57 protein-coding genes and 2 pseudogenes (1 of these 59 cut by a window edge) are annotated in these 55,912 nt (G+C 65.9%); 26 read left to right on the plus strand and 33 right to left on the minus strand.

Annotated elements, in window-relative coordinates; translation table 11 throughout:
- The 3 genes from EET13_RS14520 to EET13_RS14530 form a co-directional block, all read left to right on the plus strand.
- Nucleotides 1-715 (plus strand): alanine and proline-rich secreted protein Apa (locus tag EET13_RS14520; protein ID WP_122442956.1); only part of this gene is annotated, 715 nt, incomplete at its 5' end.
- 132 nt (nt 716-847) lie between these two features.
- Nucleotides 848-1,147 (plus strand): GlsB/YeaQ/YmgE family stress response membrane protein, encoded by a 300-nt coding sequence (locus EET13_RS14525; protein WP_122442957.1) that lies wholly within the window; start codon nt 848-850, stop codon nt 1,145-1,147.
- Nucleotides 1,148-1,195: 48 nt separating this feature from the next.
- Entirely contained in the window at nt 1,196-2,224 is a 1,029-nt protein-coding gene (locus EET13_RS14530) for a zinc-binding alcohol dehydrogenase family protein (RefSeq protein ID WP_122442958.1), read from the plus strand.
- 15 nt (nt 2,225-2,239) lie between these two features.
- Here the strand turns inward: EET13_RS14530 and EET13_RS14535 are convergent, their stop codons facing one another.
- The 4 genes from EET13_RS14535 to EET13_RS14550 all read right to left on the minus strand — a co-directional run bounded on the left by EET13_RS14535 (nt 2,240) and on the right by EET13_RS14550 (nt 6,053).
- Entirely contained in the window at nt 2,240-3,016 is a 777-nt protein-coding gene (locus EET13_RS14535; RefSeq protein WP_122442959.1) for a CPBP family intramembrane glutamic endopeptidase, read from the minus strand.
- Between the two features lie 123 nt (nt 3,017-3,139).
- Nucleotides 3,140-3,814 carry an MOSC domain-containing protein gene (locus EET13_RS14540; RefSeq protein ID WP_168990785.1) on the minus strand — a complete coding sequence of 225 codons (675 nt, stop codon included), beginning with the start codon at nt 3,812-3,814 and terminating at the stop codon, nt 3,140-3,142.
- Between the two features lie 34 nt (nt 3,815-3,848).
- Entirely contained in the window at nt 3,849-5,012 is a 1,164-nt protein-coding gene (locus EET13_RS14545; protein WP_122442961.1) for a hemerythrin domain-containing protein, read from the minus strand.
- A 15-nt stretch (nt 5,013-5,027) separates the two neighbouring features.
- Nucleotides 5,028-6,053, minus strand: coding sequence for a pyridoxamine 5'-phosphate oxidase family protein (locus EET13_RS14550; protein WP_122442962.1), 1,026 nt, complete (start codon nt 6,051-6,053; stop codon nt 5,028-5,030).
- A 72-nt stretch (nt 6,054-6,125) separates the two neighbouring features.
- Here EET13_RS14550 and EET13_RS14555 point away from each other — a divergent pair, with 72 nt between their 5' ends.
- Nucleotides 6,126-6,791 carry a TetR/AcrR family transcriptional regulator gene (locus EET13_RS14555; RefSeq protein ID WP_244603910.1) on the plus strand — a complete coding sequence of 222 codons (666 nt, stop codon included), beginning with the start codon at nt 6,126-6,128 and terminating at the stop codon, nt 6,789-6,791.
- Between the two features lie 14 nt (nt 6,792-6,805).
- On the opposite strand, the gene EET13_RS14560 is transcribed toward EET13_RS14555, so the two are convergent.
- The gene (locus tag EET13_RS14560; RefSeq protein ID WP_122442963.1) at nt 6,806-9,235 is read right to left on the minus strand and encodes a phosphoketolase family protein; all 2,430 of its coding nucleotides are present in this window, start codon (nt 9,233-9,235) and stop codon (nt 6,806-6,808) included.
- Nucleotides 9,236-9,280: 45 nt separating this feature from the next.
- The gene (locus tag EET13_RS14565; RefSeq protein ID WP_122442964.1) at nt 9,281-10,129 is read right to left on the minus strand and encodes an SDR family oxidoreductase; all 849 of its coding nucleotides are present in this window, start codon (nt 10,127-10,129) and stop codon (nt 9,281-9,283) included.
- A gap of 134 nt (nt 10,130-10,263) precedes the next feature.
- Between EET13_RS14565 and EET13_RS14570 the strand changes: the two genes are divergently transcribed.
- The 4 genes from EET13_RS14570 (at nt 10,264) to EET13_RS14585 (ending at nt 17,005) form a co-directional block, all read left to right on the plus strand.
- Nucleotides 10,264-10,773, plus strand: a complete 510-nt coding sequence (locus EET13_RS14570) for a GNAT family N-acetyltransferase (RefSeq protein WP_122443001.1) — start codon at nt 10,264-10,266, stop codon at nt 10,771-10,773.
- 72 nt (nt 10,774-10,845) lie between these two features.
- A complete protein-coding gene (locus EET13_RS14575; protein WP_122442965.1) occupies nt 10,846-13,239 on the plus strand; it encodes a CoA transferase in 2,394 nt (797 codons plus the stop codon).
- A gap of 58 nt (nt 13,240-13,297) precedes the next feature.
- Nucleotides 13,298-14,791: an acetyl-CoA acetyltransferase gene (locus tag EET13_RS14580; RefSeq protein ID WP_122442966.1), complete on the plus strand. Its 1,494-nt coding sequence runs from the start codon at nt 13,298-13,300 to the stop codon at nt 14,789-14,791.
- Between the two features lie 114 nt (nt 14,792-14,905).
- A complete protein-coding gene (locus EET13_RS14585) occupies nt 14,906-17,005 on the plus strand; it encodes an NAD-dependent epimerase/dehydratase family protein (RefSeq protein WP_122442967.1) in 2,100 nt (699 codons plus the stop codon).
- On the opposite strand, the gene EET13_RS14590 is transcribed toward EET13_RS14585, so the two are convergent.
- From EET13_RS14590 to EET13_RS14620, 7 genes and pseudogenes are all read right to left on the minus strand, one after another.
- On the minus strand, nt 17,002-18,237 hold the full coding sequence (locus EET13_RS14590) for an NAD(P)/FAD-dependent oxidoreductase (protein ID WP_122442968.1): 1,236 nt from the start codon (nt 18,235-18,237) through the stop codon (nt 17,002-17,004). The genes EET13_RS14585 and EET13_RS14590 overlap by 4 nt on opposite strands.
- Nucleotides 18,238-18,258: 21 nt before the next feature.
- Entirely contained in the window at nt 18,259-19,011 is a 753-nt protein-coding gene (locus tag EET13_RS14595) for a DUF72 domain-containing protein (protein WP_122442969.1), read from the minus strand.
- A 7-nt stretch (nt 19,012-19,018) separates the two neighbouring features.
- The gene (locus EET13_RS14600; protein ID WP_122443002.1) at nt 19,019-19,654 is read right to left on the minus strand and encodes an endonuclease; all 636 of its coding nucleotides are present in this window, start codon (nt 19,652-19,654) and stop codon (nt 19,019-19,021) included.
- A gap of 41 nt (nt 19,655-19,695) precedes the next feature.
- The gene (locus EET13_RS14605; protein WP_122442970.1) at nt 19,696-20,028 is read right to left on the minus strand and encodes a TfoX/Sxy family protein; all 333 of its coding nucleotides are present in this window, start codon (nt 20,026-20,028) and stop codon (nt 19,696-19,698) included.
- A gap of 6 nt (nt 20,029-20,034) precedes the next feature.
- Nucleotides 20,035-20,424, minus strand: coding sequence for a nitroreductase family deazaflavin-dependent oxidoreductase (locus EET13_RS14610; protein WP_122442971.1), 390 nt, complete (start codon nt 20,422-20,424; stop codon nt 20,035-20,037).
- Nucleotides 20,425-20,498: 74 nt separating this feature from the next.
- Nucleotides 20,499-21,313 (minus strand): annotated as a pseudogene (locus tag EET13_RS14615) (S16 family serine protease); the annotation flags it as partial.
- Nucleotides 21,314-21,336: 23 nt separating this feature from the next.
- Nucleotides 21,337-22,578, minus strand: coding sequence for an alpha-hydroxy acid oxidase (locus EET13_RS14620; RefSeq protein WP_122442972.1), 1,242 nt, complete (start codon nt 22,576-22,578; stop codon nt 21,337-21,339).
- Between the two features lie 57 nt (nt 22,579-22,635).
- Here EET13_RS14620 and EET13_RS14625 point away from each other — a divergent pair, with 57 nt between their 5' ends.
- Complete coding sequence (locus EET13_RS14625; RefSeq protein WP_122442973.1) at nt 22,636-23,070, plus strand: DUF1810 domain-containing protein; 435 nt, start codon at nt 22,636-22,638, stop codon at nt 23,068-23,070.
- Between the two features lie 37 nt (nt 23,071-23,107).
- Here the strand turns inward: EET13_RS14625 and EET13_RS14630 are convergent, their stop codons facing one another.
- Complete coding sequence (locus EET13_RS14630) at nt 23,108-23,644, minus strand: alkyl hydroperoxide reductase (RefSeq protein ID WP_122442974.1); 537 nt, start codon at nt 23,642-23,644, stop codon at nt 23,108-23,110.
- Between the two features lie 13 nt (nt 23,645-23,657).
- Nucleotides 23,658-24,245 (minus strand): peroxiredoxin, encoded by a 588-nt coding sequence (locus EET13_RS14635; RefSeq protein WP_122442975.1) that lies wholly within the window; start codon nt 24,243-24,245, stop codon nt 23,658-23,660.
- Between the two features lie 103 nt (nt 24,246-24,348).
- On the opposite strand from EET13_RS14635, the gene EET13_RS14640 reads away from it, so the two are divergent.
- Genes EET13_RS14640 through EET13_RS14655 form a run of 4 tightly spaced genes read left to right on the plus strand, consistent with a single transcriptional unit; the run spans nt 24,349 to nt 27,255 of the window.
- Nucleotides 24,349-25,305, plus strand: a complete 957-nt coding sequence (locus tag EET13_RS14640; RefSeq protein WP_122442976.1) for a hydrogen peroxide-inducible genes activator — start codon at nt 24,349-24,351, stop codon at nt 25,303-25,305.
- A gap of 29 nt (nt 25,306-25,334) precedes the next feature.
- A complete protein-coding gene (locus EET13_RS14645) occupies nt 25,335-26,036 on the plus strand; it encodes an EthD domain-containing protein (RefSeq protein ID WP_122442977.1) in 702 nt (233 codons plus the stop codon).
- A gap of 9 nt (nt 26,037-26,045) precedes the next feature.
- Nucleotides 26,046-26,489 carry a TIGR03618 family F420-dependent PPOX class oxidoreductase gene (locus tag EET13_RS14650; protein ID WP_083134831.1) on the plus strand — a complete coding sequence of 148 codons (444 nt, stop codon included), beginning with the start codon at nt 26,046-26,048 and terminating at the stop codon, nt 26,487-26,489.
- 10 nt (nt 26,490-26,499) lie between these two features.
- Nucleotides 26,500-27,255 carry an enoyl-CoA hydratase/isomerase family protein gene (locus EET13_RS14655; protein ID WP_083134832.1) on the plus strand — a complete coding sequence of 252 codons (756 nt, stop codon included), beginning with the start codon at nt 26,500-26,502 and terminating at the stop codon, nt 27,253-27,255.
- Nucleotides 27,256-27,280: 25 nt separating this feature from the next.
- Here EET13_RS14655 and EET13_RS14660 read toward each other — a convergent pair whose 3' ends face one another.
- Nucleotides 27,281-27,457, minus strand: coding sequence for a (2Fe-2S)-binding protein (locus EET13_RS14660; RefSeq protein WP_083134833.1), 177 nt, complete (start codon nt 27,455-27,457; stop codon nt 27,281-27,283).
- A gap of 320 nt (nt 27,458-27,777) precedes the next feature.
- Between EET13_RS14660 and bfr the strand changes: the two genes are divergently transcribed.
- From bfr to EET13_RS14680, 4 genes are all read left to right on the plus strand, one after another.
- Nucleotides 27,778-28,257 carry a bacterioferritin gene (bfr, locus tag EET13_RS14665; protein WP_036394198.1) on the plus strand — a complete coding sequence of 160 codons (480 nt, stop codon included), beginning with the start codon at nt 27,778-27,780 and terminating at the stop codon, nt 28,255-28,257.
- A gap of 72 nt (nt 28,258-28,329) precedes the next feature.
- On the plus strand, nt 28,330-30,408 hold the full coding sequence (locus EET13_RS14670) for an MDR family MFS transporter (RefSeq protein WP_122442978.1): 2,079 nt from the start codon (nt 28,330-28,332) through the stop codon (nt 30,406-30,408).
- A gap of 185 nt (nt 30,409-30,593) precedes the next feature.
- Nucleotides 30,594-32,729, plus strand: a complete 2,136-nt coding sequence (locus tag EET13_RS14675; RefSeq protein ID WP_122442979.1) for an MDR family MFS transporter — start codon at nt 30,594-30,596, stop codon at nt 32,727-32,729.
- Entirely contained in the window at nt 32,726-33,220 is a 495-nt protein-coding gene (locus tag EET13_RS14680; RefSeq protein WP_122442980.1) for a carboxymuconolactone decarboxylase family protein, read from the plus strand. The genes EET13_RS14675 and EET13_RS14680 overlap by 4 nt, the downstream gene beginning before the upstream one ends.
- A 60-nt stretch (nt 33,221-33,280) precedes the next feature.
- Here EET13_RS14680 and EET13_RS14685 read toward each other — a convergent pair whose 3' ends face one another.
- The 6 genes from EET13_RS14685 to EET13_RS14710 form a co-directional block, all read right to left on the minus strand.
- Complete coding sequence (locus EET13_RS14685) at nt 33,281-33,739, minus strand: nuclear transport factor 2 family protein (protein WP_122442981.1); 459 nt, start codon at nt 33,737-33,739, stop codon at nt 33,281-33,283.
- Between the two features lie 47 nt (nt 33,740-33,786).
- Nucleotides 33,787-35,103, minus strand: a complete 1,317-nt coding sequence (locus tag EET13_RS14690) for a cytochrome P450 (RefSeq protein WP_122442982.1) — start codon at nt 35,101-35,103, stop codon at nt 33,787-33,789.
- A gap of 80 nt (nt 35,104-35,183) precedes the next feature.
- The gene (locus tag EET13_RS14695; RefSeq protein WP_122442983.1) at nt 35,184-35,606 is read right to left on the minus strand and encodes a lipoprotein LpqH; all 423 of its coding nucleotides are present in this window, start codon (nt 35,604-35,606) and stop codon (nt 35,184-35,186) included.
- Nucleotides 35,607-35,650: 44 nt separating this feature from the next.
- Nucleotides 35,651-36,481: an SDR family oxidoreductase gene (locus EET13_RS14700; RefSeq protein WP_122442984.1), complete on the minus strand. Its 831-nt coding sequence runs from the start codon at nt 36,479-36,481 to the stop codon at nt 35,651-35,653.
- Between the two features lie 21 nt (nt 36,482-36,502).
- On the minus strand, nt 36,503-36,961 hold the full coding sequence (locus EET13_RS14705) for an SRPBCC family protein (protein ID WP_211186435.1): 459 nt from the start codon (nt 36,959-36,961) through the stop codon (nt 36,503-36,505).
- Nucleotides 36,962-37,012: 51 nt separating this feature from the next.
- Nucleotides 37,013-37,429 (minus strand): transglycosylase family protein, encoded by a 417-nt coding sequence (locus EET13_RS14710; RefSeq protein ID WP_122443003.1) that lies wholly within the window; start codon nt 37,427-37,429, stop codon nt 37,013-37,015.
- A gap of 626 nt (nt 37,430-38,055) precedes the next feature.
- Between EET13_RS14710 and EET13_RS14715 the strand changes: the two genes are divergently transcribed.
- Nucleotides 38,056-38,586 carry a hypothetical protein gene (locus tag EET13_RS14715; protein ID WP_244603911.1) on the plus strand — a complete coding sequence of 177 codons (531 nt, stop codon included), beginning with the start codon at nt 38,056-38,058 and terminating at the stop codon, nt 38,584-38,586.
- 100 nt (nt 38,587-38,686) lie between these two features.
- Here EET13_RS14715 and ag85B read toward each other — a convergent pair whose 3' ends face one another.
- Nucleotides 38,687-39,664, minus strand: coding sequence for a diacylglycerol acyltransferase/mycolyltransferase Ag85B (gene ag85B, locus EET13_RS14720; protein WP_122442986.1), 978 nt, complete (start codon nt 39,662-39,664; stop codon nt 38,687-38,689).
- Between the two features lie 685 nt (nt 39,665-40,349).
- Here ag85B and EET13_RS14725 point away from each other — a divergent pair.
- The gene (locus EET13_RS14725; RefSeq protein ID WP_122443005.1) at nt 40,350-41,477 is read left to right on the plus strand and encodes a DUF7159 family protein; all 1,128 of its coding nucleotides are present in this window, start codon (nt 40,350-40,352) and stop codon (nt 41,475-41,477) included.
- 168 nt (nt 41,478-41,645) lie between these two features.
- On the opposite strand, the gene EET13_RS14730 is transcribed toward EET13_RS14725, so the two are convergent.
- The 3 genes and pseudogenes from EET13_RS14730 to EET13_RS14740 all read right to left on the minus strand — a co-directional run bounded on the left by EET13_RS14730 (nt 41,646) and on the right by EET13_RS14740 (nt 44,593).
- On the minus strand, nt 41,646-42,197 hold the full coding sequence (locus EET13_RS14730) for a YceI family protein (protein ID WP_244603912.1): 552 nt from the start codon (nt 42,195-42,197) through the stop codon (nt 41,646-41,648).
- A 29-nt stretch (nt 42,198-42,226) separates the two neighbouring features.
- Nucleotides 42,227-43,191: pseudogene (locus tag EET13_RS14735) on the minus strand (alcohol dehydrogenase catalytic domain-containing protein).
- Between the two features lie 67 nt (nt 43,192-43,258).
- Nucleotides 43,259-44,593 carry a cytochrome P450 gene (locus EET13_RS14740; protein WP_425293682.1) on the minus strand — a complete coding sequence of 445 codons (1,335 nt, stop codon included), beginning with the start codon at nt 44,591-44,593 and terminating at the stop codon, nt 43,259-43,261.
- Nucleotides 44,594-44,982: 389 nt separating this feature from the next.
- Between EET13_RS14740 and EET13_RS14745 the strand changes: the two genes are divergently transcribed.
- The 3 genes from EET13_RS14745 (at nt 44,983) to EET13_RS14755 (ending at nt 45,983) form a co-directional block, all read left to right on the plus strand.
- Nucleotides 44,983-45,390, plus strand: a complete 408-nt coding sequence (locus EET13_RS14745; RefSeq protein ID WP_122442989.1) for a hypothetical protein — start codon at nt 44,983-44,985, stop codon at nt 45,388-45,390.
- A 17-nt stretch (nt 45,391-45,407) separates the two neighbouring features.
- On the plus strand, nt 45,408-45,701 hold the full coding sequence (locus EET13_RS14750) for a hypothetical protein (protein ID WP_122442990.1): 294 nt from the start codon (nt 45,408-45,410) through the stop codon (nt 45,699-45,701).
- Nucleotides 45,702-45,764: 63 nt separating this feature from the next.
- A complete protein-coding gene (locus EET13_RS14755; protein WP_122442991.1) occupies nt 45,765-45,983 on the plus strand; it encodes an Rv1893 family protein in 219 nt (72 codons plus the stop codon).
- A gap of 26 nt (nt 45,984-46,009) precedes the next feature.
- Here the strand turns inward: EET13_RS14755 and EET13_RS14760 are convergent, their stop codons facing one another.
- A complete protein-coding gene (locus EET13_RS14760; RefSeq protein WP_122442992.1) occupies nt 46,010-47,140 on the minus strand; it encodes a nitronate monooxygenase in 1,131 nt (376 codons plus the stop codon).
- 103 nt (nt 47,141-47,243) lie between these two features.
- Nucleotides 47,244-47,708, minus strand: a complete 465-nt coding sequence (locus EET13_RS14765; protein ID WP_122443006.1) for a hypothetical protein — start codon at nt 47,706-47,708, stop codon at nt 47,244-47,246.
- A 137-nt stretch (nt 47,709-47,845) separates the two neighbouring features.
- On the opposite strand from EET13_RS14765, the gene EET13_RS14770 reads away from it, so the two are divergent.
- A complete protein-coding gene (locus tag EET13_RS14770; protein ID WP_122442993.1) occupies nt 47,846-48,586 on the plus strand; it encodes a glucose 1-dehydrogenase in 741 nt (246 codons plus the stop codon).
- A 55-nt stretch (nt 48,587-48,641) separates the two neighbouring features.
- On the opposite strand, the gene EET13_RS14775 is transcribed toward EET13_RS14770, so the two are convergent.
- A complete protein-coding gene (locus EET13_RS14775) occupies nt 48,642-50,072 on the minus strand; it encodes a B12-binding domain-containing radical SAM protein (RefSeq protein WP_211186437.1) in 1,431 nt (476 codons plus the stop codon).
- Nucleotides 50,073-50,213: 141 nt separating this feature from the next.
- Nucleotides 50,214-50,954, minus strand: a complete 741-nt coding sequence (locus tag EET13_RS29880; protein WP_136623162.1) for a hypothetical protein — start codon at nt 50,952-50,954, stop codon at nt 50,214-50,216.
- Between the two features lie 209 nt (nt 50,955-51,163).
- Here EET13_RS29880 and EET13_RS14780 point away from each other — a divergent pair, with 209 nt between their 5' ends.
- Nucleotides 51,164-53,092 (plus strand): flavin-containing monooxygenase, encoded by a 1,929-nt coding sequence (locus tag EET13_RS14780; protein WP_122442995.1) that lies wholly within the window; start codon nt 51,164-51,166, stop codon nt 53,090-53,092.
- A gap of 10 nt (nt 53,093-53,102) precedes the next feature.
- Complete coding sequence (locus EET13_RS14785; protein WP_122442996.1) at nt 53,103-54,128, plus strand: alcohol dehydrogenase catalytic domain-containing protein; 1,026 nt, start codon at nt 53,103-53,105, stop codon at nt 54,126-54,128.
- On the opposite strand, the gene EET13_RS14790 is transcribed toward EET13_RS14785, so the two are convergent.
- The gene (locus EET13_RS14790; RefSeq protein WP_122442997.1) at nt 54,112-55,029 is read right to left on the minus strand and encodes a class I SAM-dependent methyltransferase; all 918 of its coding nucleotides are present in this window, start codon (nt 55,027-55,029) and stop codon (nt 54,112-54,114) included. The genes EET13_RS14785 and EET13_RS14790 overlap by 17 nt on opposite strands.
- 16 nt (nt 55,030-55,045) lie before the next feature.
- Nucleotides 55,046-55,477, minus strand: a complete 432-nt coding sequence (gene dtd, locus EET13_RS14795) for a D-aminoacyl-tRNA deacylase (protein WP_122442998.1) — start codon at nt 55,475-55,477, stop codon at nt 55,046-55,048.
- A gap of 56 nt (nt 55,478-55,533) precedes the next feature.
- Here dtd and EET13_RS14800 point away from each other — a divergent pair, with 56 nt between their 5' ends.
- Nucleotides 55,534-55,836 (plus strand): MTH1187 family thiamine-binding protein, encoded by a 303-nt coding sequence (locus tag EET13_RS14800; RefSeq protein WP_122442999.1) that lies wholly within the window; start codon nt 55,534-55,536, stop codon nt 55,834-55,836.
- Here EET13_RS14800 and EET13_RS14805 read toward each other — a convergent pair.
- Nucleotides 55,821-55,912 carry the 3' end of a macro domain-containing protein gene (locus EET13_RS14805; protein ID WP_211186438.1) on the minus strand. Its footprint extends 424 nt past the window's final position, so the window shows 92 of its 516 coding nt (coding positions 425-516); the start codon falls outside the window, past its right edge; the stop codon is at nt 55,821-55,823. The genes EET13_RS14800 and EET13_RS14805 overlap by 16 nt on opposite strands.

A 55,912-nucleotide genomic window follows, 5' to 3' on the forward strand; every position in this document is an offset into this window, starting at 1 on the left:
GCCCCCACCCGCTGCCGACCCGAACGCACCCGAACCCGCGCGGGTGACCAATGCGGTCGGCGGGTTCAGCTTCATCCTGCCGCCGGGCTGGGTCGAGTCCGACGCTTCTCACCTCGATTACGGGTCGGCGCTGCTCAGCAAGGCAACCGGGGAGCCACCCATGCCCGGGCAGGCGCCGCCGGTGGCCAACGACACGCGTATCGTGCTGGGCCGCCTCGACCAACGGCTCTACGCCAGTGCCGAAACCACCAATCCCAAGGCGGCAGTGCGGTTGGGTTCGGACATGGGTGAGTTCTTTATGCCGTACCCGGGCACCCGAATCAACCAGGAAACGGTTCCGCTCAACGCCAATGGGGTGTCGGGAAGCGCGTCCTACTACGAAGTCAAATTCAGCGATCCGTCCAAGCCGAACGGCCAGATCTGGACCGGCGTGATCGGTACACCTGCCGGCAGTACGCCCAATGCCGGACCTCCGCAGCGCTGGTTTGTGGTCTGGCTGGGTACCTCGAACAACCCGGTCGACAAGGGCGCGGCCAAAGCTCTTGCCGAGTCGATCCGTCCCTGGACATCACCGCCACCGGAGCCGGCACTGGCACCAGCTCCGGGCGAGCCGGCGACCCAACCGGGCGCGCCCGCCCCTGCTCCGGTCCAGGCTCCGGCCGCCGGAGTGACGCCCACCGTCTCGCCGACACCGCAGCGGACACAACCGGCGTAGCCGGCCGTCGCGAAACCAACAGCGCCGCGAACGCGACCATTCCCATCGGCGCACGAACCGGGTATACCGAGATCACGGTCCAGCATTCGAGTTGGGCCATTGGTGAGCCGGTGATGACAAGGAGAGAGCCCGATGGGTGTCATGGCAGCAACCGAGTTTCTGGCCCGTTCAACGACATTGACCAGCGTCGGCTGGATCGGCTACATCATCATCGGCGCAATTGCGGGCTGGATCGCCGGCAAGATCGTCAAAGGGTCGGGATCCGGCATCTTGATGAACGTCGTGATCGGCATCGTGGGAGCGCTGATCGGCGGCTTCTTGCTGAGCTTCTTCGTCAACACCGCAGCCGGCGGCTGGTGGTTCACCCTGTTCACCGCGATTCTCGGCTCGGTGATCCTGCTCTGGCTGGTTGGCATGGTGCAGAAGCGGTAACGACCGCTAACCCGTTGCTGCCGTAGCGGATTGCGACATGATGAGGTAATGACGGCACCGGCGATCACCCCGACGATGACGGCCTGGCAGGTGCGCCGGCCTGGTCCCATGGACAGCAGCCCGCTCGAGCGGGTCACCACCGAAGTGCCGCGACCGGGGCCGGGTGAGCTGCTGGTGGCGGTGCATGCGTGCGGCGTTTGCCGTACCGATCTGCACGTCGCCGAGGGCGACCTTCCGGTGCGCCGCGAACGGGTGACACCCGGTCACGAGGTGGTGGGAGAGGTCATCGACGTGGGCGCCGACGCCGGCGATGACTTCCTCGTCGGGGACCGCGTTGGTATCGCGTGGCTGCGCCAGACCTGCGGCGTGTGCACATACTGCCTTCGGGGCAACGAGAATCTGTGTCCGAAGTCGCGTTACACCGGTTGGGACGCCGACGGCGGCTATGCCGAATTCGCAACGGTGCCAGCGGCTTTCGCGCACCACCTGCCCGCTGGCTACAGCGACAGCGAACTGGCGCCGCTGTTGTGTGCCGGCATCATCGGATACCGCTCGCTGCTGCGCGCCGAGCTGCCGCCCGGTGGTCGGCTTGGTCTTTACGGCTTCGGCGGCAGCGCCCACATCACCGCTCAGGTCGCGCTGGCCCAGGGCGCCGAGGTCCACGTGATGACCCGCGGGGCAGAAGCGCGCCAGCTGGCGCTTGACCTGGGCGCTGCCTCGGTTCAAGGTGCCGCCGACCCGCCACCGGTGCCGCTCGACGCCGCGATCTTGTTCGCGCCGGTCGGTGACCTGGTGCTGCCCGCATGCGAGGCCCTGGGCCCCGGGGGCACCTTGGCCATCGCCGGCATTCACCTGAGCGATATCCCGTCCTTGAACTACCAGCGGCACCTATTCCAGGAGCGCCAGATCCGGTCGGTCACCTCCAATACCCGGGCTGATGCGCGCGAGTTCCTCGACTTCGCGGCACAGCATCACATCCGCGTCACCACTCCCGAATACCCGCTGGGGCAAGCCGACCGTGCGCTGAGCGACCTCAGCTCCGGCCGCATCGCGGGTGCCGCGGTGCTGCTGGTCTAGCCGGGTTTACCGGGGTTACGTCGTCAGGTGCCAAACCACGGCGGCGGCCAGTGCGCCCAGCCCGTTCAGCGACCAATGCAGTGCGATCGGCGCGATCAGGCTGCCGCTGCGCCGGCGTAACCAGCTGAACACGAAGCCGGCCGCGCCGGTGGCCAACACCGCCAACGTCACCCCGGCCAGCATCCCCACGATCCCGCCGCCGAACAGCCGAGTGAAGCCGACATTAGTGCTGGTCAGACCCAACGACGTGGCGACATGCCACAGACCGAACAGCAGCGATCCCACCATCGCGACGCCGCGAAATCCCCAGGCGCGATTGAGGGCGCCGTGCAGGACACCGCGAAACGCGAGTTCTTCTGGAATGACGGTTTGCAGCGGTATGACGATCATCGAGGCAATCAGCGCGCCCGAGACCGTCGCATAGCGGTTGTTCAGAAACATCGGCCGGGTCATCGGCAGCAGCACGCCGACCGCGATCACCGACACCACGACCGCCACGGCCACCAGCGCATATCCCATACCGGATCGCCAGTGTTGCCGGCCCAGGCCAAGTTCGGTCCAGCCCAGTCCTCGCCACCGCAGCAGGACCAGCAACCCGACGGCAGCAGCCGGAACGGTCGCGATGCTGGCCCACGGCGTGGTGAAGTGCGCGACCAAGTTGGTCAGCACCAGCACCAGCACCACGACGGCTATATCGACGTGGATCCGCAACCGTTCCAGTTTCGGCGTCGGCAAGGCCAGCGCGTCGCATGGAGCGCTGGCGGCGGCTTGGTCCGGAGCTGGGTCACGCATCGTGGCGAGTCTACCCGCGCGTGGGCCAACGCCCGTTTTCTTTGACGGCGCCGACCGGATCAAGCAGGGCAGCATCGTCGCAACAGCGCCGACGTGGTTATCGAGAGCTCTGAGCAGCGCGGTTCACCCTTGGTTTGATGCAAGCCGGCGGCGCGCGTAGGCCACGAGTTCGGCCGACAGCGCATCTGCCTCCAACAGCCGCGGCAGCAGCTCGGGTTCCGACATTCGGGCACGAAAGACGAGGCCGATGGTCACGTCATGGTCCGGGCGGTCCTCGATGGTGATTGCGTCACCGGCGCGGACCGTTCCGGGCGAGACGACCCGCAGGTACGCACCGGGTTGCGCGGCTTGGGTGAAGGTAGTGATCCAATGGCTCAGTTCGAGAAACGCCGAAAATGTCCGGCACGGCGTCCTGGGCGCGGACACTTCCAGCACCAAGCCGTCGGCACCGATGCGCCATCGTTCGCCGATCCGCGCTCCGGTGACGTCAACACCCACGGTGGTCAGATTTTCGCCGAACATTCCGCTGCGTAGGGTGCGCTGCAGTCGAGATGCCCACCCGTCCAGGTCTTCTCGTGCGTAGGCATAAACAGCCTGGTCGTCGCCGCCATGGAATTTCGGATTGCCGATGGCGTCGCCGGCAAGCCCGCTGCCGAGACCACCGTGCATCGGGCCGGGTGCTCTGACCAAGACCGGCTCGGTGACCGCCGCCTTGTCGATACCCGTCACCTTCGACAGTGCGCGGGGATCAGGGTTTGTCCGCCCACGAGCCACGTTGACCGACAAGACATGTGCCACCCGCACAGGCTACCCAAGCGGTGTGACCGGACGGTCAGTTCCGGGCGCCGGCCGGTCGCTTAGCGCGTAGCCGGTCGGCTTGGGCAAGCGCGGCCAGCCGCGCCAGATCGGCACGCAGCTCATCGGTGCGGTCGTCGTGTGCGGGTATGAGCACTGCGACCAATCGCGATAACCACAGCGGCATCGCGACGCCCTGGAAGGCCTGCGTGAGCCGGGTGCCGGCCGCGGTGGGCTCGAGCCGAAAGTGCCAGGCGGTTGCGTCCCCGTGACCGCCGGCGGTGATGTAGCCGAACTCGCGGGGCTCGTCGTAGCTGAAGATCGTGCAGTTGCGCGACCACCGATAGCGGCCGCTGCGATTGGTCCCGCGGAATCGCCGGTCGGGTCCCGCCGAGGTCGAACCGTCCAGAAATCGCACCCGCCGGCATTCGTGGCTCCACTCCGGAACCCGCAGCGGATCGGCGACCAGCTGCCACACCGCCTCGAGCGAGGCAGGGATCTCCACGCTGACTTGTCCGGTGAATTTCTGGCGCAGCCGCGTGTGCTGCGCCAGATACCAGCAGTGCCATGCGTGGCGCTCGTAGCGACGGGCGGTGAACCTGTCGATCGCCCACGCAACAGGTTTGGGGACCAGCGACCGGACCACCGCGCGGTCCTCAGCACCGGCTCCATCGCACAGCCATAACGCCGTTAAGGCCAACTCGGTTGGCTTGAGCGCCTTGACGGCATGGGCGTGTTCGATGGCGTCCCACTCTGCCTTTGTCACCGCCGCCGAGACGACCGGCATCATCTCGAGTTCCTCGCGCTGCAGGTGCGGCAGCAGCACCGCAGCCAGCTGCTCCAGCGTGATAACTAATTCTGTTCGGGCACAAGGGTCCTGGACGTAGCGCCGGGCGGTGTCGGTGAGCCGGTTGATCGCCGGCAGCAGCGTCTGGTGGTCGGCGTCCATCGCGTCGAGAATACCCGCTGCCTGCGGGACACGTTGGCGCACCAGGGGATAAAGGCCGTCATCCTCGATGCGATGGTGGCGGTGCAGGAACTGCGTCATCCATCCCAGGTGCTCGGCGATAGCCGTGCGCTGGCTGGGATCGGGATAGGGCCACCGAGTCAGCGCCAGCTGCGCCCGCGCGAGGTCGCGGCGCAACGCGTTGTGGACGATGCCCATCATGCGGGTGTCCGCGGGTGCAGCAACAGATCTCATCGGATTACCCGCTAGCTAGTGCTTGCTCTTATCGAAGCCGAGTTCGTCAAAGCGCGGAACACGTTGCCCGCGCCGGCGCGCCTCGGAGTCCAAACGGCGCTTCAACCGGCGGCCCGCCGATATCAGTTGCATGGCCCGCCGCAGCGGATTGGCCGGAATGACGAAATCGTTGAGTGCTCGCTCGGCCTCGAACTCGATGTGCTCACCGACCCTGCGGCAGCGCCCCGTCAAGCTCGCATTTTCTTGGCTTTCGAACGCGGGCCCGTGGGTGTGGAACGTCAGACAGGCCGGCCCGTCGACAACGTCGATGCCGGCGGGTGGACGCATCCGGAAGCCGCCGCGGGTCGGCACGGCGTTTCGCACCCGCACCGGCAGCGGCCAGCCGTCGGGTGTGACACTGGTCAATACCGGCATGCCGAGCCGGTCGAGCGCATCGCGTACCCGCAGCCGCCAATCCGTCGCTGCCCGGATGGTCCAGGATCCGGCGCCGCGTCCGATCGGCGCCGGATCCGACCGCGGCACGGCCGGCGGGTGCTGCGGCTTCCAAAGTTGCGGCGGCTGATCAAGATTCCCGCTGCGCCACCACAGCACCCGCACCGGGGTGACTTCGATCCAGATACGCGACCAATACCACGCCATTCGGCGCAGCATCAAGGTCGGGATGCTGTCGAAGGCCTCCGGCAGGTGCGCGGCGACTTCCTGCAGGTAGCGGGCCGAATTGGCCCGCAGGTCGGCATCACGGACAGTGGCAAGGCCCTGGATCACGAACGTTGCCGGGTCGACGAGCCCGGAGCCCAGCGGCTGCGAAAACGACAGCGACACTTTCGGATTGCGTCGTGCTCGCTCCGCCTTGAGCGGGTAGCTGAGACCCGTAGTCACATCGAGGCTGCGCCCGCCGCCGCCCGGGTAGGGCGTAACCGGCCAGGTGATCGGCGCGCCGTTGCGGTCCAGCGAAGCGTACTCCGTGGTGACGAATGCGGCCGCCTGGTCGCAGATGGTGGCCCAGTCCAGGGCGGTGCGCGTGTCAAGTTTGGTTGTCACCGCAACCTCCGGCCTATACTTAAAATATAGTTGGATTTATTGAATATAGTTAACTATAAGGACTTGGGTGTCATGATGTCAACGACTCCGCGGCTGCGGCGCAAGTACGACAGCAGTCGCCGCCGCGCCGACGCCGAGGCCCGGCAGCGCAGGGTGATCGAAGCGGCGACCGGCCTGTTCGTCGAGCAGGGGTTCGGCGCCACGTCCATCGACCAGATCGCCGCGGCGGCCGAGGTGTCAGCTCCCACCGTCTATGCGACGTTCGGCTCCAAGGCCGGGGTGCTGGCCCGTGCGATCGACGTCGCCGTCGTCGGCGACTACCAAGACGTCCCGGCGGTCGATCGGGTCCTGAGCCTTGTCGAGGAGGCTGGCCCCCAGCTAATCCGGCAATTTGCCGCCGTCGCCCAGTTCATCCACCACATCAATGAGCGGGTGGCGCCACTGATCCGGGTGATGGAGCAGGCGTCGTCAACCGACCCGGCCCTGCAGCAGCTGCGCACCGGCCTGATCGGCGCGCTCCGGTCCGATTGCGCCGTGACGATCGAGAAATTTTGGCGGCCCGCGCTGCGCCGGGGCCTGTCCAAGAAGGAAGCCGCCGACACGATGGCGACACTGATGTCGCCGCAAACTTATTCGATGCTCACCGTTGACATGGATTGGTCACCGGATCGCTACCGGAAGTGGCTCGCCCATGCATTGCCGCAGCTGCTGCTGCGGCCGGAGCTCTTCCACGAGTAGCCGGGGCTCGACTCTCAGGTCTGATTGGTTGTCTTGCTCCCGTCACTCACTACGTGTGATCGTTCGTTCCGCGCGCTCGACTCCCAGGCCCATCCGGCGATCCGGGGGTCGTCCGCGCCGTGCTCACGGGTGTACTGCCGAGCCGCGAGCCGGGCGTCGGCCATGCGCTGGCGCAGCACGGCGGCTCGGCTGGCCAACCCATCCACGCGGTCGATGACGTCCATGACCAGATGGAAGCGATCCAGGTCGTTGAGCATCACCATGTCGAACGGTGTCGTGGTGGTACCGCGCTCCTTGAACCCGCGCACATGAATGCGTGGGTGATTGGCGCGGCGATACGCGAGCCGGTGGATCAACCACGGATACCCGTGGTAGGCAAAGATGACCGGCTTGTCGCGCGTGAACAATGCATCAAAATCCTTGTCCGGCAAACCATGTGGATGCTCGGACTCCGGTTGCAGCCGCATGATGTCGACGACGTTGACCACCCGCACGCCCAACTTGGGCAATTCCCGGCGCAAAATGTCGGCGGCAGCCAGCGTCTCGAGCGTCGGGATGTCTCCGGCACAGGCCAGCACCACGTCAGGCTCACCGGTCGCCGTGCTCGCCCATTGCCAGATGCCGAGGCCGCGGGTGCAGTGCGCGACGGCCTCGTCCATGTCCAGGTAGGTCAGCGCGGGTTGCTTGCCGGCGACGATGACGTTGACGTAATTGCGGCTGCGCAGGCAGTGGTCGGCGACCGACAGCAAGGTGTTGGCGTCCGGTGGCAGATAGACCCGTACCACCTCGGGACGCTTGTTGGCCACCAGGTCGATGAAGCCGGGGTCCTGATGCGATGCGCCGTTATGGTCCTGGCGCCAAACATGGGAACTCAGCAGGTAATTCAGCGACGCGATCGGCCGCCGCCAGGGCAGCTCCCGGCTGGTCGACAGCCATTTCGTGTGCTGGTTGAACATCGAGTCGACGATGTGCACGAACGCCTCGTAGCAGTCGAACATGCCGTGGCGCCCGGTCAGCAGATAGCCCTCCAGCCAGCCCTGGCACAGATGCTCCGACAGCACCTCCATCACCCGGCCGTCCGCGGCCAGATGATCGTCGTCGGCGGTCGTCTCGGACAGCCACGCGCGGCCGGTGGCCTCGAACACGGCACCGAGCCGGTTCGACGCGGTTTCGTCGGGACCCATCAGCCGGAACCGATCCGGGTTGCGCCGGATCACATCGCGCAGATACCGGCCCAGTACGCGGGTGGCCTCCTCGGTTTCGATGGCGGGCTGCGTGACCGGCACTGCGTAGTAGCGGAAGTCGGGCAGATCCAGGTCGCGCAACAGCAACCCGCCGTTGGCGTGCGGGTTGGCGCTCATCCGCCGGTCCCCGGTGGGCGCCAGCGCCCGCAACTCCGCCCGCAGCCGGCCCTGGGTATCGAACAACTCCTCAGGCCGGTAGCTGCGCAGCCACTCGTCAAGCTGGCTGCGACGTTGCGCGCTGTCGTGGGTATCGGCGAGCGGAACCTGATGCGAGCGCCAGGTGCCCTCGACCTTCTTGCCGTCGACCACCTTCGGACCGGTCCAGCCCTTGGGGGTGCGCAGCACGATCATCGGCCACACCGGCCGGCCGGAAGTCGAGCCGGTGCGGGCGCCGTGCTGGATCGCCGCGATGTCGTCGAATGCCTCATCGAGAGCACCGGCCAGCTGCTGATGCACATCGGCCGGAACATCGCCGGTAACCGTGATCGGCCGGTAGCCGTAACCGCGCAGCAGCGATTCCAGTTCGTCATGCGGAATGCGCGCCAGCACAGTCGGATTGGCGATTTTGTATCCGTTGAGGTGCAAGATCGGCAACACCGCGCCGTCGATCGCGGGGTTGAGGAACTTGTTGGAATGCCAGCTGGCGGCCAATGGTCCGGTTTCGGCTTCGCCGTCGCCGATGACACAGGCGACCACCAAATCGGGGTTGTCGAACGCCGCGCCGAAGGCATGCACCAGCGCGTACCCGAGTTCGCCCCCCTCATGGATGGACCCGGGGGTCTGGGCCGCGACATGGCTGGGAATACCGCCTGGAAAGGAGAACTGCCGAAACAGCCGGCGCAATCCGTCGGTGTTTTCCTCGATGCCGGTGTAGACCTCGCTGTAGGTGCCTTCGAGGTAGGCGTTGGCGACCAGGCCTGGGCCGCCGTGCCCGGGGCCGGTGACGTAGATGACCTCGGCGTCGCGGGCACGGATGATCCGATTCAGATGGGCGTAGACGAGGTTGAGTCCCGGCGTGGTGCCCCAGTGTCCCAAGAGCCGGGGTTTGACGTGCTCGGGGCAGAGCGGTTCGGCCAGTAGCGGGTTGTCCAGCAGGTAGATCTGGCCGACCGACAGGTAATTGGCAGCGCGCCAGTACGCGTCGATGCGGACCAGTTCGTCGTCGGTAAGGGTCGCGGCTGTGCGGGTTTGAGCGCTCACCGGGCCGATTGTGCGCGGCCTCGGTGAACAACCAGCTAAAGCCGGTCAGTCCTGCCCGCGAGCACGGGCCTCGTAGGCGCTGCGCTCGGCGACGTCGACGTCGTCGGTGAAGACGTGTTCGCCGCCCAGCATGCGGTTCAGTCCCTCGGCCACGGACCGGGGCATGAACTTCTGCGCGGCGACCATAGCGCCGGCCGCCCTGGTGACCCGCACCCGCGGCCTGGGGCGGGCCACCAGCTGCACGATCGCGTCGGCGATGTCGGCCGCCTCAGCGTTCTTGAACCCCTTGACCCCGTGGGTGCCGGCGGTCAGTTCGGTGTTGACGAATGTGGGAGACACCATGGAGAACTTCACGCCGGACGAGCGGTATTCGAGTCTGGCCGAATCGGTGAACGCGACCACCGCGTGTTTACTAGCGCAGTAGGTGGCCAGCCCCGCCGCATAGAGCTCCCCGGCCAGCGAGGCGACGTTGATGACATGTCCGCGCCCGCGCGGAACCATCCGCTCAACCGCCAGCTTGCTGCCCAGAATGACCCCGTAGACGTTGATGTCCAGAATGCGCCGGGTCACCAGGTCCGGCTCGTCGATGATGCGGCCCACGGGCATGATGCCCGCGTTGTTGACCAGCACGTCGATCGGGCCGAGTTGGCGCTGCACCTGGTCGAGAAAGTCCGAAAAGGAATCCCGGTCGGCGACATCGAGTTTGCCGTAGACATCCAGGCCCAGGTCCGCCCCCGACTCCTTGACCTTGGCCTCGTCGATATCGCCGATGGCAACCTTGGCCCCCAGCTTGTGCAGTGCGGTTGCCGTCGCCAATCCGATGCCCCGCGCGCCGCCGGTGATGACGATGACCTTGCCTCGCACCTTGACACCGAGGGATGCCGTGTCTGCCATGTATCGTCCTCTCGCTGGGTTTGACGGGTGTCAAGTGGGCACTGGGTCAAGCACACCACCCGACCGCGGGCTGCGCAACCGCGACCTCGGGCACCGGGATGCCCGGGCCGACGGCGTGCGCCGATACTGCAACCATGACGCAGGTGCGCGCGGCGGTCCCGGGGGATGCCGAGGCGGTGGCCCGCGTGCACGTCCGGTCGTGGCAGCGGGCCTATCCCGGACTCATCGATCAGGACTATCTCGACGGTCTGCGGCCCGAGGTGTGGGCGGGCAGATACACGTTCGGCCGCATGGGCCTTCGGCTGCCGGCCACCGTGGTGGCCGTCGACGGCTCTGCCATCTGCGGTTTGGCTACCACCGGCCTGTGCTGGGACCGCGACATGCCCAATTGCGGTGAGCTGATGGCGATCTACGTCGATCCGGTGCGTATGGGCGGCGGAATCGGCCGTTTGCTGATGGCCGCCGCCCGGGATCGGCTGCGTCGAGTCGGACTCAGCCGCGCTTCGTTGTGGGTGCTCGACGGCAATGAGCGTGCCCGGCGGTTCTACGAACGCGACGGGTGGCGGTTCGACGGGACGCGGCGCACCGAGGTCTTCGGCGCCACGACCGTCGAACAGCTGCGTTACCAACGCTCGCCGGTCTGATCACGGCTGCGGGCTCGTACTCGGTGTCGCGCCGACTCCTCGAGGTGCGCATAGCGACGGTACGGTGTGCCAATGCCCGACGGGTTACTCGATGCGGTGCGTGTCCTGGACCTGTCCGGTGGTGGCGCCGACACCGTCAGTCGGTTGCTGGCCGACCTGGGTGCCGATGTCCTCAAGGTGGAGCCGCCCGGCGGCAGCCCAGGCCGCAGCATTCCACCGACGTTGGCCGGCACCGGCATCCCGTTCGCCGTGCACAACGCCAACAAGCGCAGCACGGTGCTGAACCCGCTCGACAAGCAGGACCGCCGACGTTTCGACGAGCTCACCGCCAGCGCCGACATCGTGGTCGACAGCGGTCTTCCCGGCGCGGCGGCCGCCTACGGGACAACGTGTGCCGAGCTGGCCGATCGCCATCCGCAGCTGGTTGCGCTGTCGTTCACCGACTTTGGCGCGACGGGGCCACGGTCGTCGTGGCGTGCCACCGACCCGGTGCTGTATGCGATGTCGGGCTCGCTGTCGCGGTCGGGCCCCACCACCGGCACTCCGGTGTTGCCGCCGGACGGCATCGCGTCGGCGACGGCCGCGGTCCAGGCCGCCTGGGCGCTGCTGGTTGCCTATTACAACCGGTTACGTTGCGGTGCAGGGGATTACATCGACTTCTCGCGGTTTGACGCGGTGGTCATGGCGCTGGACCCGGCGTTCGGGGCGCACGGGCAGGTCGCGGCCGGAATCCGCAGCAGCACCCGCTGGCGCGGACGCCCCAAGAACCAGGACGCCTACCCGATTTATCCGTGCCAGGACGGCTACGTGCGGTTGTGCGTGATGGCGCCGCGGCAGTGGCGTGGCCTGCGCCGCTGGCTGGGGGAGCCGCAAGAATTTCAGGATCCTCGGTACGACGTGATCGGCGCCCGCTTTGCCGCCTGGCCCCAAATAGGTGTGCTGGTGGCGGCGCTGTTCGCCGGCCAAACCATGAAAGAGCTGGTGGCCGCGGGACAGGCGCACGGGGTACCCATCGCGGCGGTCTTGACGCCGTCGCGGATCCTGGCGTCCGAGCACTTCCAGGCGGTGGGTGCAATCACCGACGCCGAGCTGGTTCCCGGTGTGCACGCCCAGGTGCCGACCGGATATTTCGCGGTCAACGAGCAGCGCGCCGGCTTTCGCGCTCCAGCCCCCACGGCCGGCCAGCACGAACCGGGCTGGCTGGCCGACCCGGTGCCGCCGCCTCCGCCTGCGGGCCGGGTGGGCGGCTATCCGTTCGCGGGACTGCGCATTCTCGATCTCGGCATCATCGTCGCCGGCGGCGAGTTGAGCCGCTTGTTCAGCGACCTGGGGGCCGAGGTCATCAAGGTCGAAAGTGCCGACTACCCCGACGGGCTGCGCCAGGCCCGCGCCGGCGATGCGATGAGCGAGTCCTTCGCCTGGACCCACCGCAATCACCGCGCATTCGGTGTGGACCTGCGCAGCAGCGAAGGTAAGCGCGTCTTCGGTCACCTGGTGGCCGAGGCCGACGCCGTCTTTGCCAACTTCAAGCCGGGAACGCTGACCTCACTGGGTTTCAACTACGACAAGCTGCGTGGCCTCAATCCCGGGATCGTGCTCGCCGGCAGCAGCGCGTTCGGCAACCGGGGCCCGTGGAGCCGCCGGCTGGGCTATGGCCCGTTGGTGCGCGCGACCACCGGCGTCACCAGCGTGTGGACGTCCGAGGAAGCCCCGAAGGACAGCGCCCGGCACCCCTTCTACGATGCGACGACCATCTTCCCCGATCACGTGGTCGGACGCGTCGTCGCGATCCTGGCCCTGGCGGCGCTGATCCACCGCGATCGAGCCGGAGCCGGTGCCCACGTCCACGTCTCTCAGGCCGAAGTCGTCGTCAATCAACTCGACACGCTGTTCGTAACGGAAGCCGCACGGGCCGCCGGCCTCGCCGAAATCGGCGACGACCTCAGCATGCACGCGGTCTGCCCGTGCGCCGGTGACGACGAATGGTGCGTCATCTCCATCTGCTCGGATGACGAATGGCGTTGTGCCGCACTAGTATTAGATACACCAGGATTGGCCGAGGATCCGCGCTTCGCGACGGCGGAGGCTCGCCGGGCCAACCGCGCGGCGTTGTCAGCGGTATTGACGGCCTGGACGAATACCCGCAGTCCCGAGCAGGCGGCCCAGCTACTGCAGTCGGCCGGAGTCGCGACGGGCCCGATGAATCGTCCGCCGGACCTGCTTGAGGATCCGCAGCTCGTCAAGCGAAAGCTGTTCAGCACCATGGTGCATCCGTTGATCGCACGCCCCATGCCGGCGGAAACTGGTCCGGCACCGTTTCGTCACATTCCGCATGCACCGCAACGACCGGCGCCGCAAGCGGGTCAGGACACTCGAGCGATCTGTCAACAGCTGCTCGGGATGAGCCCTGAGCACATCGAGCAGCTGATTGCTGAAGGCGTGCTGTTCGCGGCGGCCGGCACCTAAGGTCCGCCTACGCGACGCTGGTGTGCGGGGCAGCGAAGCCCGGCGCTAGGTTCGAGGCATGCCCGTAGATCCCAGGACACCGGTGCTGATCGGCTACGGTCAGGTCAACCATCGCGACGAGATCGACCCGGCCGGGCCGTCAATCGAACCGGTCGACCTGATGGTCGCGGCGGCCCGGCAAGCCGCTGACGCTCCGCTGCTGGCGGCCGTCGACTCGATCCGCGTGGTGCACATGCTGTCGGCGCACTACCGAAACCCCGGACAGTTGCTCGGGCAGCGCCTCGGCGCCGGCAGCTGCACCACCAGCTACGGCAGTGTCGGCGGCAACACGCCGCAGGCGCTGGTCAGCCAGGCATGCCTGGACATCCAGCGCGGGCGCGCCGGGGTGGTGCTGATTGCCGGCGCCGAGACCTGGCGTACCAGGACCGGGTTGAAGTCCAAGGGCGCGAGGTTGGTGTGGACCCGACAGGACGAATCCGTTCCGCTGCCCGAAATCTCCGGTGACGACGTTGCGATGGTGGGGGAGGCCGAGCTCAGGATCAAGCTGGACCGGCCCGCCTACGTCTATCCGCTGTTCGAGCAGGCACTGCGCATCGCCAGCGGCGAGTCGATGGCGGATCACCGGCGGCGGGTCGGTCAGCTGTGGGCGCGCTTCAACGCCGTCGCGGTGGACAATCCCAACGCCTGGATCCATACCCCGATGACCGCCGAGGAGATTTGGCGGCCCGGCCCGCAGAACCGCATGATCAGTTGGCCCTACACCAAGCTGATGAACTCCAACAACATGGTTGACCAGGGCGCGGCGCTGATCCTGACGTCGGTCGAGCAGGCCGCGCGGTTGCAGATCCCCGCCGAGCGCTGGGTTTACCCGCAGGCCGGTACCGATGCCCACGACACCTCCGCGATCGCCGAACGGGCCGAGCTGTACCGGTCTCCAGCCATTCGGATCGGGGGGACGCGGGTGCTCGAGCTTGCCGGCCTGGGCATCGACGACGTCGACTATGTCGACCTGTACTCGTGTTTTCCCTCCGCGGTTCAGGTTGCCGCGGCCGAACTCGGCCTGGCGACCGACGATCCCGCCCGCCCGCTGACGGTCACCGGCGGTCTGACCTTCGCCGGCGGCCCGTGGAGCAATTACGTCACCCATTCCATTGCCACCATGGCCGAACTGTTGGTGGCCAACCCGGGCCGACGCTGCCTGATCACCGCAAACGGCGGGTACCTGACCAAACACAGCTTCGGCGTCTACAGCACCGAACCGCCTGCGGAATTTCGTTGGGAAGATGTTCAGCCGGTAGTGGACCGCGAGCCCACGACCGTGGGTTTGGTCGAGTGGGAGGGAATCGGGACGGTCGAGGCGTGGACCACACCATTCACCCGCGACGGCCGGCCCGAGAAAACCTTTGTCGCCGTGCGCACGCCCGAGGGAGCACGAAGTTTGGGCGTGATCACCGATACCGATACGGCCGCGGCGACAGTGCACGACGACATCGCAGACATCGCCGGGGCCAAGGTTGCGATTGCCGCCGACGGCACCGCGACGTTGCGGTAACCGGCCGCGACGGATCCCGAGGCCCTTTTCCGGTCACGGTCCGGACTCAATTGGTCGCGAAAGTGGGGCCGGGGTGCTTATTGTCATGGGAAGACGTTGGGGAAGGTGGGCAGGGTGCACGTCCTGGTTACCGATGCTGCCGGCGCGATCGGTCGCCAGGTAGCACGCCAGCTGATCGCGGCCGGGCACACGGTCAGCGGCATAGCTCCATACCGCCACTCGGCCCTTGATGCCGGCGTCGACTTTGAGTGTGCGTCGTTGCGTGACCCGGTGTTGCTGGAGTTAACCGCCGAAGCGGACGCGGTGATTCATCTCGCCCCGGTGGATACCACCGCACCGGGGGCAGCCGGCCTCAACGGCCTAGCGCATGTGAGCAACGCGGCCGCCCGCGCGGGTGCCCGGCTGCTGTTCGTGTCGCAGGCTGCGGGGTCGCCCGAGCTCTACCAGCAGGCTGAGGCCCTGGTGACCGGTTGCTGGGCGCCGAGCCTGGTCATTCGCATCGCGCCGCCGGTCGGTCGGCACCTGGACTGGATGGTCTGCCGGACGGTAGCGACTTTGCTGCGCGGCAAGGTCTCGGCGCAGCCGATGCGGGTGCTGCACCTCGACGACCTGGTTCGCTTCCTAGTAATGGCGCTGAACACCGACCGCAACGGTGTCGTCGACCTGGCCACGCCGGACGCTGCGAACGTGGTCACCGCGTGGCGGCTGCTGCGATCGGCCGAGCCGCGCCTGCGAACGCACCGGATCGGCCGTTGGGATGATCTGCTTCCACAGATGGATACCGCTGCAGCGCAAGAGGATTGGAGCTTTCAGTACGGGTGGCAGGCGACGGAGGCGATCGTGGACACTGGTCGCGGGCTGGTTGGCCGCAGGCTGGACCGCGCGGGCGCGACTATCGGGTCGGGCCAGCTGCCGCTTCCGGTCGAGCCGGTCCCGCGATCACTACCCCGTTACGGCGCCGCCCTGAACTCTGTCGGACCCGAGGGGCTCGAGGGCGAGTTCGACGACCGGATCGATCCGCGGTTTCCGGTATTCAGCGCCACCGGTCTCGCCGAAGCACTGCCCGGACCGCTGACCCCGATGACGCTTGACGTCCAGTTGAGCGGACTGCGGGCCGCAGGCCGGGCCATGGGTCGAATCCTGGCTCTGGGTGACGTGGTGGCCCAGGAGTGGGAGAGCAGGGCCATCGCGGTATTCGGTCATCGGCCCTACGTCGGCGTATCAGCCAATTTTGTCGCTGCCAGCCAGCTACCGGGTTGGGACCAACAGGCCGTCACCCGTCATGCGCTGGGCGAGCAGCCGTTGGCCGCGCACCTGCTGCCGCTGGGGCGACCCGAGTTGGCCAGCGGAGCACTCGGGTCGGCCGCCAAGGTGGTCGTGACGGCCCGGTCGCTGTCCTTGTTGCGTCATCTGCGGGCCGACACGCAGGCCTACATCGCCGCCGCCTCGACAGAACGCTTCGATGCCGAGCAGCTGAGCGCACTGCCGGACGCCGGCCTGGAAGTCCGGATTCGGTTGCTGCGGGACCGGATTCAGCAAGGCTGGATCCTGACGGCACTGTGGGTCATTGACACCGGCATCACCGCCGCAACGCTGGAGCACACCCACGCGAAATCCAGCGTGTCCGGTATCGGGGTGATCATGGAGAGCGGTCGCATCCCCGCGGTGAGTGCTGCCCTGATCGATATCCTGCGTGCCGATGCACCGCTGTGCGCCCTGGCCCGCGAAGGCAACGCCGACAGTATTCGCGCGCTGTCGCCGTCAGCCGCGGCGGCCCTCGACGCGGCCGTTGCCCAGCTGGGACACCGTGGCTCGGGAGAAGCGGAGCTGGCCAATCCGACATTCGGCGACGACCCGTCGCTGCTGTTGACCCTGGCTGCCGAAGCCGCTTCGGCGCCTCCCGGGCCATCGACCCCGGCGACGTTCGCCCGGCGGATGGCCGCCAGCGCCCGCAGTTCGCGAGAGCTGGCTCATGACACCACCATCCGGTTCACCCATGAACTCCGGCTGGCCCTGCGCGAGTTGGGGTCACGGCGGGTTGCGGCGGACCTGATCGACACGGTCGACGACGTGTACTACCTCACCTGCGACGAGCTGGTCACCATGCCGGCCGATGCCCGGTTGCGGGTCAAACGGCGACGCGCCGAGCGGGAACGGCTGCAAGCTCAGCCGCCGCCCGACGTCATCGACCGCACCTGGAAGCCCCCGGACTAGCCGGTCCGCAGGTCGGCCAGCGGCGTTTCGGGATCAGCCAACCGGTCGGGGTCCACCGGGACTTTCAACCGGATCAGGGCCTTGACATCGTCGAGCACGTCCCAGATGTTGACGTTCATTCCTGCCAGCACCCGGTTGTCGTCGTCGAGCCAGAACGCGACGAACTCGCGGCCGGACACATCGCCTCGCAACACCACCCGCGCACTGTCGGTCGCGTGGCCCGCGTACTCCATCCCGAGGTCGTACTGATCGGTGAAGAAGTACGGTAGTTCAACGTACTCGGTTGGGGCGCCGAGCATTCCGGCGACCGCCACCGCGGGCTGTTTGAGGGCGTTGGCCCAGTGCTCGGTGCGGATCCGGCAGTCCAGCAGCGGGTGCACCGCAGCCGCGATGTCACCGACCGCGTAGATGTCGGGATCACTGGTGCGCAGCGACGCGTCGACCAGGACACCACCGTCAGCCATCGCCAAGCCGGCTTGTCGGGCCAGCTCGACGTTGGGTTTCGCGCCGACGGCCACCAGCACGGCGTCGGCGGTAATGACGGACCCGTCGCTAAGCTTGAGCCCACTGGCCCGGTCGGCCTCCGTCGTGATCTCGGCCACCTGCGCTTGCAGCCGCAAGTCCACACCGTGGTCGCGATGCAGGTCGGCAAACACCTTGCCGACGGTTTCGCCCAGGGCCGCCGACAGCGGCTGCTTGGCCGCCTCCACCACCGTGACATCGACATTGCGCTGACGAGCGCTGGCAGCCACCTCCAGCCCTATCCACCCCGCACCGACCACCGCAAGCGAAGAGCCTTCGGTCAGCGCGGAATTCAGCGCGGCGGCGTCGTCGAACGTGCGCAGGTAATACGTGCCGACCGCGTCGGCGCCGGGAATCGGCAGGCGTCGCGATGCTGATCCGGTCGCGAGCAGCAGCTTGTCGTAGCGCACGGTGGTGTCATCGGGAAGTCCGATGGTGTGTGCGGCCGGATCCAATAACGACACCCGCGCGCCCAGCCGCAGGTCCACGTCGTGGTCGCGATACCAGTCGGAGTTGTGCACAGTGAACTCGTCGAGCGACTTTTTGCCAGCCAGGAATTCCTTGGACAACGGCGGGCGCTCGTAGGGCAGGTGCTCCTCTGCGGCGAAAAGTATGACATGACCGCCGAAGTCGTTGTCGCGCAAGGCTTCGGCTGCCTTAGCCCCGGCAAGACCGCCGCCGACGATGACGAATGTGGCTGAGCTGGTCATGATCGCTGCTCCCCTCTGCCGTCAAACTCCGAGCCTACTCGGACCGACCGCTCGCAATAGTTCCAGCAACGACAACGCATTACGAACCGCGTGGCCGCCCAGATCATTGTTGAAATACAGCCACACGTCCCGGCCTTCGGCGTCCCAGTCGATGATCCGCTTCGCCCACCGGCGCAACTCGTCGCACCGATACGACCCCGCGTACCTGCCGGCGTCGTCGGGGCCGTGCATGCGCACGTAGACCAGATCGGTGGTGGCCCGGGGAACACACGCCAGACCGACGCCGCTCATCACCACATACGCGGCCCGTTGGCGTTCCAGCACCGCAAATACCGCCGGGTCGTTCCAGGACGGGTGCCGCAGCTCGACGGCAACCCGAATGTCGGTCGGCATGTTGCCCAGGAAGGATTCCAGCCGCGCGTCATCGCGGGGCTGCTCCGGATGCAGCTGCACCAGCAGCACGCCGTGGTGATCCCCCAAGAGCTGCCAACAACGTTCGAACCGCTCGATCCATGGTTCGGGGGACAGCAGCCGACGGTAATGGGTCAGGCCGCGATGGGCCTTGACCGACATGGTGAACCCGCCGGGCAGGAGGTCGCGCCACGCCGCAAACGTCGTCTCCTTGGGCCAGCGGTAGAAGCTGGCGTTCAATTCGACGGTGTCGAAGACCTCGGCGTAGCGAGTCAGACGGCGCGCGGCCGGCAGGCCGCGCGGGTACAGCACCTGCGTCCAGTGCTGATAGGACCACCCCGAAGTGCCGATGCGCACGGTCACCGGCAGCTCAATCGATCAGCTGGCTGCGCACATCGTCGTCCAGCGACGAACGGACCAGCGCCGCCGCCAGGCGGGCGTTGGCGCCGGCGGCCAGCGCGGAAAGCGTTGCCGGATCGGTGGGCAGGCCCAGTTCCTTGGCCGCGGCGGTGGCACGGTCGTCGAAGTACGGCCGCGCCCAAGTCCACACATCCTGCACCTCACGCAGGTAGATGTCGGCGCCGGTGTCGCCGATCCCTTTGAACTGCTTGATGATTCGCTTTGCCGTCGCCGGGTCGTGGTCGCTGCCGCGCGCGATTTCGCGTAGGTCGCCACCGAATTCGTCGCGCACCCGCTGGGCCATATCGGTAAGCCGGGTCGCCGAGCTCTCGTCATAGCGCACATAGTGGGCGCGGCCGAACGCGTCGATCATGGCCTGGCGCGGGGCTGCCAACACCGCCTTCGGGGTGCGCAGACCCGCCTTGAACAGTTCGCGCGCGGCGCGCATGGCGATGCTGGCGTCGATCGGCTTGCTGGCCAGCATGCACAGCACAAATAGCTGAAACAACGGCATCGGCTTGTCGTCGATGCGAATCCCGGCCTCGGCGGCGTAGCTGGTGCCGGCGACCTCGAGGAGTCGTTTCGCCCGTCGCTGGGGCTTGTCCATACCGGCGGCGTACCCGCATTCGCCAGGCGCAAACCCGATGGTCATTTCGGCGGCAGGCGGTGCACCCAGGTCAGGCTGCGCATGAGCCAACCGCGAAGCTGCCGTTTGGTTTTCACCCCTTCCGCGGCGACGCGCAACCAGCCGCGGGTCTGCCGGCCGGCCATCACCATCGGGCTGACGTGGGCGCGAGCGAGCAGCTTGTCGGTGTCGTCGGGCGCCACCCGGACCAGCAGTCCGCCCTGACCACTGACGGCCACGGTCAGATGCCCCTCAACCAGGAAGGCAAGCCCGCCGAACATCCGCTTCTCGTCGACGCCGGCCTGCGACGCCAGCAACTCGCGGATCCGTTCCGCGAGGTCGCTGTCGTAAGCCATCTGCGGTCAGTCCAGATCGATTCGGATGGTCAGCAAATCGGTCCCGATTGCGCGCACGGCCGCACCGTTGACTCGGGGCAGGTCGCGCAGCCGTTGCCGTGGGTCGTCATCGGGCAGCAAATGCGCCGTCCCGGAACGCCACTGGCCGCCGATGCGCACGCGGACGGCCGGGTTGGCCTTGATGTTGTAGACGTAATCGGAATGTTCGCCGTGTTCGGACACCATCCAGAACTGGTTGCCGATAACCTTTCCGCCTACCGCGGTGCGGCGCGGTTGGCCTGATTTGCGGCCGATGGTTTCGAGCATGGTCAGCGGCAACTGCCGTCCCAAGGGATTGGCTACCAGCCGTTGAAAGCGGTGGACCACCTGGCGTTTGACGTCTCGCGATTGACCCATGAATGTGATTGTGCAGGATCGACGGCCGCGAAGACAGCTCGTCCGTGAGCGCGGCCCATGGCCGCGCCGCCGGGTCAGGCGGCGACGCCTTCCGTCACGGCCGCTGTTTGCAGGGCCTGGCTGACGATATCGGCGACGCCGGTCATCGGTTTGATCGTGAGCTTGGGAAGCACTTCCGCAGGGATGTCGTCGAGATCGGTTCATTGCGGGCCAGAATCAAAACCGTTGACAGGCCGCCGCGCTGGGCGACCAGCAGCTTCTGCTTGACCCCGCCGACCGGCAATGCCCGCCCACTAAGCGTTACCTCGCCGGTCACGGCGACGTCGAAGCGGACCCGATGCCCCGTGGCCATGGAGACCAGGGCCGTCACCATCGTCACTCCGGCCGAGGGGCCGTCCTTGGGCGCCGCACCGGCTGGTACGTGAATGTGGATGCGCCGGTCCAGCGCCGCGGGGTCCACCCCCAGCGCCTGAGCGTGTGAGCGCATATAGGACAGCGCGATCTGCGCGGATTCCTTCATCACCTCGCCCAGGTGGCCGGTCAGTTGCAGCGACGCCTTGCCCGGACCGGTTACTCCGACGGCCCCGGCTTCGATGTAGAGCACGTCGCCGCCGAGGCCGGTCGCGACGCCGGGCACCGCCGTGCGTTCGGCCGACTTCGGCGAAAAGCGCGGGCGGCCCAGGTAGTCCCGGAGGTCGGGCGCATCGATGGTGACCGGACCGGCCGGCCCGTGGTTTTCGGCGAGCCTCGTCGCAACCTTTCGCAGCGCCTTGGCCAGCAGCCGCTCGAACTGCCGCACACCCCGGCTCGCCGGTGTAGTCGCCGGCGACCTTGCGGCGTCGGTCACGGTGACGTCGTCGGCCGTCAGCGCCGCTCGCTCCCGCTCACGTGATCGGCGCGCCGGGCCGCACGTCAGGGACTCGGACGCGGCACCACATGCTGCAGCTGCGTCACATGCTTCGGTGACAACTCCGCCAAGCAGGTCACCCCCAGCAGCCGCATGGTCCGGATCACACCACTGCCCAGGATCTCGATGGCACGCGCGACGCCCGCCTCGCCACCGGCCATCAACCCGTAGAGATAAGCCCGGCCGACCAAGGTGCACCGCGCCCCCAGCGCGATCGCCGCGACGATATCGGCACCCGACATGATGCCGGTATCCATCAGGATCTCGGTGTGCTTGCCGAGTTCACGGGCAACCGAGGGCAACAGGTGAAACGGCACCGGTGCCCGATCCAGTTGCCGGCCACCGTGATTGGACAAGACGATGCCGTCGGCACCGCATTCCACCACGGCACGCGCGTCGTCGAGCGTCTGAATCCCTTTGACGACGAGCTGGCCCGGCCATTGCGCTTTGATCCACGCCAGATCCTCGAACGTCACGCTCGGGTCGAACATGGTGTTCAGGTACTCGCCGACGGTGCCCGACCAGCGATCCAGCGAGGCGAACGCCAGCGGTTCGGTGGTCAACAGGTCGAACCACCAGCGCGGGTGCCCCAGCGCGTCGAGGACGGTGCGCAGCGTGAGTGCCGGTGGAATCGTCATGCCGTTGCGGACATCGCGCAGCCGGGCACCGGCCACCGGAACGTCGACAGTGACCAGCATGGTGTCGAACCCCGCGGCGGCCGCACGCTTGACCAGCGCCATCGACCGATCCCGGTCGCGCCACATGTACAGCTGAAACCATTTGCGGCCCTGGGGAACCGCGGTCACCAGATCCTCTATGGCGCAGGTGGCCAACGTGGACATCGCGAACGGAATCCCCGCTGCGGCGGCCGCCCGCGCGCCGGCGATCTCGCCCTCGGTCTGCATCAACCGGGTGAACCCGGTCGGCGCGATCCCGAACGGCAGCGTCACCGGCGCTCCGAGCACGTCCCAACCAGGGCATACCGTGGTGACGTCGCGCAGGATGGTGGGGTGAAACTCGATGTCGCGGAACGCCTGTCGCGCTCGCCGGATTGACAGCTCATCTTCGGCGGCGCCGTCGGTGTAGTCGAATGCCGCCCTGGGGGTGCGTCGCCTGGCGATACGGCGCAGATCCTCGATGGTCAGCGCGGCGTTCAGGCGGCGCTTGGTGCCGCCGAACCGAGGCCTTCTCAACTGGATCAGCGGGGCCAGGTCGCCAACCCTGGGCACCCGTCTCCGGACCGCCATTACCCGCAGGAACCGATGTTGAGCCGCGCCATCACACCAGTGTGCAACCGTGGTGGTATGACAACATCAGGCGACCCCTTCGACCTGAAACGGTTCGTCGACGCGCAGGACCCGATCTACCACAGCGTCGTTGTGGAACTGCGGTCAGGACGAAAGCGAACTCACTGGATGTGGTTCGTCTTCCCGCAGTTGTGCGGCCTGGGCCACAGCCCCGCGGCGGACTACTACGGCATCTCCTCGGCAGCGGAGGCACGCGCATATCTGGACCATGATGTGCTCGGACCGCGCCTGCGTGAGTGTACCCGGCTGGTCATTCAGGTGCAGGGCCGTTCCATCGACGAGATCTTCGGTTGGCCCGACAATCTCAAGCTGCGCTCGTCGATGACGTTGTTCGCCCGCGCCGCCGCCGACAACGAGGATTTCGTCGCCCTGATCGCCCGGTATTACGGCGGGAAGCAGGATCCGGCGACGCTGGCACGCCTGGACGGCTGACCCGCGAACGCGGTGAACGCGGGCCAACCGGTGACGATCAGCCGACAGCAGCCAATGTCTGGGCCGCCGTAACCGCTTGGGCCACACCGGCAACGATCGCCGCGGCCTTCAACGCCTCCAGCACCGTCTCGCGGCCCACACCCGCCTCACGCAGCGTTTGTTCGTGCGCGACCACACAGTGCGAGCAACCGTTGATCGACGAGACCGCAAAGCACCACAGCTCGAAATCGGCTTTGGCCACGCCCGGATTGCCGATGACGTTCATCCGCAATCCGGGACGCAGGTCGTCGTAGCGTCCGTCGAGAAAGCCGCGGCCACGATAGAACACGTTGTTCATGGCCATGACTGACGCCGCTGCCAGCGCCGCCTGGTATGCCGGCTCGGACAGCTTGTCTGCCGCTTCGGCCCCAATTCCGGCCAGCACCTGGGGGTTACGTGTCGCCGCAGCGCTGGCCAGCAGGGTTCCCCACAGCTGTTCCTGGGTCAGCACGGTGCTGCGCGTGATCGAGCCCAGGTTCAGCTTGAGGTCTTTGGCGAACTCGGGCAACGCGGCCTTCAGATTCTCGACGCTCATCGGTTCTTCTCCGTCACGCCGACGCTTTGAGCAGCTCGCCGGCATCGATTGTCGGGTCGCCCTTGCGCCAGTTGCAGGCACACAGCTCGTCGGATTGCAGGGCATCGAGCACCCGCAGCACCTCGTCGACGTTGCGCCCGACGGATCCCGCTGTGGCCGAAACGAATTGGATTTCGTTGTTCGGGTCGACGATGAAGGTCACCCGGTCGGCCACGCCGTCCTCGTTGAGCACGCCGGTGGCCAGGCACAGCTCACGCTTGATGTCAGAAAGCATCGGGAAGGGCAACTTCTTCAGGTCCTCGTGCTGGGCACGCCACTGGAAGTGGACGAACTCGGAGTCGATCGATACCCCGAGTATCTGTGTGTCGCGGTCCTCGAACTCGTCGTTGAGGTTGCCGAACGCGGCGATCTCGGTCGGGCACACGAAGGTGAAGTCCTTGGGCCAGAAAAACACCACGCGCCACTTGCCGGGGTGGTCCTCGTTGGTGACGGTGGTGAAATAGTCACCTGGCTGCTTGGCGTCGACCTTCGACAGATCGCCGCCGATCAGCGCAGTGAGCTGGTAGGCGGGGAACTGGTCGCCGATTGTCAGCAGGGACATATCCACTCCTTAATCTGGATTGAGTCAAGATTATCTGTACGCGACCATGATGCCGCGAATTCAGTGTGAAGTAAAGGTGATATATCACACTATACTCATTGGCATGGCCGATAAGACTTATCAGCCGACCCTCGCCGGGCTGCGGGCCTTCGTCGCCGTCGCGAACAAGCAGCATTTCAGCAGTGCCGCAACCACTTTAGGGGTAAGCCAGTCGACGTTATCGCAGGCGTTGGCCGCACTGGAGGCCGGCCTGGGAACCCACCTCGTCGAGCGTTCGACGCGACGGGTCCTCTTGACGGCCGAAGGCATGCACCTGCTACCGCTCGCGCAGGTTGTCGTCGAGGCCGCGGACGCGTTCAGCACCGCCGCCGGGGGAGTGGCCGATCCGCTGCACGGCAGCATCCGGTTGGGCATGATTCCGACGGTCGCACCCTACGTACTGCCGACAGTACTGGCTGGACTCACCCGTCAACTTCCCACCCTGACCGCGCATGTGGTCGAAGACCAGACTCAGCGCCTGCTGGCCGCCTTGCGTGATGGCGCACTGGATGCGGCGATGATCGCAGTGCCCGCCGACTCCGACGGTGTCACACAAATCCCGATGTATGAGGAGGATTTCGTTTTGGCGCTGCCTCCGGGGCATCGGCTCGCCGGCAAGCGACAGGTGCCTGCCACGGCGTTGGCGCAATTGCCGCTGCTGTTGCTGGACGAAGGTCATTGCCTGCGCGACCAGGCCCTGGATGTCTGCCGCCGAGCCGGAGTCAGTGTCGAACTGGCCGACACCCGGGCAGCGTCGCTGGCCACCGCGGTCCAATGCGTAGCGGGTGGATTGGGCGTCACGCTGATCCCGCAGAGCGCGGTGGCCGTCGAGGCCGCGCGCAGCCGTGCCGGACTCGCCCACTTCGGCGCGCCCCGCCCGGGTCGAAGGATAGGACTGGTATACCGCTCGTCCACCGGTCGCGATGAGTCGTATCGACGACTTGCCCGGATCATCGGGGAACTGGTGGTCGCGGAACAGCCGGTGCGCCTGGTCACCGACGGCGCGGACGGTCAGCTCTGAGCCGTTGGCGGCGAAGGTAAGTTTCCCCTATGGAGAAGGTCATCGCCGTCCTGCTGCGCGACGAGCCGGACGACGACTGGTGTTCCCGTCAACTGGGTCCGGTCGCCGACGCACTGCTGGAACTGGGCCTTCCGGGGCTCGCGGTCAATGTCCGAGACGGCGCGGTGCGCAACTCCCTGATGACCCTGACCACCCTGTCGCAGCCGGTGGCCTCGGTGGTGAGCATATGGACCCAGCAATGCTATGGCGACCAGATGGCGTCCGCCCTGCAACTGCTCGAGCGCGAATGTGCGCAACTGGGCGCATACCTGGTCACCGAGTCGGTTCCGATGGTTCCGCCGGAAACCGAACCAGGTTGTCGCACAACGGGTTTAGCAAACCTCGCATTGCTGCGACGGCCGACCGGGCTGGACGAGGAGACCTGGCTGACCCGCTGGCAACGCGACCACACATCGGTGGCCATCGAAACGCAGGCCACCTTCGGCTACACCCAGAACTGGGTGGTGCGCACTCTTACTTCACCGGCACCACCGATCTCCGGGATCGTCGAGGAGCTGTTTCCGGCCGAGGCCATCTCGGATCTGCAGGCCTTCTTCGGCGCCGCCGACGACGCCGACCTGCAGCACCGGATAAGCCGGATGGTCGCCAGCACCACCGCATTCGGCGCCAACCACAACATCGACACCGTGCCCACCAGCCGCTACGTGTTCACCACACCGTTCACCAAGTGAGGACGACTCATGACGACACTCAACGATGCCGTGTCCCTGGCCGCCGCCGAAAAAGGGCTGGCGGTGGTCTCCACCGTACGAGCAGACGGCACCGTGCAGGCCTCGCTGGTCAACGTCGGTCTGCTGACGCATCCCGCCGGCGGCCAAACCGTCCTGGGCTTCACGACGTACGGCAAGGTCAAGCTCACCAACCTGCGAGCGCGGCCACAACTGGCCATCACTTTCCGCAACGGCTGGCTGTGGGCGACCGTGGAGGGCCGCGCGGAACTCGTCGGCCCCGACGACTCGCAGTCATGGTTGCGCGACGGGGAGCAGCTGCGGCTGCTGCTACGCGACGTCTTCATCGCGGCGGGCGGCACCCACGACGACTGGGACGAGTACGACCGGGTTATGGCCGCGGAGCGGCGTGCCGTGGTGCTGATCGAGCCGACCCGCGTGTACGGCAACGGTTAGGCTCAGCGCCGTGACGCTGCTGATCGATGACGAGCACCGGGTACGCACGCTCACCCTCAACCGGCCGGAGGCCCTCAACGCCTTCAACGAAGCCCTGTACGACGCCACCACGCAGGCACTGTTGGACGCCGCCGAAGACCCAGCGGTTTCCGTGGTCTTGCTGACCGGCTCGGGTCGCGGCTTCAGCGCCGGCACCGATCTCGCCGAGATGCAGGCACGCATCACCGACCCCCGCTTCGAAGAGGGACGATACGGCTTCCGGGGACTCGTCGAGGTGCTCGGCAGTTTCCCCAAGCCGCTGATCTGCGCGGTCAACGGCGTCGGCGTCGGAATAGGCACCACAATTCTGGGCTACGCAGACCTGGCGTTCATGTCCGCGACAGCGCGCCTGAAATGTCCGTTCACCAGCCTTGGTGTGGCTCCCGAAGCGGCATCGTCATACCTGCTGCCGCAGCTGGTTGGCCGGCAGAACGCGGCCTGGCTGCTGATGTCTTCGGAATGGATCGATGCCCAGGAAGCCTTGCGGATGGGGCTGGTCTGGCGCGTCTGCGAGCCGGCGGCGCTGCTTCCCGAGGCCCGCCGGCATGCCGAAATCCTTGCCGCACAGCCACTCTCGAGCCTGATAGCGGTCAAGCACACCATTGTCGAACCGACTCGTCCCGAGATAGCCGCCGCCAGCGCCCGGGAGAACGCCCACTTCGCCGAGTTGATGGGCGCGCAGGCCAACGCCGCAGCATTGGCCGATTTCAGCAAGCGCCGCAGCTAAAAGGTCAGAAAAGCGGGCCCGGACCTCAGACCGCAGCCGGTTGGACAGCCGAGGCGATGATCGCCCGCAAGGTGCGACGGCAACGGCCGCAATCGCTACCCGCGCCGCACGCCGCGGCAACTTCTTTGGACGTCGACGCGCCACGCGCGACGGCATCACAGACGGTTTGGTTGGTGGCGCCCACACACAGACACACGTACATCAGCAAACTCCCAGCGGGTGCTTGCTCATGACATCCTCCGCGATCGGAGTGGCGGGGGAGCCACCGAACGAACGGTCTGCATATTAGTAGAGTCTAACCTAAGTAGGTTAGTGCAGTCTAACCTAAGACCGATGGGGCTGAGACCGGGGCGAGCCTGCAGGACGCGCCGACGGCGCGACAAAGACTGCGCCGCTACCCACTTGCTGCACTAGATTGAAACGCGGCACCCGAAGGTGCTGCTAGAACCCGCCATGATGGAGCTCCAGCCCAGCCCATCTGCTGCGGTAGAAAACGACCGCCTTCACACCGTAGGAGTCATCATGCAAGGTGATCCGGATGTCTTGCGTCTGCTCAACGAACAATTGACCAGCGAGCTGACCGCCATCAATCAATACTTTCTGCACTCCAAGATGCAGGAGAACTGGGGCTTTACCGAACTGGCGGCCAAAACCCGCGCCGAGTCGTTCGACGAAATGCGCCATGCCGAGGCGATTACCGACCGGATTCTGCTGCTCGATGGTTTGCCGAACTACCAGCGCATCGGCTCGTTGCGGGTGGGCCAGACACTGCGCGAACAATTCGAAAGTGATATCGCAATCGAAATCGAAGTACTGAATCGGCTCAAGCCCGGAATCATCATGTGCCGCGAAAAGCAGGACACCACCAGTGCGCAGCTGCTAGAACAAATTGTGGCCGATGAGGAACTGCATCTCGACTACCTGCAGACGCAGCTGGAACTGATGGAGAAACTCGGAGAGGCACTGTACTCGGCGCAGTGCGTCTCCAGGCCACCGTCCTGATATCCGATCGAGGCTCCGCGGGCACGACTCCTGGGTTTCGCGCACGGGCTCGAACACCGACGGGAGGCAGACATGACGAGCCCGACGGCATCCCGGACTGCTGCTGCGGCGGACACCCGGTCTCTCTGCGTATCGCTCAGCCCGGCGCGCCGCAACATCATCTTCATGGCGCTGGTGCTCGGGGTGCTGGTCGCGGCGATGGACCAGACCATCGTCGTGCCCGCGTTGCCGACGATCGTCGAGGAGCTGGGGGTCTCCGTTCACCAATCGTGGGCCATCACCAGCTACCTGCTGGGCGGCACCATCGTGGTCGTGGTGGCGGGCAAGTTGGGGGATCTGTTCGGTCGTAAGCGGGTGCTGCAGGGCTCGGTCCTGGTCTTCCTGCTTGGCTCCATGCTCTGCGGGGCAGCGCAGACCATGGCCACGCTGGCGGTTTCGCGCGCCGTGCAGGGCGTCGGGGCCGGTGCGATTTCGGTGACCGCGGCCGCCTTGGTCGGTGAGGCCTTCCCACTGCGGGATCGCGGCCGCTACCAGGGCATGTTGGGCGCGGTATTCGGGGTGACCACCGTCGCCGGCCCGCTGCTGGGCGGCTTCTGCACCGACTACCTGCACTGGCGCTGGGCATTTTGGATCAACCTGCCGATCTCGATCGTGGTCCTGACCGTGGCCGCAACGGCCATTCCCGCGTTGCCCCGCCGCCCCAAACCGGCTATCGACTACCTCGGGATCATGGTCATTGCACTGGCCACGACGGCGTTGATCACGGCGACGAGCCTGGGCGGAAGCACGTACTCGTGGGGCTCGGCGCCGATCATGGGGCTGTTCATCGGCGCAACGCTGGCATTGGGTGTCTTCGTGTGGGTCGAGGGCCGAGCCGCTGCGGGTATCCTCCCGCCGCGACTGTTTCGCAACCAGGTATTCGCCGTGTGCTCGGTCCTGTCGTTGATGGTCGGTTTTGCGATGCTGGGCGCGTTGACCTTCGTGCCGATGTATCTGCGCTACGTTGACGGTGCCTCGGCCACCGTCTCGGGTCTGCGCACGTTGCCGATGGTGGTGGGCCTGCTGACCACGTCGGTGGGCGCGGGCATCATGGTGGGCCGGACCGGCCGGTACAAAATCTTTCCGGTCGCTGGCACGGGGCTGATGGCCGTCGCATTCCTGCTGATGTCGCGGATGGATGAGTCGACGCCGGCGCCGGTGCAGTCGTTGTACCTGGTGCTGTTGGGCGCCGGGATCGGCTTGTCCATGCAGGTGCTCATTCTCATCGTGCAGAACACGTCCCGCTTCGAAGATCTCGGCGTCGCCACCTCGGGGGTGACCTTCTTCCGCGTCGTCGGTGCCTCGTTCGGAGCCGCGATATTCGGCGCGCTCTTCGCGACCTTCCTGGGCCGGCGAATGGGGCCCGCGCTGGTCGCCAGCGGCGCGCCCGTCGACGCCGCGCACTCTCCGGCCGTCTTGCACCGACTGCCGCACTATGTTGCCGCCCCGATCGTGCGGGCCTATGCCGAGTCGCTCAACCAGGTGTTCCTGTGCGCGGCCTTTGTCGCCCTGGCCGGATTTATCCTCGCGCTGTTTCTGCGCGAGGTTCCCCTCGCCGATATCCACGACAGCCCCAGCTGCCTCGGAGACGGGTTCGCCGTGCCAAGGACCAAATCTCCGGAGGACGTGCTGGAGAACGCCGTCACCCATCTGCTGCACGAAGCGCCCGAGGTACGGCTGCCCAACCTTGCTGCGGCGTACCAGGATTCCGAGCTCGACGTAGCCGGTTTGTGGGGGGTACTGCGGATCTATCAGTACGAGCGGTTCTTCCACACCGCGAGGCTCACCGACATTGCAAAACACCTGCACCTGCCCTATCAGGTGCTGGAACCGGTCTTCGACCGCCTGGTCCAGACCGGCTACGCGTCGCGCGACGGCGACACCCTGTCGCTGACCGCGGGCGGGCTCGGCCAGCTCGAGACCCTCTCCGGCCTGCTGCGGCGATGGCTCATCGACCACCTGGCAGTGGCACCCGGTGTGCAGCAGCAGCCCGGCGACCAGGAATTCGAAGCTGCTCTGCAACGCCTCACCGACGGGGTACTGGTGCAACGCGACTGGTACGAAGACCTCGACGAACTAGCACAGCCAGGCACTGTCGCCGCTGCCAAATAAGACGCCGAGGCCACAGGGTTCCGGAGTCGGCCCCCCGGATTGACCGGCGGCCATCCTGGGCATCCCGTCAATTGACTGCCCGCCCCGCCCCTCCCGCCGCTTCACGGCCGGACGCCCCGGCCGCATGCGGCGTCAAGGCCAATGCCTCGGCGGGCCGGCACCGGGCGCCGACGGGAAAGGCAGGCATGACAACCCCGACAGTTGCTGTCGCAACGGATGGCGGATCCGGCGGCGCACTGACCAGCCCGCAGCGGCGCAACTTTATTTTCCTGGCGGTCGTGCTCGGAATGCTGCTGGCTGCATTGGACCAGACGATCGTCGCCACCGCACTGCCGACCATCGTCGCCGACCTGGGCGACGCCGGCCATCAATCGTGGGTGGTCACCAGCTACCTGCTGGCGTCGACCATCGTCACCGCGTTCGTCGGCAAGCTGGGCGACCTGGTCGGTCGCAAGCGCGTCTTTCAAGCAGCGGTGGTGTTTTTCGTCGTCGGGTCGATAGTGTGCGGACTCGCGCAGTCGATGGGCATGCTGGTGGCAGCACGGGCGCTGCAGGGCGTCGGAGGCGGCGCGATCGCAGTGACTGCCACCGCGTTGATCGGGGAGGTAGTTCCGCTGCGGGAACGCGGACGCTACCAAGGCATCTTGGGCGCGGTCTTCGGTGTCACCACGGTCGTTGGCCCGCTGCTGGGCGGCTATTTCACCGACTATCTGACCTGGCGGTGGGCGTTCTGGATCAACGTTCCCGTCTCGGTGGTGGTCATTTTCGTTGCGGCGGCGGCGATCCCGGCGCTGACCGCCACCAAACCGAACATCGACTACGCCGGGATCGTGGCTGTCGGTGTGGGTGCCGCCGCGCTGACCCTGGCGACAAGCTGGGGCGGCACCGTGTACCCGTGGGCGTCAGTGACCATCGTCGGCCTTTTCGCGTCGGCCGCTGCTGCGCTGGGCGTCTTCGTCTGGGTGGAAAGCCGCGCCGGGGAAGCGGTGCTGCCGCCGCGGCTGTTTCGCGCTCCGGTGTTCACCGTGTGCTGTGTGCTGGCCTTTGTCGTGGGATTCGCGATGCTGGGCGCGATGACGTTCTTGCCCACCTACATGCAGTATGTGGACGGTGTCTCGGCCACCGCCTCCGGCCTGCGCACGCTGCCGATGGTGGCTGGAATGCTGGTCACCTCCACCGGCAGCGGTGTCGTGGTCGGCCGTACGGGCCGCTACAAGATTTTCCCGGTGACCGGTACGGCGCTGATGGCGGTCGCGTTCGTACTGATGTCGCGCATGAATGCCGCAACACCGACCGTGGTGCAATCGCTGTACCTACTGCTGCTGGGCGCTGGAATCGGCCTTTCCATGCAGGTGCTGGTCTTCGTCGTGCAAAGCACCTCCGATTTCGAGGACCTCGGGGTGGCGACGTCGGGTGTGACGTTTTTCCGCACCATCGGCGGTTCGTTCGGCGCGGCGGTGTTCGGTTCGCTGTTCGGGAACTTCCTGCGGGCCAGGCTGGGGCCGGCCCTGGCGACCATTGGCTTGTCTAGCGAGTCGGTCAGCTCTCCGCAGGCCCTGCACCGGGAGACTTCCGCCACCGCAGCACCGGTCGTACAGGCCTATGCCGAATCGCTGGGTCAGGTGTTCCTCTGGGCGGCAACGGTTGCCGTGGTTGCTTTCGTCCTGGCGCTGTTCCTGCGCGAGGTGCCGCTGCGCGATATTCACAACAGCGCGGTCGATGTGGGTGACGGATTCGGGATGCCGACGACCGAGACGCCGGAGAAGCTGCTGGAGAACACGATCGGTCGCATGTTGCGCGGTGATCCCGGTGTGCGACTGCGCAGCATCGCCATGCGGCCCGATTGCCGGCTCGACGTCGCCGGTCTGTGGGGTTTGCTGCGCATCAACCGCTACCAGCAGTTCTTCGGAGCGGCCCGGATCACCGAAATCGGTAACCACCTGCGAGTGCCCTTCGAGGTCCTCGAACCCACCTTCAGCCGCCTGGCCACCACAGGTTATGTGGTGCGCGACGGCGATCGCATGTCGCTCACCGCCGCGGGGATGCGGCAGGTCGAATACGTGTACTCGCTGCTGTTGACCTGGATCGCGGACAAATTGGCGAGGTCGCCCGGCTTCGCGCGCCGGCCGGATCGCCACGAGGTCGAAACCGCTCTCCAACATATTGCGTATCGTGTTGTTGCGCAGCGTGATTGGGGCCAGGATTGGGCAAACGAGACGTCCACGGTGGCCGCCCAGGCGGCAGCCGCCCCGCCCGACGCCGCGGCGCCCCGGCCCGCATTGACCGACAGCTCGCTACCCGGGCGTACCATCGCGCCATGAGCCGAATCGGAACATTCGCCGACGACGACGTGGCCGGCTGGATAGCGAAATCCCCTGAGCTCGGCGGCGCATTGGCCGCCTTCAGCCGGGCGGTGTACACCAGCAACCGGTTGCCGATGCGCACCCGCGAGCTGGCGCGCGCGGTGATTGCCGAGAACAACGAATGCACCGTCTGCGCCAACACCCGCGATGCCGACGGCCCCGCCGCCGGAGTCGACGAGGACCTCTATGCCCACGCGGCCGAATGGCGCACCTGGCCGGGGTACAGCGAGCAGGAGCGACTGGCGGCTGAGTTTGCGTACCGGTTCGCCACCGAGCACACCGTGCTGCGTGACGACGAAGATTTCTGGAGCCGCTGCCGTGAACACTTCTCCGACGACTTGCTCGCCGACTTGGCCTTGTCCTGTGCGCTGTGGGTGGGAATGGGGCGGGTATTGCGGACCCTGGACATCGGTCAGGCCTGCAAGGTCACGTTACCCAGCCGGGCCTGAACAACACCCACAAGTGCTGTCTTGAACCACGTTGCGGCGCAGTCGAATTCGTAATCGAATTCAGACCAGGCCGGTTGCGTCGAAGACCCAGCCGGTGTCACCGCCGGCCAGCGCCTCGAAATGGTTCGGCGGCGCGAAACTCACCAGGGTGTTGAAGTCCCAATAGTCTTTCCAGAGGGCAATTTTGCCGTCGACCACCTTGTGGACGCTGACAAACCGCAGCAGCCCTTGTTCACCGGTGGGGAAGGTCCGGGTCTCGGAATGCTCATACATCACGTCTGATCCGTTGGACACCAGCAACCCGTCATGGTTTTGGTAGTCGGCCAGGGGCTCCAGTCCGAGCTTCAGTCGCGTCACGATGTCGTCGGGACCACGCGCAGATATCGCAGGCATCGGCATGTCGACGTAGAGGCAGTCCGCGCAGAGATACGTCTTGACGTCAGCCCAATCGCGCCGGGCCAGTGCCCGCCACAACGCCAGCACCACATTGCGTGCCGAATTTGCAGAAAGGTCTGTCATAGCGGCCAATGACACTTGGTGCCAGCGCGGGTGTCAACCGCCGTGAGTTACTGGGTGGCCAGTGTACGGGCCGGACCCAAGGTGACCGGCAAGGTCGACCAGCCCCGCAGCACCCGGGTATCGCGCCTATTTCCGGCGCCGGCGGCCCGCACCTCGGGGAAGCGCTCGAAAAAGGTGCGCAGTCCGACTTCGCCCTCGGCGCGGGCCAGAGCGGCGCCAAGGCAGAAGTGACGGCCGGTGGAGAACGCGAGATGCTTGCCGGCATTGGGACGTTCGATGTCGAAATGATGCGGGTCGGGGAACACCGATGGATCGCGGTTGGCCCCCGCCAGACAAATCACCACCATTTCACCGCGTCTGATCGGCACACCGGCCACCTCGACGTCGGTGCGGGCCACCCGCGCGGTGAGTTGGACCGGCGAATCCAACCGCAAGATCTCTTCGACCGCGTTCGGCCACAGCTCAGGACGCTGGCGCAGCGTGTCCCGATGCTCGGGCATGTCCAGCAACATCCGAATGCCGTTGCCCAGCAAGTTGACTGTGGTTTCGAAGCCGGCGACCAACACCAGTCCGGCGACCGCGTGCAGCTCGTCGTCGTCGAGATGCGTTTCCGGGTCCCCGCTTTCGGCCGTGCGGATCAACTGGCTCATCAGGTCGTCGCCGGGGGCTCGCCGCAGCTGCTCGAGATGCGACACCAGCCAGGCGTTGAATCCCGTCACACCGCGCCGGACGCGCTGGTACTGCCGGTAGGGCACGCCGATATCCAGGCTGGGCGCCGCCAGTTCGCCGAATTCCAGGACACGCCGGCGGTCGTGTGCCGGCACTCCCAAGATTTCGCTGATCACCGCGATCGGCAGCTGAGAACAATAGCGGCCGACGATGTCGACCACACCGGGCTGGTCAACGAGCTGATCCAGCAGACTGATGGCGGTCTGCTCGACCCGATCACGCAGCGCGGCAACCGCCCGCGAGGTGAACACCGCCGAGACCGTTTTGCGATAGCGCGTGTGATCGGGCGGCTCGACCGCCAGTAGCGACGGCGGCCGCAGCGGGTGCAGCTGATCGTCGCGAGTACGGCGCTCCAGCCAGCGCAGCGGTTTCGGTAGATTCTCGCCGAGCGAGATGACCTGGAAGTCGTCGGAGCGCAAGATGTCGTGGCCGAGCTGATGGTCGACGGTCAGGTAGTTGACCCGGGCCCGCACCAGGCGACCGTGACGGCGCAGCTCGTCATAGAAAGGCACCGGATTGGCGGCGACGGCCGGATCCGCGATCAGCCGGGCCTGCAGTTCACCCCGCCGCAGCCCGACGCCGGCCATGCCGCGGATCACCCCATGCAACGCCAGCCAGTGCAGTCTGTCCTTCACCGCTCCTCCATCCCTCGGCGGGCCAGGGCGCCTTGCGACCCAGCGTAGGCCCGCCGGGTCGCAGCAGCGCGAGTGATGTTTCAGCAGTCGGCGACGATCTTGAAGTCTGTTGTCACGACTTTGTTGGGGTTACTGCTGCCGATTCCGTACGCGCTGCCGGTGATGGTGTAGGTGCCGCGCGACAGGTCGGCATGCGCCTGCCCCACGCCGCCTTCCCAGAAGCTGCCGTTGAATCCGTCGACATTGCGGATCTTGACCCATTGCGGGATCACCCGCTCACCGCTGACCAGCACCACCGCCTGTACCTCGCCGTCACGGTCGCGGATGTTGACGGTCCGATACAACTGATCCTGGCTACATGCGGCAGGACGCGTCGTCCGCGTGTATCCGTCGATGGTCAGATGTGCGGCCTTGCGGGGTACTGTTTGCGCCTCGCCGCATCCGGACAGACCCGCCGTCACGACCACTGCAATCACTGCCACCCCGACCGATCGGCTTCGCACCCGCCACCTCCAACGTGGGCCTCGTGGACCTTGTGGACGAAACTTTACTGCCGCTGCGGATCCAGCCTGGGCAGGGTTTTGATGATGCGGCGCCGGACGAACTCCGGACTAACCCCCTTGAGCCGGTCTATCCACCGAATGCCTTCGGGCACATACCAATGCAGCCTGGTGGGGTGATGGTAGGCCTGCCAGGCCGCCTCGGCGACGCTGCTCGCGGGCATCAGCCGAAACATGCCCTTCTTGGGCGCGGCGGCGCGGATCTGCTGGGCCGAAAGCGTTGGCGCGCCCACCTCGGAGTGCTGGCGCGTCGAGGTGAGAATCGCGGTGTCGATCAGACCGGGCAGCACGTCGGCCACCCGCACATCGTGGCGCTGCCACTCCACACTGAGCGCCTCGGTCAACCCTTTGACCGCATGCTTGGTAGCCGAGTAGACCGCAAGGCGCGGCATGCCATAGGTGGCCGAAGACGACGACGTCGAAAACATCAGACTGCCCGGGGCCTTCTTCAGGTAGGGCAGTGCGCCGTAAGCCCCGGTCAGCACCGACTTGAAGTTGACGTCGACGACGCGCATCGCGGCGTCATACGGCACATCTTCGAACCATCCGCCTTCGCCGATGCCGGCGTTGTTCCACATCATGTCCAGGCCGCCGCCCGCATTGTCGGCGCAAAAGTCCCCTAGCGCCGAATCGAGGGCAGCCTTGTCCGTCACGTCCACCACACGCGTCCACAACCCAGCGCCGAGCTCACCGCTCAGGGTTGCCAGACCGCCGTCGTCGCGGTCCACCGCACCGACGCGCCAGCCCTTGGCATGGAAGAGCCTTGCCCCCTCGCGGCCCATGCCACTGCCGGCGCCGGTGATGAATATCGACTTCATGCGATCTGCCACGGCCAGCCTTCAGGCTGTCTCGACCACTTCTTTGATACGGTGCAGCGTCTTGGTCATGTCCCGGATGTTGCGGCGTTTGCGCAGCCAACCTCCGAACGCCCAGTAGTACACCGTTGTGAACACCGACGGGGTGAGCCGGAAGGACTCGGTGACATCGGTGCCGTCACCCGCCGGCGCCAGCCGGTAGTGCCAGTTGTTGACCGGTCTGTCGCCGGCCATCACAGCAAACCCGAATTCGAGAGGGCGCTCACACGCCGTCACCTTGCACACCGTCCAGTAGACGGGCCCGATCTCGTTACGCCGGACGTGTCCGCGGAATCGGGCACCGAGCGCTGGGCCGGTTGCACCGTCGAGCCACTCGGCCTCGAACGTTTCCGGCGAAAACCGTCCGGTGTTACGAATATCGGCGATTAAATCCCAGATCTTTTCCGCTGGGGCCGCCATATGAACCGTTGCCGAACCCTCCATAGCACGATCCAATCACGTCCGGTGTAACACTGGGAACGGACACACCGATATTCACTGATGCGGTGTGAATAGCGTGATGACCTCAGTCACCGTCTGCTGCAACTGCCGTACCGGCTTGGGCAACACCAGGGGCACGGGCGCAAGACCGCCGGCGCTGGCGCACTTCGGCCACGCGGCCGGGCCCTGGCCGACCAGAACTCGGTTAGCCACGGCGATTTGTTCCTGCTTAGAGGCGTTCGCCGGGCTGCCGACGCCACCGTACTCATCCCACGTGGATTGCTTGAACTGAAGTCCGCCGTAGGAGCCGTTACCGGTGTTGGCGGTCCAGTTGCCACCCGACTCGCACTGTGCGACGGCGTCCCAGTTCATGACATCGGCGTGTGCGATGGCGGTGGCGAGTGACATCGAAGCGGCGACGAAAGCCGCGGCCGTGGCGGACTTGATGAGGGGCTTTGCGATGCGTGTCATGTCCGGCATTTCGGCTGCCTTGGCCAAAGCGTTACCGCCTAGAAAAACTTATGAAATTGGTTAGCTGCCGTCTTGTGATTTGCGCAAACGACGTCGCGCCCGGCGAATCAAACCGCCGCCCGGATCGAGCAGCCGAGGCACACGGTGGCTGGGATCACCACCTGACAACCGCCTGTCCGGGCGGAAAGCCCCGTCATTTCCAAGGGCGCGCTGACGGATGAGACAGACGCACACCGACCGTCACAGCAAACTTTGGCAGGCCAGTATCTGAGACAAAATCTTAGGGTTGGGAAGCGCGCACCGACCCAGGTGCCGACGCCTTCCGGTGCCCGCCGGTCGCTGGTCGGACTAGCGGCCCACGACCCGAACTCCGGGCGGCCGCGGCCCCCGGATCGACGTTGCTGACCCGGGTATCGTTTTCCGCAAGAAACCCGAGACTCTCGATCGGGAAGTTCGTGCATCGTGGTGTATGACAGTCAACCGCGGCCGGGCGGCGCGTCTTACCGGCCGGGTACCGGTCCTTGTCGGCGGTTTGATCGACGGACCTCCGAGGTTGATCCGGACAGCTCACGGTTCGACGCGCCGGTATGAGCGGAAATCGGTTGCGAACGAGCGGGGCGCGAGGCGTGCTCGCCGCCGCGCTCGTGACGTCCGTGCTGCTCGGTGGAGTTTTCCTGTTGGTGGAGCACCGCCATCGGTCTTCGTCCGCCGGCGGCTCGCTGGAGCACCCCCTCACCGACGCCGCGACCCAGGCTCAGGTTGTGGAATCGGCACGACAGATCGTCACCGTCGCCGGCCTGAAGGCGACCACCGCCGGGTACCTCTTGATGTCGTGCAAGAACCGGGAAGATCCGCCGTATAAGGGAACGGTCTATCTGACCTTCGCCCTCCCCGCCGACACGCGCGCCGATGCGTACTTTCGCGACATCGCGGCGACGCTGACCAGCCGCGGCTGGACCCAGGGTCTGCCGTCAAACGAGCATGTGTTCGGCCGGACCCTGTCCAGGGACGCCGTCACGGCGATCATCTACCGCCACGATGACGACACCGGCGCGGGAGTCCTGCAGCTCTACGGTCAGTGCCGTAACACCAATGATCACCGCCGCGACACCACCGCATGGGTCGATATCACCAACCAGTTCGGCGCGGGCAGGTAACGGCGCTCGCCGAAGGCGCCCGGCGCGGCTTCGCTGCGAACACACTGCTGGGCTTGACGGGGTCGTGCCGTCAAGCCCAGCAGCTGCAAGCGTTGCGCGATCAGCGGGCGCCGAGGCTGGCCTGCAGATCGCCCTTCATCGCGTTGAGCTGTGCGCCCCAGTACTCCCAGCTGTGCGTTCCGTTGGCGTCCAGATTGAACACGGCGTTGTGACCGCCGGCAGCGTTGTAGGCATCCTGGAATTTCAGGTTGCTGCTGCGTACAAAGTTCTCCAGAAACTCGGCGGGAACGTTGGCGCCGCCCAACTCTGAGGGGGTGCCGTTGCCGCAGTAGATCCACAGACGGGTGTTGTTGGCAACCAGTTCCGGGATGTGCAGCGACGGGTCGTTGCGCTGCCAGGCCGGGTCACTCGAGGGCCCCCACATGTCCGAGGCCTTGTAACCACCGGCGTCACCCATCGCCAGGCCGATCAGGGACGGCCCCATGCCTTGGGACGGGTCCATCAGGGCCGACAGCGAACCCGCGTAGATGAACTGCTGGGGATGGTAGACGGCCAGAATCAAGGCCGACGAGCCGGCCATCGAGATGCCGACCGCAGCGCTTCCGGTGGGCTTGACGCTCCTGTTGGCGGACAGCCATTGCGGCAGCTCGCTGGTCAGGAAGGTCTCCCACTTGTAGGTCTGGCAGCCGGCCTTGCCGCAGGCCGGGCTGTACCAGTCACTGTAGAAACTGGACTGGCCACCGACCGGCATGATGACCGACAGGCCGGACTGGTAATACCACTCGAATGCGGGAGTGTTGATGTCCCAGCCGTTGTAGTCGTCTTGAGCGCGGAGACCGTCGAGCAAGTACACCGCCGGCGAGTTGTCCCCACCGCTTTGGAACTGGACCTTGATACTGCGGCCCATCGCTGCTGACGGCACCTGGAGGTACTCCACCGGCAGGCCGGGGCGGGAGAACGCTCCCGCGGTCGGCGCCCCACCAGCGAGTCCGACCAGGCCAGGAAGGGCCGCGGCAGCAGCCGCGCCGACCGCAAGGCGCCGGCCCCACGCCCGAATCTTCCCGCTCACGTCTGTCATACCCTGCCCCTTGTCCGTATATGCTCGCGCGCTCCCGGCAGAACTTACCGTGTGAATAGGTCATATGTCGATCGGGACGCGAAGTCATTCCATTTCGATATCGGTTACCCCCGCCGACACAGCAACTGTGCTATGTGAGCCGGCGACGGGCTCACCGCCTCCCCCATCGGCCCCGTTGCGGCCCGGACGAACCGGAGCGCAAACGAGTGCTATGCACCCAGAGCAGGGCAGAAGGCGGCGGGCGGGGAGCGATACAAAGAATAGTTAACCGATAGGAGACGTCGGACCTCGACACGCCGGACGTGCTTCGAGCAACGTTTCGCGGGTTTACCCGCGAATCGTGCCCCGAAGACCGGCAAACCGCCGTCTGCCCACCCGGGCGACGTCTCCTGGCGGCAACCGGCGGCCCGGGCACCGTGCTCGTTGGATGTGAGTCACCTGCGGGTTTGCCCACCGAAGAAGCCGAACTTGCGCCGACCGCGTAATCTCTGTCAGGCAAGCCGATCGAGACAGCGACTTTCCGGGGACTTTCCGGGGACTTTCCGGGGTATCCGGTCGTTCCGGCGCTCACGCACCAGCGCACCAGGCTCCTTGGTGAATGATCGGTGTATGCCGGGCGCGACGTCGTTGGTTCGAGGCGCCTGATGGACCGGGAATGATTCGGGAACGATTGAGGTGCGAAATTTTGGAGACGGTACTTGGGCTGTCAGTGACACCGACCGCCGTGGGTTGGGTGCTGGCTGAAGGACATGGCGCAGAGGGCACCATCCTGCATCATCACGAGTTACAGCTGCGCGGTGGCCGCGGAGTAGGCGTCGTCCATGCCGCCGAGCAGGCGGCGGCGCAAGTCATTCATGCCAGAGAATTGGCGGCCGCGGCCGGACACCATTTGCGTGTGGTCGGAATGACCTGGAACGACGAAGCTTCCGCCCAGGCCGCGCTGCTGATCGAGGCCTTGACCGACGCCGGTTTTGACAACGTGGTACCGGTTCGGCTGCTCGATGCCGTCGAGACCCTGGCCGAGGCGGTCGCACCGGTGATCGGATACGAGCAGACCGCGGTCTGCATCCTCGAACACGAATGGGCAACCGTAGCCATGGTTGACACCCACGACGGAAAGACCCAGACCGCCGTCAAACATGTCCGTGGTGGTTACGACGGACTGACCTCGTGGCTGACCGGAATGTTCGACCGCAGCGCCTGGCGTCCGGCCGCCGTGGTGGTGGTCGGTTCCGACCTTGATGTCAGCGACTTTTCCTGGCAGCTCGAAACCGCCTTGCCGGTACCGGTTTTCGCGCAGACCATGGCGCAGGTGACAATCGCGCGGGGCGTGGCCCAGGCGGCCGCCCGCACCACCGAGTTCACCGACCCGCAACTGGTGGCAGACACCGGCGCAACCACCGTCGTATCCAAACGGTCACGCCAGTACGCAGGAGCGGCAACCACTTTGGCCGCTGCTGCGGTGACCTTCGTGGCTTCGGTGTCCCTGGCCGTAGGTCTGCAACTGACCCCGGACAGGCACTCCGAAACAGCACAGCGCGCCGTACACACCTCGGCACCGGAAATCGCAGAGGCAGGTGCGCCAGCTCCGAAGCCCGCGACTACCCAGTTACCCGCTGCACCTGCCGGGCCCGCGATCGAGCAGGAGCACATCCACCTCACCTCCGGAGAAGAACTCACCGATGCCATCCCCGAGCGGCCGAATGACGTTGCGTCACAAACAGATCCGGGTGATGGATCACCGCTGTTGACCCGGGTGCTCAAGCACATACCCGGCACTTACGGTGACCAAATTGTGGCGCCGCCGGAGTAGTCGAACTGCCGGGCCGAGAACCACCGCTACCTCAACGGGCTCGATATCTCTTGCGCCCCAGTGGTAGCTGACCCCATTGCCTACGGTTCATACCGGCATTGGGCGAATACTACGCCCGGGAAAACGAATACCATTGGGCGACTCGGTGTCATGGCCGGCTTCGGTTGATCAGCCGTCCTTGGCTCGAACCGCACGAAACGAAACCGTCACCTCGTCGGCAACCTGCAGGGAGCCCATCAACATCGAATACGGCTTCACCCCGTAGTCAGACTGGCGAACCGTCGATTCGACGGACATCGCCCAGGAGTCACCAAGGTCCTCGGTGCGCAGGTCGATCACGTGCTGATGCGACGCGCCGCGGATCTGCAGCGCACCGGCGAGGCGGTAACCGTCCTTCGTCTTGGCAATCTCGGATGCGTTGTACCGGATGTCCGGAAAGCGACCCGCGTTGAGCGACTTCAGCGCATTTGACCTCACCAGGGCCTTTTCCGGTCCGGACAGGCTCTTGACACCGCCCTCGCCACGCAACACCTCCAGCGAATCCACTTCCACAGCAAGTTCTGCGGCGATGGGTTCTTCACCGACCCAGCTCACCGTGGCCTGCCAGCGAGTCATCGCGATGGTGAGCCGATGGCCCATTCGAGCTGCCCGGCCCGCGACACCGGTACGAACGATCAACTCACCATCGGATGTGCCCAGTGTCCATGCCGTCTCGCTCACGGCACGACTCTATTCGTTCGCCGCCGCGTTCACATGGTGAGGACGCCTCGGTAGCGGGTCTGCCCCTGCTCCATCGCCGCGTAACCATCCGCCGCGCGTGAAAAGGCGTCTCCTCGACCCACGCCCGCACGCCGGACAGTACTGCGAAATGCATGGTGTCTTCCACATCTATTGCGGTACCGGAGGGGTGGCCGGTAATGCTGAGGCCGGGACTGATCAGCTGCCTGGGACTGATCGGCAGCGGGTCGGCGCTCACACCCACCACGACCAGTTCACGACGGGGCAGTATGCCGGGCACCGTCGCGGCCATGGCCGCCGAGTTCCCCGCGGTGGCCAGCACGACGGCGGCACCGCCGAGGCGGCGCAACGCCTCGCCGACGTCGCCGCCGGTAGAGTCGACATAGTGGTGAGCGCCCAGCCGGCGCGCATCTTCGGCTTTGGCGGTCCCCCTGGCGATCACGATGGTCTCGAAGCCCATCGCCCGGGAGAACTGCACACCGAAGTGACCCAGACCGCCGATACCGAGCACCCCTCCCGGTCTCCGGGCAGTGCCCTGGTGTGGCGCAGCGCGTTATACGTCGTGACACCGGCGCAGCACATCGTAGCCGCATCGACGTCGGAGAGTTCTGACGGAATCCGGGCCAGCGCGTTGGCCGGAACCGTCACCGATCCGCATAGCCCCCCGGGTATTGCCAGCCGGGCTCCTTCATGTTGTCGCAGTGGATGAAGGTGCCGTTGCGGCAAGGGCCGCACCCGTTGCAGTGCCCGCCGAACCAGCCGACGGCGACCCGGTCGCCGATAACGAAATCATCGACGCCCCCGCCGAGTTCGACTATCCTGCCGGCGATCTCATGTCCCGGCGTCAATGGCCACCGTGTGTTCGGAAAGCGCCGCTGACGAACGGGCGGTCGGTGCCGCATACGCCGCATGCTGAGACCGCGATGCGTACCTCGTCATGGGCAGGCGGCTCGGTGTCGACGTCGACGATCTCCAAAGCCGCGCCAGCCGACGCTATCCCGACAGCTTTATGCACGCGAACCAGCTTGTTTTTCGGTCCAAGGTCAATGCGCGACAGGGCATTTCGCCGACGCGGTGCTGTGATAATCGACCTGCCAGTGCTTGATTCCGTTCAGCCAGCCCGATCGCAGCCGTTCGGGCTTGCCTGTCGATTCCAAGCCAGGCACGGCGTCGGCGATCGCATTGAACATCAAGTCGATGGTCATCCGAGCCAGGTTGGCCCCGATGCAGTAATGCGCGCCGGTGCCGCCGAACCCCACGTGCGGATTGGGACTACGCAGAATGTTGAAGGAGAACGGGTCGTCGAACACCTCCTCGTCGAAATTGGCTGAGCGGTAGAACATGACCACCCGCTGGCCCTTCTTGATCGACACCCCGGACAGTTCGTAGTCCTGCAGCGCGGTCCGCTGAAACGAGGTGACCGGGGTGGCCCAGCGCACGATCTCGTCGGCCGTGGTGGCCGGGCGCTCCCTCTTGTACAGCTCCCACTGGTCGCGAAACTCGGTGAACGCCATCATGCCCTGGGTGATGGAGTTCCGGGTGGTCTCATTACCGGCAACGGCCAGCAGGATGACGAAGAAACCGAACTCGTCTTCAGACAGGTGGTGCCCGTCGATATCGGCCTCGATCAGCTTGGTGACGATGTCCGGACCCGGGTTCTTGGCCCGATCGGCCGCCATTTGCATGGCATACATGATCAGTTCGACCGAGGCGGTGATGGCGTCATTGCTGGCGAACTCGGGATCCTGGTCACCCACCATCTGGTTCGACCAGTGGAAGAGCTTCATCCGGTCTTCCTGGGGCACACCGAGCAACCCGGCGATGGCCTGCAGCGGCAGTTCACACGACACCTGCTCGACAAAGTCACCGGAACCCTGCGCTGCCGCGGCCTCGACGATGTGGCGCGCCCGCTCGTTGAGGTCGTCGCGCAGCCGCTCGACGGCCGCCGGGGTGAAGCCGCGGGAGATGATCTTGCGCAGCCGGGTGTGCTGTGGGTCGTCCATGTTGAGCAGGACGAACTTGCCCCGCTCGATCTGCTCACCGACCGTGCCGTCCTTATAGCGGGGCAGCGCGGTCTTGTCCAGGCTGGAAAAGACGTCACTGCGCCGCGAGATCTCTTTGACGTCTTTGTGTTTGGTCACCACCCAGTAGCCGCCGTCGTCGAAGCCGCCGCAGCCGATCGGCTGCTCGTTCCACCAGATCGGCGCGCATCGGCGCATCTCGGCCAGTTCTTCCACCGGCAGGCGCTCGGCGTAGATATCGGGGTCGGTGAAGTCGAACCCGGGCGGCAGATTGGGTACCGACTTGGCTGCTGACTCGGCTGGTGACACGGCCCACTCCCTCAATACGAATTCTGCTAGTGGTCGTCCACTGCCCATAATCCATTGCTCCACCTGAGATGGGAAGCACCGATGCGACGTGGCGAAGCCCGAACTGCAACGTGTTCAGCCGGGATAGCTGGCTGCCTGCGGATGCGCCCGAAGCACTTGGCGCGTCGTTGCGGCCCGCTTATCGTCGTGAGTGACCGGGCGGGCCCCCGGCAGGCGGGGGAGTACTGAGGTGGCCGCGCGGTGCTGGCAGGCTGTCAGTCCCGTTGTGCTCGGTGGCCCGCCGAGTGATCCGCGGCGTACAGCTGGCGGGGAAATGCGCTGGTCATCCGCGCGGTAACGAGGAGACCGGTGCGGGTTGTGACAGCTGTTGTGGGCTGGGCCACAATCGTTATGCTGTGGTGAACTCGCCGGTGCATGGAGGGCATGAAGGGGTTGACATGATTCGGGAACTGCTGGCCGCCGCTGCGATCGCTGGTGCCGCGATCGGCCTTGCACCGGTCGCCGGCGCCGACAACGGGCGTTATGAGGGTGACGTGCCGGGAATGAACTATGACGCCTCGTTGGGCGCGCCGTGTGACAACTACGAACGCTTCATCTTCGGCCGCGGCACCAGCGGCCAGGCCGAAGCCTGTCATTTCCCGCCACCGAACCAGTTCCCGGCAGCCACCACCGGTTACTGGGTGATCTCCTACCCGCTGTATGGCGTGCAGCAGGCGGGTGCCCCCTGTCCTGGGCCGCAGGCGGCGGCCCAAACGCCCGACGGCCTGCCGATGCTGTGCCTGGGAGCGCGGGGATGGCAAGCCGGGTGGTTCACCGGGGCCGGGTTCTTCCCTCCCGAAGGATGACCGACTGATTCCACGCAATGACGACCGACCGCAAACCAACTGAGTCACCGATACCGCGCTGGTTGCGGTTTGTCCTGGCGTCGGATCGCGCAGGTTCGGCGTGGTACGTCGGGACCGGCTTCTTCTTTGCGCCGGTGCTGGCGCTGGTGTCGCCGTGGCCGGCCGTCACCGCCCTCCTATGGTGGATGATCGCGCTGGCCGGGTTATGGCTGGGACTGCTCGGCATTGCGATGGCCGTCGGGCTGGCACGCGTATTGCGGTCCGGCAGCGAAATTCCGGAGCACTACTGGCGCACGCTGGTCGACTACTAAGCCCTGCGCTCACCGGGTCTACAGTCATATCAAGCATCCCGTCAACGAAATGAGGAGCCTCCGATGGCCATCAATCCCAAAGATGCAGTCGATGCTGCCAAGGACATAGCGACCAACGCCGTCGAGAAGGCGTCGGACATCGTCGAAAACGCCGGCGACATCATCCGCGGCGACATCGCCGGGGGCGCCAGCGGCATCGTGCAGAGCTCGATCGACATCGCGACGCATGCCGTCGACCGGGTCAAGGAAGTATTCACCGGCAAGGACAACGACCTGGATTAGCCGGCGCTTGGACGGCTCAAGGCCTCTCAGACGGTCGCGGCGGCGTTGAGCTCGTCGAGCCGGTTGGTTGCCTCAAGGTACTCCTGCACCCACCGCTGGATGACGGTTGCGGTCTTCTCGACCTTGCCGAACTGACCGACCACCTGCCCGATGGGATTGAACGCGACCTCGACGCTCTCGTTCGGGTACTTGTTGGTGGCTCGCACCGCCATACCGGACACCATGTACTGCAACGGCATTCCGAGCGGCTTCGGGTTGTCCGGCTGCTCCCATGCCTCGGTCCAGTCGTTGCGGAGCATGCGCGCAGGCTTGCCGGTGAATGACCGGCTGCGCACGGTGTCGCGGCTGGTCGCCTTGGCGTAGGCCGCTTGCTGAACCGGGGTGTTGGCGGCCTCCTCGACCATCAGCCACTGCGAGCCGGTCCAGGCGCCCTGGGCGCCCAGAGCCAAGGCCGCCGCGATTTGTTGGCCGCTGCCGATACCGCCTGCTGCCAGGACCGGCACCGGCGCGACCTCTTTGACCACCTGCGGCCACAACACGATCGAGCCAACCTCGCCGCAGTGCCCGCCGGCCTCGCCGCCCTGGGCGATGATCACGTCGACGCCGGCATCGGCATGCTTACGGGCCTGTGAGGGCGAGCCGCATAACGCCGCGACCTTGCGGCCGGATTCGTGAATGTGGTTGATCATGTCGGCCGGCGGGGTGCCCAGGGCGTTGGCGATCATTGCCACCTTCGGGTGCTGCAGCGCCACCTCGACCTGCGGGGTGGCCGTCGCCTCGGTCCAGCCGAGCAGCTGCAAGCTGTCCTTGTCGCTGTCCTCGATGGGGACACCGTGATCGGCGAGGATCTTCTTGGCGAAGTCCAGGTGCTCCTGCGGCACCATTTTGCGCAGCGTCTCGGCAAGTTCCTCGGCCGATAGACGCGAGTCCATGCCCTCGTATTTGTTGGGAATGACGATGTCGACGCCGTAGGGATGGTCGCCGATATGCTCGTCGATCCAGGTCAGTTCGATCTCCAGTTGCTCGGGCGTGAAGCCGACGGCGCCGAGTACGCCGAACCCGCCGGCTTTGCTGACGGCGACCACGACATCGCGGCAGTGAGTGAATGCGAAGATCGGAAACTCGATGCCAAGTTGGTCACATATGGCGGTGTGCATGCCTGCTCCTGGGCCCCTCGCCGAATTGAAACGTGTTCTAGTTTAGTACGGGCGTTGCGGACACGGCCACCACGGTGCCGCCGCACCCCGCGACTAGGGCCGTTCAGTGCGTGAGGCTGTATGTCAGCCACAGCAGCAGGAACGCAAACATGCAACCGACGCAGACGAGGTGATCGCGGCAGACGGCCCGCGCAAGACGGGTCTGTTGGGCCGAGCTGTCGACGCGCTTTCCGAGGCGAACCGCGCATGGAACCGTGTGCACCGCGGCCAGCCCCACCGGAACTCCGGCGAGAACGGCCGATGCCGTTGACAACCAACCGGGTTGGTCGCCGTGAATGGCCTCGAACACCAGTCCGCCCACCAAGGTCAACATGACCAGAGCAATCAGCCGGCTCATCGGACGCGACGTGGTCGTCGCGCGGTGGTAGTAGGCCGCAATCGACGCCAGCACCGGTTCGGGCAGGTCGCCGCTCGCGCGTGGGTACCGCAGCACTTGGACGTCGAAAATCAGGTCCATCCACAAGACAGCGAGCAAGAACCCGCCGCAGGCCGTGAGTAGCGGGGCCACGACGCTCATTCACCTCCGGGTGCCAAACTGCACCGGCCGCCGGCGGCCCGTGCGTCGGTTCATTGTTTCGCGTGCCGGATCGCGGCGCAGTAGAACAGGTTCTATGGCCACGAGGTGCTGCGGTAGCCTGACCCGTCATGGGCCGGGTGGACGACAAGGTTGCACTGATCAGTGGCGGCGCTCGCGGGATGGGGGCCTCGCATGCCCGGTTGCTGGTCGCCGAGGGCGCCAGGGTGGTGGTTGGTGACATCCTCGATGACGAAGGCCGCGCATTGGCCGACGAGTTGGGCAGGTCGGCGCGCTACGTGCATCTGGACGTGACAAAACCGGAGCAGTGGACGACGGCGGCCGCAACCGCGGTGGGGGAGTTCGGCCGGCTGAACGTATTGGTCAACAACGCCGGGATCATCAACTACGGTCCGCTCAAGACTTTCGACCTGAGCAAGTGGCAACAGATCCTCGACGTCAATGTCACCGGCACCCTGTTGGGCATCCAGGCGGTGGTCGATCCGATGATCGCTGCCGGCGGCGGCTCGATCATCAACATCTCGTCCATCGAGGGGCTGCGCGGTGCGGCGTGGGTGCACGGGTACGTGACCTCGAAGTGGGCGGTGCGCGGCCTGACCAAGTCCGCAGCATTGGAGTTGGCGCCCAATAGCATTCGGGTCAACTCCATCCATCCGGGTTTCATCCGAACTCCGATGACCGCCAAACTGCCCCCGGATATGCTCAACATTCCCCTCGGACGTCCCGGCGAACCTGCGGAGGTATCGGCGTTCGTGCTGTTCCTGGCCAGCGACGAGTCGTCATATGCCACCGCGGCCGAGTTCGTCATCGACGGCGGCCTGGTCGCCGACGTATCGCACAAATCCCAGTAGCGTCTCGAGTTGCACCCCTGCCTGCTCGACGCTGGGCCGGTAGGCACCCATCACCTCAGCAGCGAAGAGCTTCGCCATCCACGGCGGTGTTGTCCCATTCGTCGAGGCGGGCGAGGAAGAATGCTTCCGCCTCGTCGAAGCTGATGTCCGCGTCGGGCGCGATGCGGGCCACCAGGTCGGCGTAGACCCGCGCCGCCTCCGGGTCGGCGAATTCCCATTGGCCCAGCGGCCATTCGTCGTCGAGATAACCCGCGGCCGAATACGCCTGGTACAGCGGTGTTCCCGGATACGGAGTGACCTTGCTGAGGAACTTGAACGGGTGCCGGTACTGGGTGGCTCGCAGCAGGCGTGCCGTCTCGCGCAGTTCCTCGGGGCGCACCGTCGGGTGAAACATGATGGTTCCCGGGATCACGTCGATGCCCACCTGCAGTAAGGCGTTGATGGTGTCGACGGGGTCTTGGCCGCGGTTGATGATCTGCTTGCGGTAGGCGCGCAGCTGGTCGTAGGAGCCGGTCTCCAGCCCGACGAACACCCGGCGCAGACCCGCTCGGTGAAGATGCCTGAACACGTCCAAATCCACCACCGAGTCCAACCGGATGTCGATCATGAAATTGACGCCGATGCCTCGACGCAGAATCGCGTTGGCAAACTCGGCGGCACGTTGCTGCGAACCGGGATGCTTGGAGACAAACAAATCGTCGGTGATCGACACGAAATTGATATCGAAATCCGACACCAGATACGCAATCTCGTCGACAACCGAATCGACCGACTTAGCCCGGTAACTGTTGCGGCCAAGCAGCGCCGACGTGGCTCCCGTCCCGCAAAACGTGCACCGATACGGGCAACCGCGAGTGGTGAAAACGGCGGCCGAAAACCCGTCGTCGAGCACCGTCGGCAATTCCTCGCGAGCCGCGCGAGGCAGCCGATCAAGGTCGATCAACGCCGACGGTGAGCACACGATCTGGCCCTGGGCATCGCGGCGCGCCACTCCCGGTACATCTGCTATCTCGTCGCCGTTGGCCACGGCCGAAGCCAACCGGGTAAATCCGACTTCCCCGTCACCCACCACCACGAAGTCAAAGCAGTCATATTGGCGCAAAATACGTTCGTAGTTCAGCGTGGCGATCGCATTGCCCAGCGCGATCTGCACACCCGGCCAACTCTCGCGCGCCCGCTGCGCCAACCACACCACCTCGGCAAATGTGTCGATGCAGGAAAACCCGACAACCCCCGGCGTGCCGGCCACTCGTGCAACGTCGTGCATGGCCTGCCACGTCTGCTCCACACCCACATGGCCGGCCACCAACCCGTTGACGGTCGCGATATCAAGCCCCTGACTGGCTGCGTAGGCCTTGATCGACATCATCCCCAGGTGCTCCATGGGCATCGACGAATACACCCACGGACCCCAAAGCTTCTGTGCGCCAACGTAAGAGCGCCCATTGGCGCGAACACCGGGAGGATTGACCAGAAGCGCCGTCACGTCATGGCTCCATCACTGCGGTGACCATTGCCTTCTCGTGCCTTCTCGTGCCTTCTCGTGCCTTCTCGCCCGCGCACGTATGCCCCGACGCATACTGCCGGGTAGCCACCCACGCCCCTGCCCGAAAGCCAAGCAAATATCTCAAGCCGACCGACTCAGACCATCGAGCAATCGGCTCATCCGGCGACCGAATGCCATGTCGATTAATCGGAACACCACCGCCGGCATCCTTGGACGCGCCGTTGGCGTCCGCTCGTAAATAACGGTCGACACGCGTGAATCCGGGTCAATTTGTACTATTCGGGTGACGTTCGGATTGCTCCTAAGCCGAGGAATTTCGACGCGCTGCCAAATATTGTCGGGACGGACATCGCATCCCACGATCGCCGTTACCGTGCCGGCGGCGTTCTCCGCATAGGCTCTGGCCGCTTCGTCCCAGAACCTGATCGTATCCGGAAAGGCTGCGTCCCATCCCGGAACCGGCGCCATTCCTCGCCGCTCCAGCAGCATTTTCAGTGTCGTGGCATTTGCTTCAGCTGCTAAACGCTCGGCAATTCTGGAACCATCGGGCCCCACGCCAACTCCATGGGCGTCGCGCCCCGACCAGTAATAAGCCTTACCGGGATCCGTCTTCGTCAAGTCAAGCAGCTCGTCGTACAAGGGCAAGTTCTTCCGCAACTGGTCAGTGGGGTTGACCGCGAAGTCATCGTTGTCATCAACGACATTCGTTAGCGAAGTATCACGCCTTGTATCCGCCCCGCCGTGAATTTGACACTCCGGCCCGGCTAAATCGCCCGCAAAATTTCTCGTCGGGTCTCGATCAAATTTCATTTTACTGTCATTTTCCGCGACGTCCGGACATAATATGTCGCCAGCACACATGCGCGGAAGCATAGCGACTACGGGGCCCCTCCGCAATTTCCCGCATTGAATTGTACGGCGAGTTCCCGCCGTAGGAGTTCGCGGTCCAGATTGGTTCAGCAGCACGCCCCGGCACTCTTGATCCGGAGCGGTTGTGCGCGGTAGCGTAGTGCCGGCAATTACGAAACTGCCAGTATCGTAATTGAGATCGCACGAAAGGATCGGCTTCGATGCGCAGCGGGTATGCCGGGCTGCCGTTCACCACGTCCACCCCGGAGATCGCGTCCGCGCTCGAGGACGTCAGCATCCCGACGCTGTTGCTGTCGCTGGTGCATATCACCGGCGATCCCCGCTTCATCCGGGACTTCAAGCCGATGGGGCTCTTCCTCAACGAAGTCCAGGGGTTCATGTCGGAGGAGGACAAGGCCCGTGCCCGCACCGAAGGCCTCGCCGTGATCTCGCAGTATCGTGATCGCGGCTGCCCCGAACCCCAGCCGCTGAGCATCGACCTGATCCGGGAGATGATGGATTGGGCGGCCTGCGAACACGTTCCTGACGACTACCTGCCGCTGGTGCTGGAAGAGATGGATCTCGACCGGGCCGACCCGCGCCGGCCGGAACCTATCCCGTCCGAGTGCGCGGCTCAGCTGCCGGTGATCGTGATCGGCTGCGGGGAATCCGGAATTCTGGCCGGAATCCGATTGAAACAGGCCAACATTCCCTTCACCATCGTGGAAAAGAACGCCGGCCCCGGCGGAACCTGGTGGGAGAACACCTATCCCGGGGCCCGCGTGGACGTGGCGAACCATTTCTATTGTTACAGCTTCGAACCCAACGACGACTGGACACACTTCTTCGCCGAACAGGGCGAACTACAAGACTATTTCACGCAGGTCATGGACAAGTATGGCGTCGCCGAGCACGTGCGGTGGAACACCGAAGCGCTGGCGGCCGAATGGGACGACGCCGAGGGCATGTGGAGTGTCTTGCTGGGCTCGCCCGACGGCCAGACCAGCGTGAGTGCGCGGGCTGTCATCACCGCGGTCGGTCAGCTGAACCGACCGCATATCCCGTCATTCGACGGTGCTGACACGTTCGAGGGGCCGTCGTTTCACTCCGCGGCTTGGGATCACTCCGTCGACGTGACCGGCAAGCGCGTTGCGCTCGTCGGGGCAGGTGCCAGCGGCTTTCAGATCGCGCCGGCGATCGCCGGCGATGTCGAGCGTCTCACCGTCTTCCAGCGCACCGCCCAATGGATGTTCCCCAACCCGATGTATCACGACGAAGTGGGCGACGGCGTGCGCTGGGCGACGCGGCACCTGCCGTTCTATGGCCGGTGGTATCGATTCCTGCTGCTGTGGCCGGGAGCCGACAAGGGTCTCGACGCGGCGCGGACCGACCCGGATTACGCTGATCAGGACTATGCCGTCAGCCAGATGAACGCCGCCGCCCGGATGATGTTCAGCCAGTGGATTACCGGCCAGGTCGGCGACGACCACGAGCTGTTGGCCAAGGTGATGCCCGACTATCCGGCCACCGGTAAGCGAACTTTGCAGGACAACGGCAGCTGGCTGCAGACCCTGAAGCGGGACAACGTCGAACTGATCCGCGCGCCGATCCGGCGGATCTCCCGTCACGGGATCGTCACCGATGACGGCCACGAATACCGCGCCGACGTCATCGTGTATGCCACCGGGTTCCGTCATACCGACGTGCTGTGGCCGCTGAAGATCGTGGGCCGCAACGGCATTGACCTGCGCGAGAGGTGGGGCGCCCGGCCCTGCGCCTACCTTGGCATCACGGTTCCGGACTTTCCCAATCTCTTCCTCATCTACGGGCCCGGAACTCATCTGGCCCATGGCGGCAGCTTGATCTTCCAGTCCGAACTCCAGATGCGCTACATCAATCGCTGCCTGGAACACCTGATCACCAGCAACGTGCATTCGATGGAGCCGACGGCCCAAGCCGCCGCTGACTGGCATCAGCGCACGCAGGCCGAAATCCAGCAGATGGTGTGGTCGCATCCGGCCGTCAAACACTCCTATTTCAAGAACGCCGACGGGGAAATCCACACTGTCAGTCCGTGGCGCCTGAGCCAGTACTGGGCCGCGGTACGCGAACCGGACTGGTCGCAATTCGTGCTGCGACAGAGAAAGTGAGCACTTCGACATGCGCGCGGTAGTCATCGACGGGCCGGGAAGCGTCCGGGTCGACACCCGTCCGGACCCGGCGCTTACCGGGCCCGACGGAATCATCGTCGCGGTGGGCGCTGCCGGCATCTGCGGTTCCGATCTGCACTTCTACGACGGCGAGTATCCACTTGCCGCGCCCGTGGCCCTCGGTCACGAGGCGGTCGGCACTGTCGTCGAAACCGGACCGCAGGTGCGTACCGTCGCGGTCGGCGACCAGGTCATGGTGTCCTCGGTGGCCGGCTGCGGCGGCTGCGAGGGATGCGCCACCGGCGACCCGGCCAGATGTCGTTTGGGCCCACAGGTTTTCGGCTCCGGTGCGCTGGGCGGCGCGCAGGCCGACCTGCTGGCGGTGCCTGCCGCTGACTTCCAGGTGCTCAAGGTTCCCGACGGGATCACCACCGAGCAGGCGCTGCTGCTCACCGACAATCTCGCCACGGGATGGGCGGCCGCCCGCCGGGCCGACATCCCGTTCGGCGGCACGGTGGCGGTCATCGGTCTGGGCGCGGTGGGGCTGTGCGCGCTGCGCTGCGCGTTCCTCCAAGGCGCGGCAACGGTTTTCGCTGCGGATCGGGTTGACGGGCGGCTGGGCCGGGCCGCGGCATGGGGTGCGACGCCGGTCGGCTCGCCGGCGGTCGAGGCCGTTCTGGCCGCGACGGGTGGCCGTGGAGCCGACTCGGTGATCGACGCCGTCGGCACCGACGCGTCGCTGACGGACGCACTCAGCGCGGTGCGGCCCGGTGGCACCGTCTCGGTTGTCGGGGTCCATGACCTGCAGCCGTTTCCGCTGCCGGCGCTGGCGTGTTTGCTGCGCAGCATCACCCTGCGACTGACGATCGCGCCGGTGCAGCGCACCTGGCCGGAGTTGATTGCGCTGCTTCAGTCCGGCCGTCTTGACGTGGATGGGATCTTCACCACCACACTGCCGTTGGACGAAGCGGCCCAGGGCTATGCGATAGCGGGGTCTCGGTCGGGCGACAATGTGAAGGTCATGCTCCGGCCTTAGTAGCCGTGATGTATTGGGAGTGCATGACACTGTCGACCTTGACGTCCACATCCGGGGGTGTCATTCCATAGCCGGCCTGCAACTCGAGCGTGCTGCGGACCGGCTCGACGGCCCATCCGCGGGCGGCCAGCCATTGTGCCGGGTCGGTCTTGTCGTCATAGCTGAGCGCCGAGAAATCCACTTCGCCGAACAGATTCACCCCCGGATGGGCGGCTTCCAGAGCGGCGAGCTGTTGATGGTCAAGGCGGGTGCCCAAGGCGCCCACGGCAACTCGGCTGCCGGGTGCCGACAGTTCGTCGATCCTTGCAAAGAGTAGGTTTTGCGCGTCGCCGTTCAGGTACATCAAGAGCCCCTCCACCGACCAGGCGCTGGGCTGTCGCGGATCGAAGCCGGCGGCTTTGAGTGGCGTCGGCCAGTCGGTGCGCAGGTCGGCGGCGACCTCGGCTCGGTGGGCTTTGGGCTCGGCGCCGTGCCGAGCCAACACCTGCGCTTTGAACTCCAGGACTTTGGGCAAGTCGATCTCGAAAACCGTTGTCCCGGCAGGCCAGTCAAGCCGGTAAGTGCGTGAGTCCAGGCCGGCGGCGACGATCACCGCCTGCTGAACGCCGGCCTCGGCCGCCGACCGGAAGAAGTCGTCGAAAAACCGGGTCTGTACGCCATAGAGGCGGGGAAACGCCGTCTGGTCGGCGGAGGTTGCCGGGCTGGCAAGCAGCCCGGTCAGATACGGGTCCGCCGAGGCGGTGACGAAGGATCGCGCGTATTCGTCCCGGACCAGTGGCTGCGGGCCCACCGCATGCAGCGCGCGCCACCCCGCGACCAGGAGCGCGGTGTATCCCACACTGCTGACGATGTCCCACTGATCGTCGTCGGAGCGAAGCGCTCCGAATTCCGGTCCTGTCACGGGCAGCCCTCTCGTATCAAAGCTCCAGCATTACCGTCACCGGGCCGTCGTTGACCAGCTCCACGTACATGTGGGCACCGAAGACTCCGGTGTGCACATGCGCGCCGAGCCCGCGCAACGCGTCGGCGAACGCTTGCACCAGTGGCTCGGCCGCGGCGGCGGGTGCGGCGGCGTTCCACGACGGCCGCCGGCCCTTGGCCGTGTCTGCGTAAAGGGTGAACTGGCTGATCACCAAGATCGGCGCGTTGATCTCGCACGCGGACTTTTCGTCATCGAGAATCCGCAGGTTCCATAGCTTTTCGGCCAGCCGCTGCGCCTTGCCGGCATCGTCGGCGTGGGTCGCACCCACGAATGCCAGCAGGCCCTGCCGCTCCGGCCGGATGGCGCCGACGACCTCGTCGTCAACTACCACGGATGCTGAGGAAACCCGTTGCACCAGAACCCTCATGGGCGCAATGCTGCCAGGCCGGCTTTGGCCGCTACGTTGCTGGGTAGGCTCGTGTCATGTCGGTGCTCGTCGCGTTTTCGGTGACCCCCCTCGGTGTGGGGGAGGGGGTCGGCGAGATCGTCGCCGAAGCGGTTCGGGTGGTGCGGGATTCGGGGCTGCCGAATAAGACGGATTCGATGTTCACCGAGATCGAAGGCGATAGCTGGGATGAAGTCATGGCGGTGGTGCAGCGCGCGGTGGAGGCCGTGGCCGCCCGTGCGCCTCGGATCAGCACCGTGATCAAGGTGGACTGGCGTCAGGGGGCCGTCGACGCGATGACGCAGAAGGTCGCTTCCGTCGAGCATTACCTGTCGTCGTAAGCCTGCACTGCCGCGACGAACGCTCGCTCGGCGGTGTCGCCGTGAACGGCGAACACCACCCGCTGCAGCGAAGCCG

The organism is Mycobacterium attenuatum, from assembly GCF_900566085.1.
GTDB classification, from domain to species: domain Bacteria; phylum Actinomycetota; class Actinomycetes; order Mycobacteriales; family Mycobacteriaceae; genus Mycobacterium; species Mycobacterium attenuatum.

What these genes read in the sequence shown, in the direction of transcription:
- EET13_RS14525 (WP_122442957.1), top strand. Translation starts at nt 848, where the DNA reads ATGGGTGTCATGGCAGCAACCGAGTTTCTGGCCCGTTCAACGACATTG.
- EET13_RS14530 (WP_122442958.1), top strand. Translation starts at nt 1,196, where the DNA reads ATGACGGCACCGGCGATCACCCCGACGATGACGGCCTGGCAGGTGCGC.
- EET13_RS14535 (WP_122442959.1), bottom strand. Translation starts at nt 3,016, where the DNA reads ATGCGTGACCCAGCTCCGGACCAAGCCGCCGCCAGCGCTCCATGCGAC.
- EET13_RS14545 (WP_122442961.1), bottom strand. Translation starts at nt 5,012, where the DNA reads ATGAGATCTGTTGCTGCACCCGCGGACACCCGCATGATGGGCATCGTC.
- EET13_RS14555 (WP_244603910.1), top strand. Translation starts at nt 6,126, where the DNA reads ATGATGTCAACGACTCCGCGGCTGCGGCGCAAGTACGACAGCAGTCGC.
- EET13_RS14565 (WP_122442964.1), bottom strand. Translation starts at nt 10,129, where the DNA reads ATGGCAGACACGGCATCCCTCGGTGTCAAGGTGCGAGGCAAGGTCATC.
- EET13_RS14570 (WP_122443001.1), top strand. Translation starts at nt 10,264, where the DNA reads ATGACGCAGGTGCGCGCGGCGGTCCCGGGGGATGCCGAGGCGGTGGCC.
- EET13_RS14575 (WP_122442965.1), top strand. Translation starts at nt 10,846, where the DNA reads ATGCCCGACGGGTTACTCGATGCGGTGCGTGTCCTGGACCTGTCCGGT.
- EET13_RS14580 (WP_122442966.1), top strand. Translation starts at nt 13,298, where the DNA reads ATGCCCGTAGATCCCAGGACACCGGTGCTGATCGGCTACGGTCAGGTC.
- EET13_RS14590 (WP_122442968.1), bottom strand. Translation starts at nt 18,237, where the DNA reads ATGACCAGCTCAGCCACATTCGTCATCGTCGGCGGCGGTCTTGCCGGG.
- EET13_RS14600 (WP_122443002.1), bottom strand. Translation starts at nt 19,654, where the DNA reads ATGGACAAGCCCCAGCGACGGGCGAAACGACTCCTCGAGGTCGCCGGC.
- EET13_RS14605 (WP_122442970.1), bottom strand. Translation starts at nt 20,028, where the DNA reads ATGGCTTACGACAGCGACCTCGCGGAACGGATCCGCGAGTTGCTGGCG.
- EET13_RS14610 (WP_122442971.1), bottom strand. Translation starts at nt 20,424, where the DNA reads ATGGGTCAATCGCGAGACGTCAAACGCCAGGTGGTCCACCGCTTTCAA.
- EET13_RS14620 (WP_122442972.1), bottom strand. Translation starts at nt 22,578, where the DNA reads ATGGCGGTCCGGAGACGGGTGCCCAGGGTTGGCGACCTGGCCCCGCTG.
- EET13_RS14625 (WP_122442973.1), top strand. Translation starts at nt 22,636, where the DNA reads ATGACAACATCAGGCGACCCCTTCGACCTGAAACGGTTCGTCGACGCG.
- EET13_RS14630 (WP_122442974.1), bottom strand. Translation starts at nt 23,644, where the DNA reads ATGAGCGTCGAGAATCTGAAGGCCGCGTTGCCCGAGTTCGCCAAAGAC.
- EET13_RS14635 (WP_122442975.1), bottom strand. Translation starts at nt 24,245, where the DNA reads ATGTCCCTGCTGACAATCGGCGACCAGTTCCCCGCCTACCAGCTCACT.
- EET13_RS14640 (WP_122442976.1), top strand. Translation starts at nt 24,349, where the DNA reads ATGGCCGATAAGACTTATCAGCCGACCCTCGCCGGGCTGCGGGCCTTC.
- EET13_RS14645 (WP_122442977.1), top strand. Translation starts at nt 25,335, where the DNA reads ATGGAGAAGGTCATCGCCGTCCTGCTGCGCGACGAGCCGGACGACGAC.
- EET13_RS14650 (WP_083134831.1), top strand. Translation starts at nt 26,046, where the DNA reads ATGACGACACTCAACGATGCCGTGTCCCTGGCCGCCGCCGAAAAAGGG.
- EET13_RS14660 (WP_083134833.1), bottom strand. Translation starts at nt 27,457, where the DNA reads ATGTACGTGTGTCTGTGTGTGGGCGCCACCAACCAAACCGTCTGTGAT.
- bfr (WP_036394198.1), top strand. Translation starts at nt 27,778, where the DNA reads ATGCAAGGTGATCCGGATGTCTTGCGTCTGCTCAACGAACAATTGACC.
- EET13_RS14670 (WP_122442978.1), top strand. Translation starts at nt 28,330, where the DNA reads ATGACGAGCCCGACGGCATCCCGGACTGCTGCTGCGGCGGACACCCGG.
- EET13_RS14675 (WP_122442979.1), top strand. Translation starts at nt 30,594, where the DNA reads ATGACAACCCCGACAGTTGCTGTCGCAACGGATGGCGGATCCGGCGGC.
- EET13_RS14680 (WP_122442980.1), top strand. Translation starts at nt 32,726, where the DNA reads ATGAGCCGAATCGGAACATTCGCCGACGACGACGTGGCCGGCTGGATA.
- EET13_RS14685 (WP_122442981.1), bottom strand. Translation starts at nt 33,739, where the DNA reads ATGACAGACCTTTCTGCAAATTCGGCACGCAATGTGGTGCTGGCGTTG.
- EET13_RS14700 (WP_122442984.1), bottom strand. Translation starts at nt 36,481, where the DNA reads ATGAAGTCGATATTCATCACCGGCGCCGGCAGTGGCATGGGCCGCGAG.
- EET13_RS14705 (WP_211186435.1), bottom strand. Translation starts at nt 36,961, where the DNA reads ATGGAGGGTTCGGCAACGGTTCATATGGCGGCCCCAGCGGAAAAGATC.
- EET13_RS14710 (WP_122443003.1), bottom strand. Translation starts at nt 37,429, where the DNA reads ATGACACGCATCGCAAAGCCCCTCATCAAGTCCGCCACGGCCGCGGCT.
- ag85B (WP_122442986.1), bottom strand. Translation starts at nt 39,664, where the DNA reads ATGACAGACGTGAGCGGGAAGATTCGGGCGTGGGGCCGGCGCCTTGCG.
- EET13_RS14740 (WP_425293682.1), bottom strand. Translation starts at nt 44,593, where the DNA reads ATGGGCAGTGGACGACCACTAGCAGAATTCGTATTGAGGGAGTGGGCC.
- EET13_RS14745 (WP_122442989.1), top strand. Translation starts at nt 44,983, where the DNA reads ATGATTCGGGAACTGCTGGCCGCCGCTGCGATCGCTGGTGCCGCGATC.
- EET13_RS14750 (WP_122442990.1), top strand. Translation starts at nt 45,408, where the DNA reads ATGACGACCGACCGCAAACCAACTGAGTCACCGATACCGCGCTGGTTG.
- EET13_RS14755 (WP_122442991.1), top strand. Translation starts at nt 45,765, where the DNA reads ATGGCCATCAATCCCAAAGATGCAGTCGATGCTGCCAAGGACATAGCG.
- EET13_RS14760 (WP_122442992.1), bottom strand. Translation starts at nt 47,140, where the DNA reads ATGCACACCGCCATATGTGACCAACTTGGCATCGAGTTTCCGATCTTC.
- EET13_RS14770 (WP_122442993.1), top strand. Translation starts at nt 47,846, where the DNA reads ATGGGCCGGGTGGACGACAAGGTTGCACTGATCAGTGGCGGCGCTCGC.
- EET13_RS29880 (WP_136623162.1), bottom strand. Translation starts at nt 50,954, where the DNA reads ATGTGTGCTGGCGACATATTATGTCCGGACGTCGCGGAAAATGACAGT.
- EET13_RS14780 (WP_122442995.1), top strand. Translation starts at nt 51,164, where the DNA reads ATGCGCAGCGGGTATGCCGGGCTGCCGTTCACCACGTCCACCCCGGAG.
- EET13_RS14785 (WP_122442996.1), top strand. Translation starts at nt 53,103, where the DNA reads ATGCGCGCGGTAGTCATCGACGGGCCGGGAAGCGTCCGGGTCGACACC.
- dtd (WP_122442998.1), bottom strand. Translation starts at nt 55,477, where the DNA reads ATGAGGGTTCTGGTGCAACGGGTTTCCTCAGCATCCGTGGTAGTTGAC.
- EET13_RS14800 (WP_122442999.1), top strand. Translation starts at nt 55,534, where the DNA reads ATGTCGGTGCTCGTCGCGTTTTCGGTGACCCCCCTCGGTGTGGGGGAG.